This window comes from Acinetobacter sp. ANC 3813 (genome assembly GCF_002135435.1).
Lineage (GTDB): Bacteria > Pseudomonadota > Gammaproteobacteria > Pseudomonadales > Moraxellaceae > Acinetobacter.
This window is the reverse complement of the sequence record NZ_NEGK01000017.1, coordinates 1-57,671: the sequence shown is the minus strand read 5'-3', so window position 1 is coordinate 57,671 and position 57,671 is coordinate 1. Positions and strand designations below refer to the sequence as shown.

Annotated in this window: 50 protein-coding genes and 1 rRNA gene; 30 read left to right on the top strand and 21 right to left on the bottom strand. The window is 46.5% G+C overall.

The genetic code is table 11. The annotated features are described in order from the left end of the window. The first annotated feature begins 48 nt into the window (after nucleotides 1-48). The 4 genes from rrf (at nucleotide 49) to B9T34_RS18100 (ending at nucleotide 5,162) form a co-directional block, all read left to right on the top strand. Nucleotides 49-163, top strand: a 5S ribosomal RNA gene (gene rrf, locus B9T34_RS18115). A gap of 644 nt (nucleotides 164-807) precedes the next feature. Further along, nucleotides 808-1,644, top strand: coding sequence for a M48 family metallopeptidase (locus B9T34_RS18110; protein WP_086214526.1), 837 nt, complete (start codon nucleotides 808-810; stop codon nucleotides 1,642-1,644). A 202-nt stretch (nucleotides 1,645-1,846) separates the two neighbouring features. Further along, complete coding sequence (locus B9T34_RS18105) at nucleotides 1,847-4,246, top strand: YgiQ family radical SAM protein (RefSeq protein WP_086214525.1); 2,400 nt, start codon at nucleotides 1,847-1,849, stop codon at nucleotides 4,244-4,246. A gap of 376 nt (nucleotides 4,247-4,622) precedes the next feature. After that, nucleotides 4,623-5,162, top strand: a complete 540-nt coding sequence (locus B9T34_RS18100) for a DUF2726 domain-containing protein (RefSeq protein ID WP_086214524.1) — start codon at nucleotides 4,623-4,625, stop codon at nucleotides 5,160-5,162. Nucleotides 5,163-5,208: 46 nt separating this feature from the next. Here B9T34_RS18100 and B9T34_RS18095 read toward each other — a convergent pair whose 3' ends face one another. The 6 genes from B9T34_RS18095 to mdtD form a co-directional block, all read right to left on the bottom strand. Next, nucleotides 5,209-5,565 carry a RidA family protein gene (locus B9T34_RS18095; protein ID WP_086214523.1) on the bottom strand — a complete coding sequence of 119 codons (357 nt, stop codon included), beginning with the start codon at nucleotides 5,563-5,565 and terminating at the stop codon, nucleotides 5,209-5,211. Nucleotides 5,566-5,569: 4 nt separating this feature from the next. Next, nucleotides 5,570-6,877: a shikimate transporter gene (gene shiA, locus B9T34_RS18090; RefSeq protein WP_086214529.1), complete on the bottom strand. Its 1,308-nt coding sequence runs from the start codon at nucleotides 6,875-6,877 to the stop codon at nucleotides 5,570-5,572. 227 nt (nucleotides 6,878-7,104) lie between these two features. After that, the gene (gene dinB / locus B9T34_RS18085; protein WP_086214522.1) at nucleotides 7,105-8,160 is read right to left on the bottom strand and encodes a DNA polymerase IV; all 1,056 of its coding nucleotides are present in this window, start codon (nucleotides 8,158-8,160) and stop codon (nucleotides 7,105-7,107) included. 70 nt (nucleotides 8,161-8,230) lie between these two features. Continuing rightward, nucleotides 8,231-9,229, bottom strand: a complete 999-nt coding sequence (locus B9T34_RS18080) for an MBL fold metallo-hydrolase (protein ID WP_086214521.1) — start codon at nucleotides 9,227-9,229, stop codon at nucleotides 8,231-8,233. Between the two features lie 69 nt (nucleotides 9,230-9,298). Next, a complete protein-coding gene (locus B9T34_RS18075) occupies nucleotides 9,299-10,090 on the bottom strand; it encodes a GH25 family lysozyme (protein ID WP_086214520.1) in 792 nt (263 codons plus the stop codon). 81 nt (nucleotides 10,091-10,171) lie between these two features. Then, nucleotides 10,172-11,563 carry a multidrug transporter subunit MdtD gene (gene mdtD / locus B9T34_RS18070; protein ID WP_086214519.1) on the bottom strand — a complete coding sequence of 464 codons (1,392 nt, stop codon included), beginning with the start codon at nucleotides 11,561-11,563 and terminating at the stop codon, nucleotides 10,172-10,174. A gap of 167 nt (nucleotides 11,564-11,730) precedes the next feature. On the opposite strand from mdtD, the gene B9T34_RS18065 reads away from it, so the two are divergent. Together B9T34_RS18065 and B9T34_RS18060 are read left to right on the top strand one after the other, a co-directional pair. Continuing rightward, nucleotides 11,731-13,602: a choice-of-anchor I family protein gene (locus B9T34_RS18065; protein WP_086214518.1), complete on the top strand. Its 1,872-nt coding sequence runs from the start codon at nucleotides 11,731-11,733 to the stop codon at nucleotides 13,600-13,602. A gap of 165 nt (nucleotides 13,603-13,767) precedes the next feature. After that, complete coding sequence (locus B9T34_RS18060) at nucleotides 13,768-14,742, top strand: hypothetical protein (protein WP_086214517.1); 975 nt, start codon at nucleotides 13,768-13,770, stop codon at nucleotides 14,740-14,742. Nucleotides 14,743-14,816: 74 nt separating this feature from the next. Here B9T34_RS18060 and B9T34_RS18055 read toward each other — a convergent pair whose 3' ends face one another. Next, the gene (locus B9T34_RS18055; RefSeq protein WP_086214516.1) at nucleotides 14,817-15,437 is read right to left on the bottom strand and encodes a TIGR00730 family Rossman fold protein; all 621 of its coding nucleotides are present in this window, start codon (nucleotides 15,435-15,437) and stop codon (nucleotides 14,817-14,819) included. Nucleotides 15,438-15,771: 334 nt separating this feature from the next. On the opposite strand from B9T34_RS18055, the gene B9T34_RS18050 reads away from it, so the two are divergent. The 6 genes from B9T34_RS18050 to B9T34_RS18025 all read left to right on the top strand — a co-directional run bounded on the left by B9T34_RS18050 (nucleotide 15,772) and on the right by B9T34_RS18025 (nucleotide 24,534). Continuing rightward, a complete protein-coding gene (locus tag B9T34_RS18050) occupies nucleotides 15,772-17,355 on the top strand; it encodes a TerC family protein (RefSeq protein WP_086214515.1) in 1,584 nt (527 codons plus the stop codon). Nucleotides 17,356-17,437: 82 nt separating this feature from the next. Continuing rightward, nucleotides 17,438-17,917, top strand: coding sequence for a YchJ family protein (locus tag B9T34_RS18045; RefSeq protein WP_086214514.1), 480 nt, complete (start codon nucleotides 17,438-17,440; stop codon nucleotides 17,915-17,917). A gap of 60 nt (nucleotides 17,918-17,977) precedes the next feature. Next, nucleotides 17,978-18,622: a trimeric intracellular cation channel family protein gene (locus B9T34_RS18040; protein ID WP_086214513.1), complete on the top strand. Its 645-nt coding sequence runs from the start codon at nucleotides 17,978-17,980 to the stop codon at nucleotides 18,620-18,622. Nucleotides 18,623-18,779: 157 nt separating this feature from the next. Further along, on the top strand, nucleotides 18,780-20,099 hold the full coding sequence (locus tag B9T34_RS18035) for an MFS transporter (RefSeq protein WP_086214512.1): 1,320 nt from the start codon (nucleotides 18,780-18,782) through the stop codon (nucleotides 20,097-20,099). Nucleotides 20,100-20,485: 386 nt separating this feature from the next. Next, a complete protein-coding gene (gene parC / locus B9T34_RS18030; protein WP_086214511.1) occupies nucleotides 20,486-22,705 on the top strand; it encodes a DNA topoisomerase IV subunit A in 2,220 nt (739 codons plus the stop codon). A 152-nt stretch (nucleotides 22,706-22,857) separates the two neighbouring features. Then, nucleotides 22,858-24,534, top strand: a complete 1,677-nt coding sequence (locus tag B9T34_RS18025) for an AMP-binding protein (RefSeq protein WP_086214510.1) — start codon at nucleotides 22,858-22,860, stop codon at nucleotides 24,532-24,534. A gap of 60 nt (nucleotides 24,535-24,594) precedes the next feature. Here B9T34_RS18025 and B9T34_RS18020 read toward each other — a convergent pair whose 3' ends face one another. Further along, nucleotides 24,595-24,975, bottom strand: a complete 381-nt coding sequence (locus tag B9T34_RS18020) for a hypothetical protein (RefSeq protein ID WP_086214509.1) — start codon at nucleotides 24,973-24,975, stop codon at nucleotides 24,595-24,597. 106 nt (nucleotides 24,976-25,081) lie between these two features. On the opposite strand from B9T34_RS18020, the gene B9T34_RS18015 reads away from it, so the two are divergent. Continuing rightward, nucleotides 25,082-25,480, top strand: coding sequence for an MAPEG family protein (locus B9T34_RS18015; RefSeq protein ID WP_086214508.1), 399 nt, complete (start codon nucleotides 25,082-25,084; stop codon nucleotides 25,478-25,480). Between the two features lie 116 nt (nucleotides 25,481-25,596). Continuing rightward, nucleotides 25,597-26,133: an inorganic diphosphatase gene (gene ppa / locus B9T34_RS18010; protein ID WP_086214507.1), complete on the top strand. Its 537-nt coding sequence runs from the start codon at nucleotides 25,597-25,599 to the stop codon at nucleotides 26,131-26,133. A gap of 103 nt (nucleotides 26,134-26,236) precedes the next feature. Here the strand turns inward: ppa and B9T34_RS18005 are convergent, their stop codons facing one another. After that, complete coding sequence (locus tag B9T34_RS18005) at nucleotides 26,237-27,505, bottom strand: OprD family outer membrane porin (RefSeq protein ID WP_086214506.1); 1,269 nt, start codon at nucleotides 27,503-27,505, stop codon at nucleotides 26,237-26,239. A 1,103-nt stretch (nucleotides 27,506-28,608) separates the two neighbouring features. Between B9T34_RS18005 and B9T34_RS17990 the strand changes: the two genes are divergently transcribed. Then, on the top strand, nucleotides 28,609-29,376 hold the full coding sequence (locus B9T34_RS17990; protein WP_086214503.1) for a TorF family putative porin: 768 nt from the start codon (nucleotides 28,609-28,611) through the stop codon (nucleotides 29,374-29,376). A 55-nt stretch (nucleotides 29,377-29,431) separates the two neighbouring features. Here the strand turns inward: B9T34_RS17990 and B9T34_RS17985 are convergent, their stop codons facing one another. Next, on the bottom strand, nucleotides 29,432-30,919 hold the full coding sequence (locus B9T34_RS17985) for a YifB family Mg chelatase-like AAA ATPase (protein ID WP_086214502.1): 1,488 nt from the start codon (nucleotides 30,917-30,919) through the stop codon (nucleotides 29,432-29,434). A 66-nt stretch (nucleotides 30,920-30,985) separates the two neighbouring features. Next, nucleotides 30,986-31,213 carry an accessory factor UbiK family protein gene (locus tag B9T34_RS17980; RefSeq protein WP_086214501.1) on the bottom strand — a complete coding sequence of 76 codons (228 nt, stop codon included), beginning with the start codon at nucleotides 31,211-31,213 and terminating at the stop codon, nucleotides 30,986-30,988. A 277-nt stretch (nucleotides 31,214-31,490) separates the two neighbouring features. Between B9T34_RS17980 and glnK the strand changes: the two genes are divergently transcribed. From glnK to B9T34_RS17945, 7 genes are all read left to right on the top strand, one after another. Then, nucleotides 31,491-31,829, top strand: a complete 339-nt coding sequence (glnK, locus tag B9T34_RS17975; protein ID WP_004650081.1) for a P-II family nitrogen regulator — start codon at nucleotides 31,491-31,493, stop codon at nucleotides 31,827-31,829. A gap of 60 nt (nucleotides 31,830-31,889) precedes the next feature. Beyond that, the gene (locus B9T34_RS17970) at nucleotides 31,890-33,293 is read left to right on the top strand and encodes an ammonium transporter (protein WP_086214500.1); all 1,404 of its coding nucleotides are present in this window, start codon (nucleotides 31,890-31,892) and stop codon (nucleotides 33,291-33,293) included. A 151-nt stretch (nucleotides 33,294-33,444) separates the two neighbouring features. After that, nucleotides 33,445-33,903, top strand: a complete 459-nt coding sequence (nrdR, locus tag B9T34_RS17965; RefSeq protein ID WP_086214499.1) for a transcriptional regulator NrdR — start codon at nucleotides 33,445-33,447, stop codon at nucleotides 33,901-33,903. A gap of 23 nt (nucleotides 33,904-33,926) precedes the next feature. After that, a complete protein-coding gene (gene ribD / locus B9T34_RS17960) occupies nucleotides 33,927-35,015 on the top strand; it encodes a bifunctional diaminohydroxyphosphoribosylaminopyrimidine deaminase/5-amino-6-(5-phosphoribosylamino)uracil reductase RibD (RefSeq protein WP_086214498.1) in 1,089 nt (362 codons plus the stop codon). Continuing rightward, entirely contained in the window at nucleotides 35,012-36,304 is a 1,293-nt protein-coding gene (locus B9T34_RS17955) for a DNA adenine methylase (RefSeq protein ID WP_086214497.1), read from the top strand. Before ribD ends, B9T34_RS17955 begins: the two co-directional genes overlap by 4 nt. Before the next feature lie 27 nt (nucleotides 36,305-36,331). Beyond that, nucleotides 36,332-36,991, top strand: a complete 660-nt coding sequence (locus B9T34_RS17950; protein WP_086214496.1) for a riboflavin synthase — start codon at nucleotides 36,332-36,334, stop codon at nucleotides 36,989-36,991. Nucleotides 36,992-37,101: 110 nt separating this feature from the next. Beyond that, nucleotides 37,102-37,647, top strand: a complete 546-nt coding sequence (locus B9T34_RS17945) for a VTT domain-containing protein (protein ID WP_086214495.1) — start codon at nucleotides 37,102-37,104, stop codon at nucleotides 37,645-37,647. Nucleotides 37,648-37,791: 144 nt separating this feature from the next. Here B9T34_RS17945 and B9T34_RS17940 read toward each other — a convergent pair whose 3' ends face one another. The 3 genes from B9T34_RS17940 to B9T34_RS17930 are packed head-to-tail and all read right to left on the bottom strand — an operon-like array spanning nucleotide 37,792 to nucleotide 40,306. Further along, complete coding sequence (locus B9T34_RS17940) at nucleotides 37,792-38,421, bottom strand: hypothetical protein (RefSeq protein WP_086214528.1); 630 nt, start codon at nucleotides 38,419-38,421, stop codon at nucleotides 37,792-37,794. 36 nt (nucleotides 38,422-38,457) lie between these two features. Continuing rightward, nucleotides 38,458-38,865 carry a DNA polymerase III subunit chi gene (locus B9T34_RS17935; RefSeq protein ID WP_086214494.1) on the bottom strand — a complete coding sequence of 136 codons (408 nt, stop codon included), beginning with the start codon at nucleotides 38,863-38,865 and terminating at the stop codon, nucleotides 38,458-38,460. Next, nucleotides 38,858-40,306, bottom strand: coding sequence for a leucyl aminopeptidase (locus B9T34_RS17930; protein ID WP_086214493.1), 1,449 nt, complete (start codon nucleotides 40,304-40,306; stop codon nucleotides 38,858-38,860). The genes B9T34_RS17935 and B9T34_RS17930 overlap by 8 nt, the downstream gene beginning before the upstream one ends. A 159-nt stretch (nucleotides 40,307-40,465) precedes the next feature. Between B9T34_RS17930 and lptF the strand changes: the two genes are divergently transcribed. From lptF to B9T34_RS17910, 4 genes are all read left to right on the top strand, one after another. Then, the gene (lptF, locus tag B9T34_RS17925; RefSeq protein ID WP_086214527.1) at nucleotides 40,466-41,566 is read left to right on the top strand and encodes an LPS export ABC transporter permease LptF; all 1,101 of its coding nucleotides are present in this window, start codon (nucleotides 40,466-40,468) and stop codon (nucleotides 41,564-41,566) included. Nucleotides 41,567-41,568: 2 nt separating this feature from the next. Next, entirely contained in the window at nucleotides 41,569-42,639 is a 1,071-nt protein-coding gene (gene lptG, locus B9T34_RS17920) for an LPS export ABC transporter permease LptG (RefSeq protein WP_086214492.1), read from the top strand. 122 nt (nucleotides 42,640-42,761) lie between these two features. Continuing rightward, the gene (gene gpmI / locus B9T34_RS17915) at nucleotides 42,762-44,309 is read left to right on the top strand and encodes a 2,3-bisphosphoglycerate-independent phosphoglycerate mutase (protein ID WP_086214491.1); all 1,548 of its coding nucleotides are present in this window, start codon (nucleotides 42,762-42,764) and stop codon (nucleotides 44,307-44,309) included. 27 nt (nucleotides 44,310-44,336) lie between these two features. Beyond that, nucleotides 44,337-45,509 (top strand): S41 family peptidase, encoded by a 1,173-nt coding sequence (locus tag B9T34_RS17910; protein ID WP_086214490.1) that lies wholly within the window; start codon nucleotides 44,337-44,339, stop codon nucleotides 45,507-45,509. 12 nt (nucleotides 45,510-45,521) lie between these two features. On the opposite strand, the gene B9T34_RS17905 is transcribed toward B9T34_RS17910, so the two are convergent. From B9T34_RS17905 to B9T34_RS17895, 3 genes are read right to left on the bottom strand one after another with little or no spacing between them, the layout of a single operon-like run. Continuing rightward, nucleotides 45,522-46,937 (bottom strand): sigma-54-dependent transcriptional regulator, encoded by a 1,416-nt coding sequence (locus B9T34_RS17905; RefSeq protein ID WP_086214489.1) that lies wholly within the window; start codon nucleotides 46,935-46,937, stop codon nucleotides 45,522-45,524. A gap of 18 nt (nucleotides 46,938-46,955) precedes the next feature. After that, nucleotides 46,956-48,521, bottom strand: coding sequence for a sensor histidine kinase (locus B9T34_RS17900; RefSeq protein ID WP_086214488.1), 1,566 nt, complete (start codon nucleotides 48,519-48,521; stop codon nucleotides 46,956-46,958). Nucleotides 48,522-48,541: 20 nt separating this feature from the next. Then, nucleotides 48,542-49,177 (bottom strand): response regulator, encoded by a 636-nt coding sequence (locus B9T34_RS17895; RefSeq protein ID WP_086214487.1) that lies wholly within the window; start codon nucleotides 49,175-49,177, stop codon nucleotides 48,542-48,544. A gap of 209 nt (nucleotides 49,178-49,386) precedes the next feature. On the opposite strand from B9T34_RS17895, the gene B9T34_RS17890 reads away from it, so the two are divergent. Continuing rightward, on the top strand, nucleotides 49,387-50,442 hold the full coding sequence (locus B9T34_RS17890) for a serine hydrolase (RefSeq protein ID WP_139841286.1): 1,056 nt from the start codon (nucleotides 49,387-49,389) through the stop codon (nucleotides 50,440-50,442). 127 nt (nucleotides 50,443-50,569) lie between these two features. On the opposite strand, the gene thrC is transcribed toward B9T34_RS17890, so the two are convergent. The 4 genes from thrC to xerD form a co-directional block, all read right to left on the bottom strand. After that, the gene (gene thrC / locus B9T34_RS17885) at nucleotides 50,570-51,709 is read right to left on the bottom strand and encodes a threonine synthase (RefSeq protein ID WP_086214485.1); all 1,140 of its coding nucleotides are present in this window, start codon (nucleotides 51,707-51,709) and stop codon (nucleotides 50,570-50,572) included. Nucleotides 51,710-51,774: 65 nt separating this feature from the next. Next, nucleotides 51,775-53,079 (bottom strand): homoserine dehydrogenase, encoded by a 1,305-nt coding sequence (locus tag B9T34_RS17880; protein WP_086214484.1) that lies wholly within the window; start codon nucleotides 53,077-53,079, stop codon nucleotides 51,775-51,777. 123 nt (nucleotides 53,080-53,202) lie between these two features. Then, nucleotides 53,203-54,018: a DsbC family protein gene (locus B9T34_RS17875; protein ID WP_086214483.1), complete on the bottom strand. Its 816-nt coding sequence runs from the start codon at nucleotides 54,016-54,018 to the stop codon at nucleotides 53,203-53,205. Between the two features lie 99 nt (nucleotides 54,019-54,117). Further along, the gene (xerD, locus tag B9T34_RS17870; RefSeq protein ID WP_086214482.1) at nucleotides 54,118-55,035 is read right to left on the bottom strand and encodes a site-specific tyrosine recombinase XerD; all 918 of its coding nucleotides are present in this window, start codon (nucleotides 55,033-55,035) and stop codon (nucleotides 54,118-54,120) included. Between the two features lie 173 nt (nucleotides 55,036-55,208). Between xerD and B9T34_RS17865 the strand changes: the two genes are divergently transcribed. The 3 genes from B9T34_RS17865 to B9T34_RS17855 are packed head-to-tail and all read left to right on the top strand — an operon-like array spanning nucleotide 55,209 to nucleotide 57,604. Then, a complete protein-coding gene (locus tag B9T34_RS17865; RefSeq protein ID WP_086214481.1) occupies nucleotides 55,209-55,469 on the top strand; it encodes a FeoA family protein in 261 nt (86 codons plus the stop codon). After that, a complete protein-coding gene (gene feoB, locus B9T34_RS17860; protein WP_086214480.1) occupies nucleotides 55,466-57,325 on the top strand; it encodes a ferrous iron transporter B in 1,860 nt (619 codons plus the stop codon). The genes B9T34_RS17865 and feoB overlap by 4 nt, the downstream gene beginning before the upstream one ends. 27 nt (nucleotides 57,326-57,352) lie before the next feature. Continuing rightward, complete coding sequence (locus tag B9T34_RS17855; protein ID WP_086214479.1) at nucleotides 57,353-57,604, top strand: DUF6587 family protein; 252 nt, start codon at nucleotides 57,353-57,355, stop codon at nucleotides 57,602-57,604. The last annotated feature ends 67 nt before the right edge of the window (nucleotides 57,605-57,671 follow it).

Below are 57,671 nucleotides of genomic sequence, written 5' to 3'. Positions count from 1 at the left end.
ATACATCAAATGATGTAAATAAGACCCGAACAAGTCCATAACAGTTGTGCTGGCGACAATAGCAAGAGTGAACCACCTGATCCCTTCCCGAACTCAGAAGTGAAACCTCTTAGCGCTGATGGTAGTGTGGGGTTACCCATGTGAGAGTAAGTCATCGCCAGCTCATTATTCTAAACACCCCCTGACTACTCAGGGGGTGTTTTTTTATGCGCGGGTGAAATATCAGAAGTTAAGGAAATTAGTGGAAAGGCTTCAGGGGATATTGCTGTCTTTTGATGCTATCTTTGGGGCTTCGTGAATAGTTCCAATACAATTCGAGGCTGTCTAGCCAACGCATTTATTTTTTCTATTTAAGTGTACGCAGGTATTTTTTAGTCAATAAAGAACTGAAGTGATAGGCGTATTAACACAATTTTTTGTAAATCATAAAAATCTCACTCTACGCGTACTTATTTTGGCAAATCTTTCATTCAAGACTAAAGTATTAATAAATTCAGAATAAATCTTCATTACTGCATACTAAATGAGACATATTTCATAAAAACATGCATTTAATGTTATTAAATTATTAAAATATAAAATACTTTGAATTAGTGCATATTATTGGTTTTTTATTTGAAAATATATGCTGAAAATATTAATTATGCGCTTTGTTTTTATTTTAAATAAAAATTATAAGCTATTGAATATTAATAATATGTTTAAAATTATTAATCGCTTTGTATCTTCCGATAAATGGCTTTGATTTTTATTATTAATTTATTTTTAATAATAAAATGTTGATTATCTAAATGGCCCAGGTGTTCTATGAAAAATGTTCTATTTTCTGCAATGGCCTTAAGCTGTTTATTTTTTTCAGGCTGTATAAGTACAACAAATTTAGGAACCGCTGGCGCTGAGCGTAAGCAATTTATGCTCATTCCAACGAAGGCATGGACGGCGCAATCAGAGCGCTCATTTAAGCGCTTCACGTCTGAGGCTAAAAACAAGCAGGTTTTAGTGATTGATGCGAAATTGAACCGTGTGCTTGATCAGCTTTGTACAGAAGCAAACATCTTCCGTACGGGTTCAAATCAATGGAATTGGAGCATTCAAGGCAATTTAAACGGAGAATTAAACGCGCATAGTTTGCCTGGCGGCAAGATTATTGTGAATACGGGTCTATATTGGGGCCTGAAATTAAATGAAGATGAATTGGCTTTCGTGATCGCTCATGAAATGGCGCATTCACTGCGGGATCATAACCGCGAAAAAGCATCAATGCTGCTGGCCAGTAATGCAGCCATGCTGGCAGCAACTGGTGGGGCGGGGGCAATTGCTTCTGTAGCTGCCAGTATGGCAGGACAGACTGCCATGATTCCGCAAGGCTGGAATTTAGAAGTGGAAGCAGATGTGGTTGGCTTAGATATAATGTCGCGTGCGGGCTATAACCCGAAAGCAGCCGTCGATTTTTGGGATAAATTTCAAAATGAGAGTAACCGCCGAAAAGCCTTTGATGTGAAACCTTTAATGAGTGACGCGCTGTATGCAAAACGCATTGCTAATATCGAAAAATATTTGCCTGAAATACAAACCAAATATGAACAGGTTCTAGCCACCAAGGCTCATTTAAACCAATATACTGCGCGGAATACAGTGCAGTAATTTGGATGACAATGGGCTTAGGTTTTCAGCACTCGCAAGGGTGCTTTTTTTTATTTCTGAATTATATTGAGTTGATTATCAATCCTTGGATTTTGTATAAATTATAATCAAGCATGATGGCTAGAATTCATGGTAAAATAGTCGGCTTTCATCTTTGATCTGTTCTTCAGGTCTTCCATCTGCCAGCCGAGAATTGCTAGCCATGTCTACTGCTTATACTATGCAGACCGCGCCTAAAGCGCTGTTTGATTACGACAAATATTGGGCGTCATGTTTTGATCCTGCGCCATTTTTGCCGATGTCACGCGAAGAAATGGATTCACTTGGCTGGGATAGCTGTGACTTTATTTTGGTCTGCGGTGATGCCTATATTGACCATCCATCATTTGTATCGGGCATTATTGGCCGTGTATTGGAAGCTCAAGGTTTTCGCGTCGGGATTATTGCACAGCCAGACTGGACTTCTGCAGAAGCCTTTAAAGTTTTAGGCAAACCGAATATTGCATGGGGAGTGACAGCGGGCAACATGGATTCCATGATTAACCGCTATACGGCAGACCGTAAAATCCGCTCAGATGATGCTTATTCTCCAGATAATGTACCGAATAAGCGCCCAGACCGCGCAGCAACGGTTTACTGTCAGCGCTGCCGTGAAGCCTTTCCAGATGTGCCAGTATTGCTGGGCGGGATTGAAGCTTCATTGCGCCGCATTGCGCATTATGATTATTGGTCAGATAAAGTCCGCCGTTCTGTGCTGATGGATTCAAAAGCTGATTTATTGATGTACGGCAATGGCGAACGATCCATTATTGAAGTTATGCACCGTCTGGCCAAGGGCGAAAAAATTCATGAAATTACTGACGTGCGCGGTACTGCGTTTATCGTCAATAAAAATAACCGTGCATCGAAAGCGAAATTTGTTGAAATTGCATCGAATGATGTCGATGCAATAGGCCGTGTTGATCCGATCATCAATCCTTATGTGATGACTGAAGATTTAGATGGCTGCGAAATTGAAAAAGAAAAAGGCAATTCTTTAACACAATATCAGAACTTCCAGAAAGAAGCGGTTGCCAATCCAATTGTGCGTGAAGGCGACAGCTTAGATGCAGATACACAAATTGTGCAGCTTCAGCCGTCATCAAAAGCGATTAAACATAAATTGCCGCCGCGTGAATTGGCTGTCATCCGTTTACCTGCCTTTGAAGAAGTTTCAAACGATCCTGTACTGTATGCACACGCCAACCGTATTTTGCATTTGGAAACCAATCCAGGCAATGCGCGCGCTTTGGTGCAAAAGCATGGGGAGCGTGATGTGTGGCTGAATGCGCCGCCGATTCCGCTGACCACTGAAGAAATGGATTATGTATTTGACTTGCCGTATGCGCGCCTGCCGCATCCGTCATACGGTGAAGCGCGTTTCCCTGCGTTTGACATGATTAAATTCTCTGTGAATATCATGCGCGGCTGTTTTGGCGGCTGTACTTTCTGTTCAATCACAGAACATGAAGGCCGTATTATTCAAAACCGCTCAGAAGAATCTATTCTGCGTGAAGTTGAAAAGATCCGCGATACTGCGCCGGGCTTTACGGGCATTATTTCCGATTTGGGCGGTCCAACAGCGAACATGTACCGTTTGGCATGTAAAGATCCTGAAATTGAGAAGAACTGCCGTAAGCCGTCATGCGTATTCCCTGGGGTCTGTCAAAACCTGCATACTGACCATGCGCCACTGACTCAGCTGTACCGCAAAGCGCGTGCACTTAAAGGCATTAAGAAGATTCTGATTGGTTCAGGCCTGCGCTATGATTTGGCAGTATTAAACCCTGAGTATGTGAAAGAGCTTGTAACGCATCACGTTGGCGGTTATTTAAAGATTGCACCTGAACATACCGAGAAAGGCCCACTCAATAAAATGATGAAGCCGGGTATTGGAACCTATGACCGTTTCAAACAGATGTTTGATCGCTTCAGTAAAGAAGCCGGTAAAGAACAGTATCTGATTCCTTATTTCATTGCGGCGCATCCGGGTACAACCGATTACGATATGATGAATTTGGCGATTTGGCTGAAAAAGAATGGTTTCCGTGCCGATCAGGTACAGACCTTCTATCCTTCACCAATGGCGACGGCAACTACGATGTACTATACGGGCAAAAACCCATTAGCCAAAGTGGCGCGCTATACCGAACAAGTCGATATTGTGAAAGGTGAGAAACGCCGCCGCTTGCATAAAGCTTTCCTTCGCTATCATGATCCGAATAACTGGCCAATGCTGCGCGAAGCCTTAAAAGAAATGGGCCGTCAGGATTTGATTGGCAACTCGAAGCAGCATTTGATCCCGACTTACCAGCCTGCTGGAGCGGAAGGGCAGTATCAGTCTGCGCGTAAAAAGAATTCAACGCTTGCCGGTGATTCGCAAAAGCGTACAGGTGAGAATACTGCACGTTCGCAATCACGCAATGCCAATAGCTCAAACCGACCGCAAAAAGGCCAGATTTTGACCCAGCATACAGGCTTGCCGCCGCGTGAAACCGGGGATAAAAAAACCTTTAGCGGGACGAAAAGCAAAAATAAGCCGAAGCAGAAGTCCAAGGCTTAAATTAATCAAAGAGCGCTTCGGCGCTCTTTTTTTGCTCCAAAATATGAAGTATTTATTTTTTGTATTCAATCTTATAGATTTAAGAATGAAAGCAACAGCTTGTCGGAATTGTTAGACAATTGTCTTAATGCTCTTGCGGGAATTTTAGAAAATGGCATAGAGTAGGTCGATTAGCGAATAATGGACTATGTTTTTTCGCCAAGGGAGCAGGGTTATACACAAATCGTACATTTATTGATCTGTATGGGTGGATAATCATTATGCCAGGTGAAAAATTTAAATCGCAATTTTAACAATAAGACCGTCTGCAGACTGATGTGAAATAAGAAAAACTGCAGCTCAAAATGATTATAAGAAATGTAAAGGATTATGAGAGATGGCAATGTATATTGTGATCGCGAGTATTATACTCGGCTGCATGCTCATAATGGCTTGGAAGAGTTTAGACTATAATGCCAAGCAGCAAGATAGCGCCTTGAAACAGCGCGCTATTTTCAATATTAATGAGCAGCTGACCTATACGCGTCTAAAAGAAATTCTGCCCAAACATACGATTTTGGCGCATGTGTCTTTTGATGCTTTACTCACAACCAAATATTACCGTACGCGGAATAAGTACCGGAATATGGTTGCAGACTTTGTTGTGCTGGATGAAAACCAGCAGATTCAAGCAATTATCGCTTTAGATGATCCGATGGTGCTGAAACGCATACAGCCTTTACAGTATCAGGATGCTTTACTGCAAATGGCAGGCTATAGAGTCATCCGCTACGATGATGTGCCTGAGTATGCTCAGCTGCGTGAAGATTTCATCCATGGATACACAAAATGGAAACCTCTGACGCCCGTCAGCGATCTGAAAAAATATCATTTATATTCAGATTTAGAGCGCAAAAAGCTGAAAATATTGAGCTAAAAAAAAGCATGCGATTAACGCATGCTTTTTTGATTTTAGGAGCTGTTTACTCAGGCTTGACTGCAACCACAGTCAGCTCGACCAAGACACGCGGATCATACAGTTTGGCTTCTACGCAGGTGCGCGGCAAGGCCTGAATATCACTGACCCAAGCATCCCAAACTTCGTTGAAAGCAGCATAATCTTTTTCGATATCTTTTAAATAGATGGTGACAGACATGATGTGGCTCTTATCTGTTCCCACATCTGCCAAAAATTGGTCAATAATGTCAAAGGTTTGCTGTGTTTGTCCTTTGATATCTAAATCAAAATCACTCGCCAGCTGACCAGCGAGATGAACTAAATTGCCTGAAATTGCAATTTCAGAAAAACGTTGGGCTACATGCAGCCGCTGTACAGTCATGCGCTTATTCCTGTGTTTTCGGCATGATGACTGCAATCAGTGCAGTCAGCAAACAGCCGAGAGCTAAATAGACAGCCACATAATGCCATGAACCATTGCCCCAAATCACTAATGATGCTGCAATAAAAGGGGTAAAGCCGCCGCCGATAATGCTGGCGACTTGATAGCCGACGCCTGCACCGCTATAGCGGTATTCTGTGCCGAATAATTCGGTAAAAATAGGCTGGTGCACACTGACTACCATATCATGCGCAACATTGGCCAATAAAATTGCACAGATGATAATCATCCATGTGTTTTGCGCGTCCAGCGCTATAAAAAATGGGAAAGCAGATAAAGCGCCAATTAAACCGCCTATCACGCACATTTTACGATGGTCAAAGCGGTCTGCAAGCCAAGCAAAGAGCGGAATACTGAAACAGCTGACAGCGCTGACCATGAGGGTGATATTTAAAAAGAACTGCTTATCCATTCCCAAGTTTTGGGTTGAGTAATTCAGCGCGAAATTGGTCACCAAGTACATGGTGAGCAGCTCTGCCATGCGCAGTGCAATAATATAAAAGAAGGCTTTAGGATGCTGGCGGATGGCCTGCACAATCGGCAATTTTTGCTTTCCGTCTTCTGCCTTAGCAGCCTGGTCTAAGAATTCCTGTGATTCATCTTGATCACGCCGAATCCACATGGCAATCGCAATTAAAAGGATACTGGCAATAAAGGGCAGGCGCCAAGCCCAGTCGGAAAAGGCTGCTTCGCCTAAGGTGGCGATAATTAGACTGACTGCGCCAGTCGCAAGGACCAAGCCTACACCATAGCCAATCTGTACGCCGCTGCTGTAGAACGCTTTTTTGCCTTTCGGGGCATTTTCAACCGCCATGAGAGCGGCGCCGCCCCATTCACCACCGACAGCAAAGCCTTGCAGGGCGCGGAAAGTGACTAAGAGTACTGGCGCCCACCAGCCAATCGCTGCAAAGTTAGGCAGCAAGCCGATGCCGACAGTGGACAGGCCCATCATCACGACAGTAATGACCAGCATTTTTTTACGGCCGAGCTTATCGCCAAAATGGCCGAAGACTATACCGCCCAGCGGTCGGAATAAGAAGCCAACGCCAAACGTCGCCAAGGCAGCTAAGGTGCCCATGTTGGCGCCAATACTCGGGAAAAACTGGTCTTTAAATATGAGTGCGGCGACAATGCCGTAAAGCAGGAAATCATACCAGTCAACGACTGCGCCAATAAAACTGCTGAGCGCGGCTTTGCGGGCACGCTGTTCTTGTTGTGAATTTGAAGGTGTAGATAGAGAATTAGAGTGCATGCAGGAAGGGCTTTCCATGATTGACAGCAGAGTTGCCCTGTAATATTCGGATTGGATCGTCACGCCAACTACAGGACACTATGCTGAAAGTAAAGGTGATTTTCAGCATCTCGGCGCATACATGGATAAATGCAACGCGCGATTAGCTTAACTCAAATTTATTGAATGTGAAGTGCAATTTGTTTTATTTTTATTCTTTCGAACAAAACTTGTGCAGTGAATTGCCGTCAGAGCAAAGTCAGCTGAGCTTCTTCCTGCTGTGCAGCCAGCTGATAAACACCCACGCCAATTAAGCGAAATTCAAAATTATCAGGGATATGCATTTCTGCCAGCAGCTGAATTAAGACCTGTTCTAAATCAGCTTGGCTGCTGAGCGGACTTTTAAAGCTTTTACTGTGCTGCAGCACCTGAAAATTTTTCAGCTTTAATTTGGCCGAAACACCGCGTGCATTCAGTTGTTTGCGTTCTAAGCTGCGCCAGACTTGATCAATTAACTGCGGCCAATAGCGCTGGCACTGCGCTAAGGTTAAATCATCATCAAAGGTGGTTTCTTTAGAAATTTGCTGGCGTTCACGTTCTGCCTGAACAGGGCGCTCATCGATCCCTTGCGCATAAAGATACAGCTGTTTGCCGTATTTGCCAAAATGATGGGTCAATACCGCTTCATCAATCTCTTGCAGATCTCCCAGCGTTTCCAGCTGCATGGCTTTGAGCCGTTCTTGAGTAACTTTGCCGACCCCAGGAATTTTTTTTAAGGGCAGGTCATGAATAAAGGCGCTGACTTTTGAGGGTTTAATGATGCAGATGCCATTGGGCTTGTTCCAGTCTGAAGCGACTTTGGCTAAAAACTTATTCGGCGCGACCCCTGCGGAGGCCGTCAGACCAGTGGCTTGAAAAATTTCTTCGCGGATACGCATCGCGACTTCAGTCGCGCTGGAGATCTGCAGCAGATTTTCTGTGACATCCAAGTAGGCTTCATCTAAGGAGAGCGGTTCAATCAGTGCGGTGTAGCGCTGAAAGACTTCATGAATCTGTGATGAAACGGTCCGGTATTTTTCGAAATTGGGTTCAATGACCACCACTTGCGGGCACAGCTTACGGGCTTGACTCATCGACATGGCGGAGCGCAGTCCAAATTCGCGGGCTGGATAGGAGGCTGCGCAAATGACTGCGCGCGGATGATGAGAAGAAACCACCACAGGTAAATGGCGCAGTTCAGGCCGTTCACGCAGTTCTACAGATGCATAAAAGGCATCCATATCAATATGAATGATTTTTCTCATGCAGGCTGCATCACTGAAAAATAAAAAATGATGATTCAGTATCGCATAGCCGATAAAAAGCGGGTAGTTCTTAGTGCAGGCTGTACGACACAGGTTGACTGAGTAAAATCACTTGGGTGTGCTGCTGCTCAGCGGCTTGAATGAGTGTGCGCATGCTTTGCTCGGTGTCATCCGCGATGCGCGGCAGAAATTGCAAAGGCTGGTGCAGGGGCTGAAAGAAATTGTCCCAATGAATCGGGATGACATTTTTCGGCTTAAGAGTGGCCAGCGTTTGCGCTAAATAGCGCTGCTGGAATTCAGGCGATTGCCGCGACAGCTGGGCGATGCCTAAAAATAAGCTGTCTACCTGCAAATGTTTAAATTGATTGGGAACTGCGCCTGTACTGGCTTTCACCAGTATGCGGTAGTCTTCATGCTCGATCAGATAATCAAAACTGCCGCCTTCTTTAAAGTCCGAAAAGCGTGCAGGTTGCATAAGCGGATGTGTAATTTTTTCGCCCAGATCATTATTTACAGCGGTAGGCGGCGTATGCTGCGAGGGAATCGGAGTAATACTGAAACTGTTAAAATGCAGGGTTTTCCATGGCTGAATCTGAATTAACTGCTGTTCAGGCACATGGCCGCCGCGTGCAATATTGAGCGTGCTGTTGGACCCAAGAATTTTGAGTTCTGGCAATTGCTGGCCCAGTTCTGTGATGTCTAAGGCATGGTCATAATGCGAATGGGTGACCAATAAAGCTTGCGCGCGCTGCAGTTTTTGCTCTTGAATGACTTGCTGTATTAAATCTGAATTGCTTTGAATTTTGTGTATAGCCACTTGAACCAGTGAGGGGCGGCTAAAAAAACCATCAATAATAATTTGGTCGCGGCCATCATCAAACAGCAAGGTGGATACCCCAAAAAATTTCACACTGAGACGTGAATTGGCATGGGCGCTGGCATTTTTCTGATACTGCCATTGCTGAAAATCTTGAATCTGCCCCGAAGGGTGAAGCAGATAGAATATGCCTAAAATGCACATGCCGACAGTTGCCGCTAATCCTGCCAGCCATTTTTTTGTTTTTGACATGGTCTGCACATCTCTTTGCTTTTTTTGCGTTATTTATTGCGCCGTGGTGCAGGGCGTTTCAACATCTTGTTATTTTCCTGACGTTTTTGCAACCACATCCTGAGTTTTCAGACCATTTTTCAGCAAAAAGGCATTCCATTGCTTTTGCGTGCCATTAAAGACATTTAAATCTACCGCTTTGGGAATGCCTTGAATTTGCCCTTGATTGGTATGCTGCCAGAACAGCCATGCTGGATTGTCTTTGAGTTCAGGCTTGCCTTGATATTCACGCACCCAAAGCGGGGTATTTTTAAATTCTCCCGCCAGCACAATGTTATAAAAAGATTTGGAAATATAGAAAATCGGCTGTTTGCCGTAGTGGCGCATCAGCTGGTCATGCATCAGCTGGATTTCTTTCAGCAGCTGATCTTTGCTGTAGGTATTGATGCATTTGCTGTCGTATTCCAAATCAATCACAGGCGGCAGGGCATCGCTGCGTTTGGGCACAGTTTCAATGAAATTCTGCGCCTGAATACTGCCGTCACGGCAGAGGCGGTAAAAATGGTAGGCGCCGACATGAAAACCCTGTTCGCGGGCTTTGAGCCAATTGTCCTGAAACTTGGTATCTTTAAAGTCGCCGCCTTCAGTGGCTTTTAAATACACAAATTGATAATTTTGCGGTGAGATTTTGGTCCATTGCACATCGCCTTGATGATGTGAAATATCAAAGCCTTTAACTGGATATTCTTCTGCAGAAGCAAAACGGTGCGGCATGATCAGGGCATATGCCAGCAGGACAGCCGCCAATACACCCACAACGCCTAAAGCTGGGCGGCGATATGTACTGAGCAGTGATGGTGCGGCAGTCTTGCGTTTTTTCATGTGCAGTTCAGGCAATCCAAAGGTTCGGCAACATGATAGCGCGAAGCTGTATGCGCTACCAAGCCTATTGTATTGCTCATGTTATACCGCCGTATTTTTAGGAATCTGCCAAAATATAGCGGCTGTAATAATGTTGATGCAGCCCAAACAGATCAGCGTTGCATGGAAAGCTGAGGTGATATGCGCAGCTTCAAAATAGGCGCTGAAAACATTGACCAGCGTACCTGCCAGCGCCACGCCAATACTCATGGACACCATCATGATCATAGACAGGAAGCTGTTGCCGCTGCTGGCATCCTGCTGCGGTAAATCTTTTAGGGTCAGCGTATTCATAGAGACAAATTGCAGTGAATTCAGCATGCCGAAAATGAAGAAGTGCAGGGCGCGCAGCCAAATCGGAGTCTCTGCCGAGCTGAGGGCAAAACTGGCAATACAGGCGCCGACCAGCAGGGTATTGACCAAGAGCACTTTGCGGTAGCCAAAGCGCTGAATAATCTGGCGGATAATCGGTTTAGAGGCCAAAGATCCCAGCACGGTAGGGATCATTAATAAACCCGTGACAAAGGGTTCAAAGCCAAAAGCCACCTGCAGCATTAAGGGGATTAAAAACGGCATCGCATTGCCACCCAATCGGGCGAAAAAATTGCCGACAATGCCTATGGCGTAAATTCGGTTTTTAAACAATTTACTGCGGAATAAGGCATTTTGATGGGTATGCGCGTGGAATGCGTACAGCATTGCCGCGGCTAAGCCGGCAGCAATTAAGCCGATGCTCCAATACATGGATTGTGAAGTGCTGGCAAAATTTTCAATGCCGAGAGACAGGCCTGCCATGGCAATCACCAGCAGCAGGAAACCCCAGAAATCAAAACGCTGCACGCTGGGTTCTGTGACGTTGGGCATGGCTTTAAAGGTAATCAATCCGCCTAAAATCCCCATTGGAATATTAATCAGGAAAATCCAGTGCCAAGTGGTCACTTCAACCAGCCAGCCGCCGAGTGTCGGACCAATCAACGGCCCGATCAGCCCTGCAAGGCTCATCAGGCTCATGGCCGATAAAAACTGAGTGCGCGGAATGACTTTCAGCATGGCCAAACGGCCAATAGGCAGCAGTAGTGCGCCGCCGACACCTTGCAGCACGCGGTAGAACAGCAGTTCATTTAAACTGTCTGCCTGACCGCAGCCCAGCGAGGCCAAAGTAAAAATAATAATTGCGCTAAAGTAAGTATTGCGCACGCCAAAGCGGTCGGCCAGCCAGCCGCTCAGCGGGATACAGGACGCCACAGATAAGACATAAGCCACCACCACACTGTGCATATGCAGCGGGTCTTCGTTTAAATGCACCGCCATCGATGGAATGGCTGTATTGACGATGGTGGTGTCCAAGCCCTGCATAAAAAAGCCGATTGACACCAGCAGAACCAAAAGTCTGAATTCGGGCTGTAAGGCTTGATGTGAAGGCGTGGCGTTCATGGCATCGAAAAATCTGATATTTCCAAGCAGTTTAGCTGAAATTATTCAGGGATGCTGTTGCAATCTGTGCGTTCATCGTCTGCAACGGAATTGCAGCGTAGTGGTCATCTGCTTGAAATTTCAGCTTTATACATTGGTCAAAATTTATTTGAATAATGACTAAGATGATGAATTTAAAAGTTTCTGCTTTGGCGCTAGCCATACTGGGTTTGGGGTTGAGCGCATGCAACAGCGGCAATGATGATGGGGCTGCACAGCCGCCAGCCGTTGCAGAACAAACACTGCAAAGTATTGAGCTGGTGCGCTTGAGCGCCTATGAATCGGGCATATTTGGCGCCAGTGCCGCAGAAATTCCAGCGTTTGATGCCGCCAGCAAACGCTTATTTGTGGTGAATGCAGAAGCTGGAGAGCTGGATGTCTTAGATATCTCAGACCCTGCGCATCCGAAAAAAATCGGCGCTATTTCTACCCATGCTTTACTGCCCAATTCTGAAGTCAACAGTGTGGCTGTACGTCAGGGGGTTGTCGCGGTTGCGGTACAGGCTGCCAATAAAACAGATTTAGGCAAGGTCGCGTTTTATCAGGCCAGTGATCTCTCACTGATCAGTTCGGTTGATGTGGGCGCATTGCCTGACATGCTGACTTTCAGTCCTGATGGCAAACTGGTGGTGGCGGCAAATGAAGGCGAGCCGAGCGATGATTATCAGATCGATCCGGAAGGCTCGGTTGCAATTATTGATATCTCCAATATTCAGGCGCCGAAAGCAGTTCTGGCGGGATTCTCTGATTGGAATGCTGCAGAGAAAAAAGCGGCGCTGATTCAGTCCGGTGTGCGGATTTATGGGCCGAATGCAACTGTGGCGCAAGATTTGGAGCCTGAGTATGTGACCATTAGTGCAGACAGCAAAACAGCATGGGTCACGCTGCAGGAAAATAATGCCATTGCTGAAGTTGACTTGAGCGCCAAAAAAGTAAGCCATATTTTTGCTTTGGGCGAAAAAGATCATGGCCTGCCGGAAAATGCATTGGATTTGAGCGATGCAGACGGCAAAATCAATATTCAGGCTTGGCCGGGTATGGCTGGCCTCTATCAGCCAGATGCTATCGCCAATTATCAGTTTGAAGGCAGCACCTACTTGGTGACGGCCAATGAGGGCGATGCCCGCGCTTGGGGTGAAGACAATCCGCTGTATTGGGGTAAAACGCTGAAAGATGATGCCAATGCCGCAGGGGACAGCAGCAAGGGCTATGTCGAAGAATTCCGCGTAAAGCATTTGGTGCATAAAGATGGTTTTTCACGCCGTCAAGGCGATGACCTGCCGCCGCAGCTGCGTGAAATCGCTAAAGGCGCTCAGCTTAATCCTTCTATTTTTGCTTACTGCGGCGCCGTGCTTGGCGATGCCAAAGCCTGCCGCAATGATGATCAATTGGGCCGCTTAAACATTGTCTGGAATATGGGATACCAAAAAAATGCAGATGGTACGCCAAAACTGGATGACAAAGGCTACATGACCTATGACAAGCTGTATGCCATGGGCGGGCGTTCATTTGCAATTTGGGATACCCAAGGCAAGCTGGTCTGGGATTCTGGACGCGCATTTGAAGATAAAGTGGCGGAATTGTTTCCAGCACATTTCAACAGCAATCATGAAGCCAGCCTGTTTGATGACCGCAGCGATAATAAAGGGCCAGAACCAGAAGGTTTAGCGCTTGGGCAAATTGGGCAGAAAACTTTTGCATTTATCGGTTTGGAGCGTATGGGCGGCATTATGGTGTATGACATCAGCAACCCGAAAAAAGCGCAGTTTATCCAATATCTGAATGACCGCAGCTTTAAACAGGACAGCGCTCAGTTGGATAAAAACGGCCAGAAGGTGCTGGATAAAGACGGCAAAGAGGTGCTGATTGAAAAAGCTGACCTTGGCCCAGAAGGCCTGATTTTTATTGCCGCCAGCAAATCGCCGAATGGCAAGCCTCTATTGGCCGTAGGCAATGAAGTCAGCGGTACGACAGCGGTGTATCAAATCATCGTGAAATAGCCTGCCGCTGAAGCTTGATAGGAACAGGTTACAATAAGACCTGTTTTTATCGGCAGAATAGATTGAATGTCACCAAAATGTCATAATCTTGCCATAGTATTGTCACGAATTTATGGTGGGCGAGCGCAAATCTTCTTTGCCCCGAAAGTGATTTAGGCTTTTTTTATGACAATCGAAATCTTGATGGTGATAGGCTTCTGCTTGGCGGCCTACTCAATCGTCGGAAATGATGTGCCGCAGACATTAGGTACCTTTATTTCATCTAATTCGCACCGCCCTTGGTGGCTGCTTTGGCTGTACATCAGCACCATTTTAGTGGTGGTCTTAATGTACGGCTGGTATGCATCGGGTGTGGGAGATGCATCATATGGCCGTTTAGAAACCATTCCTTTTCCTGAAGGCGGAATTACTTGGCTGTATATTGTGCCGCCGATTTTACTGCTGTTTTTGACCAAATACGGTATTCCTGTCAGTACCACCTTCTTAGTTTTGACCATCTTCTCACCTGCGAGTTTAGGTTCGATGATGATCAAATCGATGATGGGCTATGCGGTGGCATTCATCGCTGCGATCATTATTTACCGTTTTGTGATGCAGCAGCTGGCGCGCCATTTTGCCAAGACTCGTGATCAAGAGCCTTCACACATTTGGATTGGCCTGCAATGGGTATCTACCGCGTTCCTGTGGAGCCAATGGCTGATTCAGGACTTGGCGAATATCTTTGTCTATGTGCCGCGTCAAGTGCCGTTTGAATTTTTGCTGTTTGCCATTGTGGTATTTGTCGTTCTGCTGGGGGTCATTCTGTATCAGCGCGGCGGCGCTATTCAGAAAATTGTGGATACCAAAACTGGCGTTTCAGATATTCGCGCAGCGACCATCATTGACTTTATATATGCCGTTATCCTGCTGATTTTCAAGGAATGGAGCAACATTCCAATGAGTACCACTTGGGTATTCCTGGGGCTGCTTGCCGGCCGAGAATTCGCCATGTCGATGATTCTGAATGAAGTGAATAAGCACCGCACGTCACGCAATGTCAGCAAAGATGCCATGAAGCTGATGTTTGGCTTGGCGCTGTCAGTTATTTTAGCGACCACGCTGCCGTGGTTCTATAATTTTATAACGCATTTTGGCCAATAAGCTGAATTAAAAAAGAAGCGGACAGATTGTCCGCTTCTTTATGGGCTGAAGAATTTTATCTTTGGCCTGAGGGCTTAAACCACAAAACGCTGCGGGCTGCTCAGATTGGCGATCGCTGAGTAAATCTCATCCGCATGCTTGCAGATAATTAACTTGGCGCGGTGCTGCGGCGGCAGGAAGCCTTCCTGAACGGCATGGTCAAGCTGCGCAATCAGCGCATCATAAAAGCCATTGACATTATACAGCATCATGGGTTTTTGGTGCTGGTTCAGCTGTCCCCATGTGGCAATTTCCAAAATTTCCTCAAAGGTGCCTAAGCCGCCCGGCAATGCAACAAATGCGCTGGCGCGCCCAGCCATCATGGCTTTACGTTCATGCATGCTTTGCACAATATGCAGTTCTGTTAAATGGTGATGCGCAATTTCATAATCCAGCATAAACTCAGGGATTACCCCCACGGCTTCGCCGCCGTTTTGTACAACGGCATCGGCAACTTGCCCCATCAGGCCAATGCTGGCGCCGCCGTAAACTAAGCCGAAACCGCGCAGGGCGAGGCCTTGGGCAAGCGCAATGGCTTTTTCCTGATAAATCGGTTTATTGCCTGAACGCGAACCGCAGTACAAGGCAATTAAAGGCTGTGTGGTCTTGATGCTGGAGCTGTTCTCTAGCGCGGATATTTTTAATTCACTATTCATGGCGTATGTTTTTACCTTTTCATTTTTTCTATCTTTGATGCTTAGTGTAAGCAAGATTTGTGACACTTAGGCGCTTTTGGCTGCAGTTTCAGGTAATAATTTGTTAAATCAAATAATAGAACTGGATGTTCAAAAAAAGATGAAATTCTAACTCAGCTTGATATACTGAAGCCTTGTTTTTCAACAAATGAATCGTCATGGGCAGTGGTTGTTGTCGCTCCGCACAAAAACATTTCTTAGAAATTAATAACTTTGGTATGCAAATGCGTGCCTTTCCCAATTCAAATTCAGCAAAAATCAATGCACGCCTGCATGCTGCTCAGGAGATGAAACGATGATCTTTGAGTGGATGTCTGACCCTTCTGCATGGGTAGGCTTGCTGACCCTTGTGGTTTTAGAAATTGTTTTGGGTATTGATAACCTTGTCTTTATTGCCATTCTTGCGGAAAAATTGCCGCCGGAACAGCGCAATACGGCTCGAATTGTCGGATTGCTCTTGGCGCTCTGCATGCGTTTGGTGCTGCTGGCGTCCATTGCGTGGGTGGTCACCCTGACCAATCCGCTATTCCATATCTTTGATCATGCATTTTCAGGGCGCGATTTAATTCTGCTCTTTGGCGGGGTATTCCTGCTGTTTAAAGGCACTATGGAATTGCGTGAGCGTCTGGAAAACAAGCCGATGCTCAAGGAAGAAAATCCGGTGCATGCAACCTTCTGGATGGTGATTATTCAGATTGTGGTGCTGGATGCCGTGTTCTCTTTAGACAGCGTGATTACCGCGGTCGGCATGGTGAAACATCTTTCTGTCATGATGATTGCGGTGATTATTGCCGTCGGCATTATGCTGTGGGCATCGAAGCCGCTGATGAACTTTGTCAACCGTCATCCGACTGTGGTCATTCTTTGCCTGTGCTTCCTGATGATGATCGGTTTTTCATTACTGGTTGAGGGCTTTGGCTTCCATATCCCGAAAGGCTACTTGTACGCGGCAATCGGCTTCTCTGTGCTGATTGAGTTCCTGAATCAGACCATGCGCCACAATCAGGAAAAAACGGTCACCACTACCGATTTGCGCTACCGCACAGCTTCGGCTGTGATGCGTATGCTGGGCGGCAAGAGCAGTTCAGAATCACAAAATGATGAACATGAAGATGTGCTGGCGACCCGCGCCTTTGCCGATGATGTCTTTGATCAGGACAATGGGGTTTACCACAGCGTTATGGTGCAGGGCGTTTTAGGCCTCGCTGAACGTCCCGTGAAGTCGGTCATGACCCCGCGTCCCGAGCTGGAATGGATTGACTTGGATGAAGATGAAGCGGCGATTAAGCATCAGCTGCTGAGCATGACTCATTCTCGTCTGATCGTTGCCCGCGGTGAGCTGGATAATATTGCTGGCGTGGTGTTGACGCATAAAGTGATGAATGAATACATCGAAACAGGCGTGTTGGATTTCGAGAAACATTTGCGTGAACCCGTAATTGTGCATGAAAATGCGCAAGTGCTGATGGTGATGGAGCAGCTGCGCCAAGCTCCTCTGCAAATGGCATTGGTATTGAATGAATACGGTTCGATTGAAGGGATTGCAACGCCCATTGATGTGCTGGAAGCGATTGCGGGTGAATTCCCTGATGAAGATGAACTGGAAAGCGCCGCAGAAAGCCTTGAAGACGGTTCTTTGATTCTGGATGGATCAACCGATATCCGCCATGTTTCATTATTACTGAGCCGTGATTTAGTCGATGAATCTGAACAGTATTCAACATTGTCTGGCTATATCTTATTTCACTTGGGGCGTTTGCCGGAAAATGGCGAAAAGCTGAGAGCGGATGGCTACATTTTTGAAGTAGTGACGATGGAAGGCCACAAAATTGAAAAAGTGCATGTCATCTCCATCGCGGATAATACGCGTACAGATTGAATTGAATCCAGATAGGCGCTGAATCCAGCGCCATCTTGCTTTAAAATAGCCTGCATTGCAGGTTTTTTTATTTGAGAATTCCATGACGGATATGCGTTGCCCATGCGGGCAGGGAAATTATGCAAGCTGCTGCCAGCCTTTGCATGCAGGCCAAAGCAAAGCCCAAAGCGCAGCCCAGCTGATGCGTTCCCGCTACAGTGCATTTGCCAAACATGAAATTGAGTATATTGTGCAGACCACGGCAGTTGGTCAGCAGCAGGCTTTGGATGTACCTGCTATTGCCGCTTGGAGCAACTCCAATCTGTGGCTGAAACTGGACGTGGTGCAGGCCAATGAAAAATTAGATAAAACCCATGCGCAGGTCGAATTTAAAGCGCATTATCAAGCCATCGGTGAGGATGGACAGACGCCGCAAGTGCATCATGAAGTGTCGCATTTTGTGAAACACAATGAGGCATGGTTTTTTCTCGATCCGACTACAGATCAGCAGATGACAATGAAACAGCCGTGTATTTGCGGCTCAGGCAAAAAATTTAAACAATGCTGTGCGCAATATCTGTAGTTTTTTTCTGAAGATGCCTTAAAATAGCGCGCATCTTTTACCCTCAGTGGATGAAGGGCAATGTTACTCACCGTTATTTACATTATTGCAATTACGGCAGAAGCCATGACCGGCGCGTTATCGGCTGGACGGCGGAGCATGGACTGGTTTGGAGTAGTTTTAATTGCCTGCGTCACCGCCTTGGGCGGCGGTTCAGTGCGCGATGTCTTGCTGGGGCACTATCCATTAACCTGGGTTAAACATCCTGAATATTTGGTGCTGACCTGCTGCGCTGCCTTTGTCACCATTATTATTGCCAAGTGGATGAAGCATCTGCATTCAATCTTCTTGCTGCTTGATGCTTTAGGCCTGATCGGCTTTACCATTATTGGCTGCCAAATTGCGCTGCAAATGGGGCACGGTTTTGTGGTCTGTGCTGTTGCTGGGGTACTTACTGGTGTTTCTGGCGGTATTCTGCGTGATATTCTGTGTAATGATGTGCCGCTGGTATTCCGCCGTGAACTGTACGCATCGATTTCATTTGTTGCCGTAATTTTTTATTGGTTCTGTATCAATTTTGGCCTGTCGCTGGAAATTACGGTGATTTCAACATTGGTCTTCGGTTTTTCACTTCGTTGCATTGCCATTTATTTCGGTTTGGAAATGCCGAAATTTATCTATAAAGATGATGATGATCAGTCAGCTTCGTCTAAAGATGCATCTTAAATTTCAGCGTTCCTATTAAATACTGTATTTGACTGAACCGCGGCGCCATCTGCCGCTTCAGTGAATTAGTGTTGCCTGTTGCATCAGAAAGAGCAGATCATAAAATCATTGCTGTGCAATCAGCATGCTCCCTTTTCACCTCATCCGAGATCGTATTATGGACTTAGTCTCACGCATACAGCGCTTGCCGATTGGCAAGTTCCACTACACCTTGCTTTGGGTCATTGGGCTGGGCTGGATGTTTGACGCGATGGATACGGGGCTAATCTCCTTTATTTTGGCAAAAATGGCTGAAGACTGGGCGATGACACCTGCAGAAAAAGGCTGGGTGGTTTCTATTGGCTTTGTGGGCATGGCCATCGGCGCAGTCTGCTCAGGCGCATTGGCAGACCGGATTGGACGTAAAACGGTTTTTGCGTCGACCTTGGTGATTTACAGTTTGGCGACGGCTGCCTGCGCGTTTGCGCCAAATCTAACTTGGCTGCTGGCGTTCCGCTTTGTGGTGGGCTTAGGCTTGGGCGGGCAGCTGCCTGTTGCGGTGACCTTGGTCAGTGAATATATTCCTGCGCATGTGCGCGGGCGCTTTATTGTGCTTTTAGAGAGCTTCTGGGGCTTGGGCTGGCTGTGTGCCGCGCTGATTTCTTATTTTGTCATTCCAAAATTTGACTGGCATATGGCGTTCTTAATTGGCGGCTTACCTGCACTGTACGCAATTGTGATTTGGAAAATGGTGCCTGAGTCTATTCCGTATCTTATTAACCGCGGACGGCTGGAAGAAGCGCATGCATTGGTGAAAAAAATTGAAGCCAAATGCGGTGTGCAGGTGATTGAAATTTTTGAAGTGAAACCGGTCGCTGAAAAGCAAAGCACTTCATTTGGCCAGTTATGGTCTGGAGTATTTGCACGCCGCACGCTGATGCTGTGGCTGATTTGGTTCGGGATTGTCTATTCTTACTATGGTATTTTCACTTGGCTGCCAAGCCTGCTGGTGAAGCAGGGCTACACCATTGTGCAATCGTTTGAATATGTTTTGGTCATGATTCTGGCGCAATTGCCGGGTTATATTGCCGCGGCATGGCTGGTGGAAAAACTTGGGCGTAAAGCGACATTGGCAGGCTTTATTGGCTGCTGCGCAATTTCTGCATATTGCTTTGGTCAAGCGCAAACAGTGACCATGATTATGGTCTTCGGCTGCCTGATGTCTTTCTTCAATTTAGGCGCTTGGGGCGTACTGTATACCTATACGCCTGAACAGTATCCTGCCAATATCCGCGCGTTCGGATCGGGCTGGGCTGCAGCCATTGGCCGGATTGGCGGTATTGTCGCGCCATTGGCTGTAACCCATATGATGGTCTTGAACAATGGTTTCAGCTATGTATTCAGCATGTTTACTGTGGTGCTGCTGGCTGTGGCTTTCGTGATCGTGGTGCTGGGTGAGGAAACCAAAGGCAAGACCTTGGAATCCATGGGCCTCTAATCTGTGCAGCGGATTGCTCCGCAAAATAAATTACGCGGCGCGCCCAAAGCATGCCGCGTTTTTTTTAATTTAAATTGTTCCAGGGTGCGCTGTATTGGCGGCCTTCTATAAAAAAACATTCAGGTATCTGCGCCGAATAAATTGGACAGCATCGCATAATTCGGAATGTGCGCGCAGTGATAGCAGGGAACAGGATTGTTCCGCATTGCGCATTTAAGAATAATCAGTTGCTCAATTTCAAAAAAGTGGATAATTTTACGGCATTAGATATCTTATAAGACACGATTTGTCGCTGTGTGTCAGTTCACGCTCTTGTGTCTCGAACAGCTGCGACATAGCATAAGAACCCAGATACAAAAACGAATTTATTAGGATTATAGGTTGTTATGACAAGCCTTGCGCATCATGCGACAGAAAACCGTTCCGTAGCGGAATTTACCGAACAAGCCTATCTCAACTACGCCATGTACGTGATCATGGACCGTGCATTGCCGCATATCAGTGACGGCTTAAAGCCGGTGCAGCGCCGTATTGTGTATGCGATGAGCGAATTGGGCCTCAAGCCTACCGGCAAGCCGAAAAAATCGGCGCGTACCGTAGGTGATGTGCTGGGTAAATACCATCCGCACGGCGACTCAGCCTGTTATGAAGCCATGGTTTTGATGGCGCAGCCATTCAGCTACCGTTATCCCTTTATTGAAGGTCAAGGCAACTGGGGTTCTCCAGATGATCCTAAATCCTTCGCCGCTATGCGTTATACCGAAGCCAAACTATCTCCCTATAGTGACTTGCTGCTGTCAGAATTGGGGCAGGGCACCTGTGACTGGCAGGATAACTTTGACGGTTCAATGAAAGAGCCGGTGAATTTGCCTGCGCGCGTGCCCAATATTTTATTGAATGGCACAACGGGTATTGCAGTGGGTATGGCCACAGATATTCCGCCGCATAATCTGCGCGAAGTGGTGAAAGGCACGATTGCCCTCATCCGTAATCCGAATCTCAGCGATGAAAAAGTTGCGGAATATATTCCCGGTCCAGATGCGCCGACCCGAGCGGAAATTATTACCCCGCCAGAAGAGCTGCTGAAACTGCAAATGACGGGCCGCGGCAGTTACCGCACCCGTGCAGTGTATAAAATAGAAAAAAATGAAATTGTGATTACTGAATTGCCGTATCAGGTTTCAGGCTCGAAAGTGATTACCCAAATTGCAGACCAAATGCAGGCTAAAAAATTGCCGCTGGTCAGCGATTTGCGCGATGAATCTGATCATAAAAACCCAACCCGCTTAGTGATTGTGCTGCGTTCTAACCGTATTGATGCTGAATCAGTGATGAGCCACTTGTTTGCAACGACTGATTTGGAATCCAGCTATCGCGTCAATATGAATATGATTGGCGCCGATGGCCGTCCGCAGGTGAAATCCATCCGCCGCATTTTGCTGGAATGGATTGAAATCCGTAAAAATACAGTGACGCGCCGTCTGCAGTATCATTTAAATAAAATTGAAAAGCGCCTGCATATCTTGGGCGGTTTGATTATTGCCTATTTAAATATTGATGAAGTCATTAAAATTATCCGTGAAGAAGATCAGCCTAAGCCAGTATTGATGATGCGTTTCAATATTGACGAAGTGCAGGCTGAGGCCATTTTAGAACTCAAATTGCGCCACTTGGCCAAGCTTGAAGAAATGGAAATGCGCCGCGAACAGGAAGAGCTGGAAGCGAGAGCGGCCATTATCCGTGAGCAATTGGCAAATCCAGAATCTTTAAAAAGCTTGATTATTGAAGAACTGAAAGACGATGCCAAAAAATTTGGTGATGACCGCCGTTCGCCAATTGTCCAGCGTGAAGGCGCGCAAGCGATTAACGAGCAGGACATGCTGCCGGCAGATCCGGTCACGGTTGTATTGTCTGAAGCTGGCTGGATTCGTTCTGCCAAAGGCCATGAGGTGGACGCTGAAAACCTGAATTTCCGTGCAGGCGATCAATACCTCAGCCATGCGCAGGGCAAATCTAATCAGCGGGTATACGTGCTGGATGATTCAGGGCGCAGTTATGCGCTTGCGATTAATTCACTGCCATCTGCGCGGGGATTGGGAGAGCCGCTGAGTTCAAAATTATCGCCTGCCAGCGGTGTCGGCTTTAAGCAGCTGCTGATTGCGGAAGATGATGCGGAACTGCTGGCAATCAGCAATAAAGGCTATGGCTTTAAAACCCAAGCCAAGCAGCTGGATACCAGCGCCAAAGCCGGTAAAGCTTTCTTAACACTGTCTGATGATGCGCAGCCGATGGACTTGCAGCTGATTGAACAGGCGACCCATCTAGCTTTGCTCAGCTCGGCAGGGCGCTTGCTGGTGGTGGAACTGGCGGATTTGCCAAGCCTGAATAAGGGTAAAGGCAATAAATTGATACAACTGGACACTAAGGAACAGCTGGTATCTATGGTAGCTTTTGCTTTAGATGAAATAATTCAAGTGGTTGCAGGTCAGCAGCAATTGAAATTAAAAGGCGATGATCTGCAAAAATATATCGGCAAGCGGGCTTCAAAAGGCACAGCATTGCCGCGTGGGTATCAAAAAGCAAATAAACTGTTCATTCAAAGATAATACTAGCATCCGTGGAGCGAAATACGTTATATATGCACAGTATTCGTGAAATGGATGCAATATTAGGCTCACACAAGTTAAATAATGAGCGGCTTAATATTGAGAAAAAACAGTTGGATTATTAAGGATTATAGACAGGAGAATTGGGCGCTATGGAAAAAATTTGGTTCGCAGAATACCAAAAAACGGGTATTCCAGAAACTGTAGAATTGCCGCCAGAAAACACTTCGCTGGTTGATATTATTGAGCGTAATTTCCAGAAATATGGCTCACGTGATGCTTTTATTTTTATGGATAAAGCCCTGACATTCAGTGAATTGAATGAGGCGAGCCTGAAGTTTGCATCCTATTTGCAAAGCTTGGGCCTAGCAAAAGGCTCACGCGTTGCTGTCATGATGCCGAACGTGCTTCAATATCCTGTCGTGGCATTAGGGGTGTTCCGCGCAGGCTTGGTTCTAGTCAACGTTAATCCGCTGTATACCTCACGTGAATTAGAACATCAATTAAACGATTCCGGCGCAGAAGTGCTGGTGATTGTTGAAAACTTCGCCTCTGTTTATCAGGCGATTTTAGGCAAAACGCCAGTGAAGCATGTGGTTGTGGCTTCAGTCGGCGACATGCTGGGCGCATTAAAAGGCACTTTAGTCAACTTTGTACTGCGCTCTGTACGCAAGCAAATTCCTGCTTGGAATATTCCAGGGCATATCCGCTTCAATGCGGCAATGTCTAAAGTCAGCACCAGCAGCTACAAGCGCCCTAATTTAACCTTAAGTGATACCGCTGTGCTTCAGTATACTGGCGGCACAACAGGTGTATCAAAGGGTGCAGAATTAACACACCGCAACCTTGTGGCCAACATGCTGCAGTGTGACGGTATTTTCCAAAGTAAATTTGGTCAGCAGGACGGTCAGCCAGACGACCGTATTTTCTGCGCATTGCCGCTGTATCACATTTTTGCATTCATGGTATGCGCGCTGTACGGCATGTACAAAGGCCAAGCCAACGTATTAATTCCAAACCCGCGCGATTTGCCAGCCGTGATTAAAGAGCTGCGCAAATATCAGCCAACATTCTTCCCTGCGGTAAATACACTGTTTAATGCACTGGTGAATAACGAAGAATTTAAACAGCTGGATCACAGCAAAATGAAAATGGCGATGGGCGGCGGTATGGCCGTACTTCCATCGACAGCTGAAGCTTGGAAAAAAGTGACGGGCACCAACATCATCGAAGGTTACGGCCTGTCTGAAACATCTCCAGTGGCAACGGCAAATCCGCCGGCATCTATGGAATTCAGCGGCACGATCGGCATTCCATTGCCTTTGACAGAAGTTGCTATTTTAGATGATGACGGCAACGAAGTGGCTCTAGGCGAGCAGGGTGAAATTTCGATTCGCGGCCCGCAAGTGATGAAAGGCTATTGGAACCGCCCAGATGAAACTGAAAAAGTGATGGTAAACGGCTTCTTCCGTACGGGCGACATTGGTGTCATGGACACACGCGGTTATGTGAAAATTGTAGACCGTAAAAAAGACATGATCCTAGTATCAGGCTTTAACGTTTATCCTGCAGAAATTGAAGAAGTGATTGCTAAGCATCCGAAAGTGCTGGAAGTGGCTGCCATTGGCGTGCCGGATGAAAAATCAGGTGAAGTGCCTAAGCTATTCGTGGTGAAAAAAGATCCATCTTTAACCACAGAAGAAGTTTTAGCCTTTGCGAAAGAAAATTTAACAGGCTACAAGCGTCCGCGCTATGTAGAGTTTATGGATGAACTGCCAAAATCGAACGTGGGTAAAATCCTGCGTAAAGATTTACGCAAGACAGCATAATCTAAATAAAAAAAGCGCCGTAAGGCGCTTTTTTTATGGGTGAATTTTACTGATGAGCCATTATTTTTTCATCAGCCAGCGGTCAAAGTAACGGCGGCCAACGCCAAAAATTCCTAAGAAAATAAACATGGCGCCAAACTGCAGGCTGAATTGGCTTTGTTTAAACGTGCCATGGCTCAGCACATTGTCAATGATGCAGTAAACGACGATGGCAATCACCCAATGCCAGAGCGGCCAATGTTTAATGGACACTGCATAAAAGGCGACCCAGAGCATGATGAAGGTGCAGACTGTTGACCCTATGTTCATGTTGGCGCAGATGACTGTCAGCAAAAATGCAGTGACAGGAGCGACAATTTTTAAAACGCGGTCAACTTGCAGCTGATTTTGACGCTGCTTTTCCAGGACATCGAACATCTCTTTTTGATCTGGATTGACCATAGCGAACCTATACGTAAATAAAGAAAACACTCTATTTAACAAAATTTATTCACGAATTGCCATGCTATGATGGTGAGCAGTAATAAATTCATCCAGAGAAAAACACATGCAAAGCATCAGTGGGATCATTTATCTCATTTTGGGCGCTTGTTTGCTCCCGTATATTTTTACCCTGATTGCAAAAAAATCGGCGGGTTTAACTGCTCAAGATCATCAAAACCCAAGAGAAGCTTTAGCAAAAGCGACAGGTATCGCAGCGCGGGCCAATGCCGTACAGCAAAACAGCTTTGAGAGTTTGCCTTTATTTATTGCAGCTGTGCTGATGGCTGAATATATGGTCATTCCGCAAAGCTTTATCATGATTTTGGGCGTTGCCTATTTACTGCTGCGGATCATTTACGGCATTTGCTACTTGGCCAATTGGGCCACGCTGCGTTCGATTATCTGGACACTGTCGATGCTGTGTCCGATTTGCCTGCTGCTGCTCATTATTAAAACTGTTTAAGGCCAGCGCTATTTAGACGAAAAATTTGCTGCATAAATGCAAAACCTCAAAAAACTGTCGAAAAACCGTTATAATTGCTGCGGTTTAAAAGATTTAATCAGTTAAAGAGCAAAGCTATGAGCTACAGCAATATCCCTGCAGGTAAAGATGCGCCAAATGACATCTATGTAATTATTGAAATCCCTGCAAATGCAGCGCCGATCAAATACGAAATCGATAAAGATTCTGATGCGCTTTTTGTAGACCGTTTCATGGGTACTGCAATGTTCTACCCAGCTAACTACGGTTATGTGCCAAACACATTGTCACTTGATGGTGACCCGCTGGACGTACTTGTTGTGACTCCACACCCAGTTGAACCAGGTTCAGTAATCCGCTGCCGTCCAGTGGGCAAATTGAACATGGAAGATGATGGCGGTGTAGATGCAAAATTAGTTGCAGTTCCGCATGACAAATTAACGCCAATCTACAAAGACATTCAAGAATATACAGATCTTCCGCCTTTGCTGATCAGCCAAATTGAACATTTCTTCCAGCACTATAAAGACTTAGAGCCAGGAAAATGGGTTAAGTTAAGCGGCTGGGAAGGTGCAGACGTTGCTAAGCAGGAAGTGCTTAGCTCGATTGCTGCTTATGCTGAAGCAAACAAATAATTGTTTCTAGCATAGTGCTTCAGTTTTGAGGTTTAAAATTGAAGCATAAAAAAACCTGCATCATTTGATGCAGGTTTTTTTATTTGTTTAGAAATCCAGTGAATTAAAATAATTTCACAGGAACGTCTAAGAATACACGTAATTCATTGGTGTCAGCCATGTATACATCATTATACGCTTGGTCTGCACGGTAGTGAGAGTAGCGTAAGCGTAAGCTGGCATCTTTAGCAAAACCAGATTGAACTGTATATTTGAATTGGTTAAAGAATTCACTTTCTTTGGCTTTGTCATCGGTAGGTGTTTGAATATCCCAGCCATAGACATAAGCTGTAGTCCAGTTCAGTCCTGGAACGCCGTAATTTGAAAAATCTAAGCTATATTGAATTTGTGCAGATTTTTCATGTTTGCCCACGAAGTCAGACAAGTATGAGTTTGCAACATAGATGGATTGCGCGCCGTCAGCATTGTTGCCGTAGTCGTAGCCAATACCGCCAGTATTTTGCTGGTAAGCCAGCATTACATTGTGCGCGCCAGTATTATATGCGCCTGAAATGCTCCAAATTGAGTTGGATTTATCTTCAGTTAAAATACCGGAATTTGCTAAGCTGCCTGCTTCAAATTGAGTGTGATAGCCATTGAAATCAAAAGTTAAAGAATCTTTATTGGCTAAAGGCATAACATAGTTGGCATTAATGTAATGGCGGTCAAGCTTATCTTTGCTGTCTAAACCATAGTAAGACGCATTCAATTGATCATCAAATTTATACTTCGCGCCCCATACTACGGCGCTGTCTAGATGATTGCCGTCAGTATTGATTTGGTCTGAGTATTGGTTTTCAGTAAATTTACCCGCAACCAATTCTAGGTTTTCAATTTCACGGCTTTTCGCAAGAACACCCGTGAAATATTCTGGAACCATACGTGCGGTGTTTGAAGCAAGTACAGGGAGGTCTAGAACTTGAGTACCGTATTCAACAGTTGTATTTGAAACACGTGCTTTTACACTTGCGCCGCCGCGTGCCCAATGGTCATAAGCAGAACCATCGTTATGCTTTGGAATCATGCCGTTGCCGGCGTGTTTATTTTCGCCCAGTTTAAATGAAGCATCGCCAGTCACATTAACACCAAAACCAACCACACCCTTTGTATAGCCAGATTCCAGTTTTACAATAGCTGATTGCGCAAATGAGCTTGTGTCATCTCCAGGATTAACATCCTGTTTATCACGTTTAATATAGCCGGTACGGAACAGTACAGAGCCCTCAGCGTCTTCTACAAATCCTTTTGATTCACTTTGTTCACTAGCAAATGCAGTAGAAATTAAAGCTGCATTAACAAGCAGCGCTAGTGAAAGCTTTTTAGTTTTAAGCATTGGGAGAGAGCCTCATGCGTATATAGTTAAAGAGTTTGTAGATTGTATAAGTTTTCTTATAAAAAAGATCATTTTTATTGTGTTTATTACACTAAAGTTACTGTTTTTTTAGATAAGTTGATCAGAAAATATTCTATAAAAAATAATCATTTTTTAATTTTCTATTTTAATTTTTAGTAAAAACAGAGACATTTTTTTAATTCATAAAATTTTACCCAACATCAGCGATATTGATTGATGTAACGGCATTTCAGACAAATGACAAGGCTAATTTGGTGAAGATTAGAAGGGGGTGTGAAATGTGAATTTCAGTGTGTATTTTTAACTGAAAATCTCCAGTTATCTTTCTATTATTTTATAAATATTGAGAATATTTGAGTGAATTATACTTTAATAAACTGCATATATTTTAAGCAGGCTTGATATCGATGTAATGTGTATTTACATAAATGGTATGCACGCAGCATCCCTGCTGATGCCAGATGTTATACGAAGTTATTTGAGTTGCTGCATTATTGTATGAAGGTTTCTGTGAATGCTGTTTGGAGATTTTCTGATTCGCGCTGCTTGTTTTTAATTGTAAGATATTAATATTTATAGCCATATTTTTGAAACCCATGCTATTTCGTTAGTCCTAACTAAAAGATGATGTATAGATAACAAAGATAGCAGGCTTATAGTCACGGATAATTACTGAGGCCAAGCGAAGTAATTTGGTTTAACTGAAGCATTCATTTGAAATTTTATATGCCGAAGTGCAGATCATGGAAATTTGAGACTGAAAATGCACTTTTTTAATGCGTTTTCTTGAAGGCTGATGAAAAAATATACTCAAAAAGATGCATTTTTTATAAATAGTTACAAGTTGCGGTTTTATACACATTTTGTTAGATGCTGTGATTGGAATTCATTAGAGAGTGCCGCGTTCACTATTGAATAAAAAAAATAAAAACATAATAAAGTAATTAAAAACATCAAGTTGAATTGGTTTTTTGGCCGAGTTTGACCTTTAAACAAGAGAGTTTCAAAGCATTTTTTTAAAGTTGGCACAGCGCTTGCTAATTCATCAATGAGTTTATAAAAAATCTGCTGGGGATCCCAAAATGTTAAAAAAATTACTTGCTGTGACTGTATTGGCTGCATCATCTGGGGCGGTATTTGCTGAAGAAGCGCCAGCATTGCCATTAGGTTTATCATTCAGCGGCAGCGCCGCAGTTACAACAGATTACCGTTTCCGCGGTGTAACACAAACATTGAATGATCCTGCAGTGCAAGCTGGTTTTACCTTGTCACATGAGACTGGATTATATTTTGGCCTTTGGGGTTCAAATGTTAAATTCGGTTCGGATTCTCCAAGCTTAGAATTAGATCCATCATTAGGCTTTTCAACCACTTTAGACAGCTTCAGCAGCAAGCCTGTATTGGATTTTGGTGTGGTTTACTACAACTATCCAAGCGCTAGCGATTTAAACTGGACTGAATTTTACGGTAAGTTAATCTTTGCAGATGTACTGACTGCAGGGGATAGCCTGTTGACGAATGTTAACTACACCAATGATTATGTCGGTGTGGACACCAGCAGCTGGAACGTGAATGCAGGCTATTCTATGCCATTTGGCGATACTGGTTTTGGCGGTGTAGCAAGCGTGGGCTATACAGCTGTTGATGACAAGGCAGAATATTCGTTTGGTGATGAAGATAACTATGTGGATTGGAAAGTCGGTGTAACCTATGGCTTTAAATCAATTCCTGGCGCAACAGCAGAGTTGGCCGCTGTAGGAACCAATATTGATTTAGGTTCTGGCGCATCGAGTGCGGACAACCGCATGGTGGATACTGGCGCAGTATTTACCTTGACTAAAACGTTCTAAGTATCCATTTTGAAAAAAGGCGATTCTCCAGAGGTCGCCTTTTTTTATTGCTGTTTTAAGACATTTGCCCGCGGTACGATAAGGCTTCCGAAAGATGCGTGGTCTGTATCTGTTCTTCCTGCGCGATATCTGCAATAGTGCGCGCAACGCGAATTACCCGATGGTATGCCCGTGCAGACAGATTTAAGCGCTGCTGCGCCATATTCAGCATATTTTTTGCAGCGCTGTCTAATACTGCAAATTGTTCCAATTGTTTCGGACTGAGCGAAGTATTGGCCATTTGCTGGCGCTGCATTTGCTGTTCATAGGCTTTCAAAACCCTTTCCCGCACAAGTACAGATGATTCAGCAGGCTGAGCATCCTGTAATTCATGCGCCTGCAGCGGCGGCACATCGATGTGTAAATCAATCCGATCCAATAAAGGGCCTGAGATCCGGTTTTGATAGCGCTTAATCGTATCTGGAGAACATTGACAGCGGGAATCCTGATTAAAGGCATAACCGCAAGGGCATGGGTTCATGGCTGCGATCAGCTGAAAATTGGCAGGGTAGGTGATTTGCCTTGAGGCGCGGGAAATAATAATTTCACGAGATTCCAGCGGCTGACGCAAAACTTCCAGCACTTTACGGTCAAATTCAGGCAGTTCATCTAAAAATAAAACGCCAAGGTGTGCGAGGGTGATTTCGCCAGGCTTTGGGTTAGAGCCGCCGCCCACTAAAGCAATGGCTGAGGCGGTATGATGCGGTGCGCGGAAGGGGCGGTGTCCAAATTCATGCTTGGCGCTGGCAATAGAATAAATGCTGGCGACTTCTAAATTTTCCTGCATATTCAAAGGCGGCAGAATGCTGGATAAGCGGGAAGCCAATAAAGTTTTTCCTGTGCCAGGCGGGCCGCGGAATAAAATCGAATGTCCGCCCGCTGCTGCAATCTCCAGCGCGCGGCGCGGACGCAGCTGTCCTTTGACATCGGCCAAATCAAATTTATAGCTGGCGGATGCTGCGGGTTCCACGGCATCAAACTGCGGTAAAGGCGCAATTTGATTCAGATGATCGCAGACATCTTTTAAATGTTTAGCGGCAAAGACCTGAAAGTCAGGCAGCTGCGAAGCCTCTTGAGCATTTTGTGTCGGTAAAACCAGCTGATGCTGCGCCTGCTGGCAGGCAATGGCAATGCTTAAAGTGCCAGTCGTTGGACGCAAATGGCCATCGAGCGCCAGCTCACCAATAAACTCCAAATGTTCTGCGGCATTTTCCGGCAATTGTCCTGAAGCAATTAAAATGCCCAGAGCAATCGCTAAGTCTAAGCGTGAACCATCTTTAGGCAGATCTGCTGGGGCTAGGTTGATGGTCAGGCGTTTGGTTGGAAATTGAAAGCCGCTATTGATGATTGCGGATCTGACCCGGTCTTTGCTTTCGCGTACAGCCGCTTCGGCCAGGCCAACAATCGTTAAAGAGGGCAGCCCTTGGCTGAGATGAACCTCAACTTCAATTAAGGGCGCGTGCAGGCCCAATAACCCGCGGGTATAAATTTTGGCAAAAGACATATTATTGTTCCGTTATAGTGCATTTTTTTTAATCGTTTTGCGTCTTATGCTGCACCAGTTTGGTGCTTATTTGTTGTTTTGTATTTTTAATTCGAGCTGTTCAACTTGTTTCAGCAATTCATTTAAACGTAAGTTGGCGTTGTTTAGTGCAGTGCGCTGGCGTTCAATTTCCTCTTTAGAAACCAAGTCCATTTTACTGACTGCTTCATTGAGCAAGGCGCGGACATTATGTTCTAAGTCTTTTTTAGGCTGATCAATCTGTTCCAAAATGGCTTGCAGTAAAGTTTCAATCATTTGTTATCTCCGTCTGATGCAGATGAGCGGGCAGTGTAGCATTGCCATGCCTCAGACTATAGGGGCTGCTCCAAAAATATAGCGCTTTCAGACGGCGAATATCAGCGTTTAAATGATAAATATGTCTATTTTTAGCAGTGAAAACAGCATTCAATGGCCAAAATAGGTTATAAATAAATCTCATGCTGAGAGTGTCTATTTTTCCCGACCTAAGCACTTTTGGCATGAAAATTGAACATAAAACCTTACTGGTGAAAAAAGCCGAAGGAAAACACACATGAAGCTCGTAACTGCAATTGTAAAACCCTTTAAATTGGACGATGTGCGTGAAGCACTGTCTGAAATTGGTGTTCAAGGGATCACTGTCACTGAAGTCAAAGGTTTTGGCCGTCAAAAAGGCCATACAGAACTATACCGCGGCGCGGAATATGTTGTTGATTTCTTACCGAAAGTGAAAATTGAAATCGCAATCAGCGATGAAATGGTTGATTCAGTCATTGAGTCAATTACCCGTGTAGCAAGCACTGGCAAAATTGGTGACGGAAAGATTTTTGTTACTAATTTAGAGCAAGTCATCCGTATTCGTACTGGTGAAACAGGCGCTGACGCTGTTTAAAACATTGGCACGAAGTTTGCTGAGTACCTAATAACTCACAAAATAGGTCGGGGGATACGAATGAAAAAAATGCTACTCGCGCTTAGTTTATCTGGCGCACTTTTAGGTGGTTCTGTTACGTGGGCTGAAGAGGCCGTAACAGCACCAGCTTCTTCTGAAGTTGCACAAGCTGCAGCTGTGGACACCGCGGCTGTACCAGATGTTGCGGAAGCTCCAGCAGCGGTTGCGGCAGAAGCTGCGCCGGCGCCTGTAGAAGAAGAGCCAAAATTGGATACAGGTGATACAGCGTGGATTTTAGTATCAACAGCATTGGTTCTGCTGATGACTATTCCTGGCTTAGCGCTATTCTATGGCGGTATGGTCCGCAAGAAAAACGTTCTGAGCACAATGGCGCATAGCTTTGTTGCTGCAGGCGTAGTCAGCATCACTTGGGTGGCTGTTGGCTATAGCTTAGCCTTTGGCGAAGGTAATGCCTTTATCGGCAGTTTAGACAAATTCATGCTTTCAGGCATCACGACAGATGCATTGACAGGCACAATTCCTGAAATTCTCTTTGTCATTTTCCAAATGACCTTTGCCATCATTACGGTTGCCATTATCAGCGGCTCAATTGCTGAACGTATGAAGTTTGGCGCTTTTGTGGCATTTATTGCAATTTGGTCGATTGTTGTCTACGCGCCGATTACTCACTGGGTATGGGGCGGCGGCTGGTTAGGCAGCGATGGTGCGCTTGACTTTGCTGGCGGTACAGTGGTGCATATTAACTCAGGTGTTGCAGGCTTAGTGGCTGCGTATATGCTGGGCAAACGTATGGGCTTAGGCCGTGAATCAATGGCGCCGCACAATCTTGCTTTAACTGTAGTGGGTGCAAGCTTAGTATGGGTAGGCTGGTTCGGTTTCAACGGCGGCTCTGCTTTGGGCGCGAATGGTTCTGCAGGCTATGCTTTAGTCGTTACTCAAGTTGCAGCAGCGGCAGCAGCATTGGCTTGGTTAGTGGCTGAAAAAGTTGTACGCGGCAAATCTTCAGTACTGGGCGGCGCATCTGGCGCAGTGGCAGGTCTGGTTGTGATTACTCCAGCTGCAGGCTTCGTGACTGTAGGAGGCGCTTTAGCCATGGGTATCATTGGCGGCGTGGTGTGTTTCTGGGGTATTACTGCACTTAAACGCGCACTGAAAGCGGATGACTCACTGGATGCATTTGGCTTGCACGGTGTGGGCGGTATTGTAGGCGCGATCTTAACAGCATTCTTTGCTAGCCCGTTCATTATGGGTGACAAGGCGCCAACAGACTTAATGCATCAATTATGGGTTCAAGTTGAAGGTGTCTTAGCGACTATCGCATACTCTGCAGTGCTGACTTTCATCATCCTGAAAGTGATTGATCTGGCGATCGGTATCCGCGTTGAATCAGATGATGAGCGTATGGGCCTAGACTTAAGCCAACATGGCGAACGTGTAGAATAAAACCTGAACACAATTATTCTAATAAAATATCAATATATTGTGTAAAACAGCCCGTAAGGGCTGTTTTTTTTCCATATCTTGCGTAAAGCTCTACAAAGCCCCTAATTTTTGCTACACTTTAAATCCATCTGATTTGTTCAATTTAACCGCTATGCATTGTCCATTTTGCAACGCTGCAGACAGTAAAGTGATAGATTCGCGTTTGGCGGCTGAGGGCTGTCAAATTCGCCGGCGCCGTGAATGCGTATGCTGCGGTGAACGCTTCACTACGTTTGAAAGTTATGAAGTGGTTATGCCGCGCGTGCTGAAATCAGATGGCAAAAGTGAACCTTTTGATGAAGCCAAACTGCGCCGCTCATTAATGCATGCTTTGCAGAAGCGCCCGGTCACGCAAGAGCAAATTGAAACGGTACTCAGCGACATTCAATTGCAAATCCGCCGTCTGGGGGAGCGTGATGTACGCTCGCTGACCATCGGCGAAATTGTCATGCAGGCTTTATTTGCCTTGGACCATGTGGCATATGTGCGTTTTGCATCGGTGTATCAAGATTTTCAGGATGTGGAAGCTTTCCGTCATCAAATCGAACAAATGCAGCACCGCGGTCAGTAAGTCTACACACATGAGATATCAACATGTCTGAAACCAAGTCTGATTTAGACTGGATGCAATGCGCATTGGCGCAAGCGGAGACAGCAATATACCGGACACGGCCTAATCCAGCGGTGGGCTGTGTCATCGTTAAAAATAATCAAATTATTGGACGCGGTGCGACTGCGCCAGTGGGCGGGCCGCACGCGGAAGTTTTTGCGCTGAAAGAAGCGGGCGAACAGGCGCGCGGCGCGACGGCTTATGTCACTTTAGAGCCATGCGCACATTATGGCCGTACGCCGCCGTGCGCGAAGGGGCTGGTGGATGCAGGAATTGCCCGTGTGGTGATTGCCTGCTCCGATCCTAATCCGCTGGTGGCGGGAAAAGGTGTGCAGATTTTAAAAGATGCGGGCATAGACGTGGTGCAAGGCATGTGCGAAGCTGAAGCGGCAGTGCAGAATAAAGGCTTCTTAAAAGCCATTGCCACTGGCGCGCCTTATGTCCGCTTAAAAATTGCTTCCAGCTTGGATGGCCGCACGGCCATGGCATCAGGTGAATCGCAATGGATTACCGGTGCAGAAGCGCGCTTGGATGTACAGCATTGGCGCGCTATTTCAGGCGCAGTGATTACGGGCATCGAAACAGTATTGGCGGATGACTGCCAGCTGAATGTGCGCCAGCTGAAAGGTGTTGCAGATTTAAACAGTATTGTGCAGCCAAAACGGGTGGTTTTAGACCGTCAAGGCCGTTTGCCTTTAACGGCTAAAATGCTGGCGCAGCCTGAAACGGTGATGGTCATGGGCCCATTCCGTCAGGAACTGGCAGATTTAGGCGTGATTCAGCTTGAGGTTCAGCCTCTAAAAACTTTGCTGCGCACTTTAACGCAGCAATACCAGATTTATGATGTGCTGGTGGAAGCCGGAGCGACACTGTCGACTGCATTCTTGCAGGAAAACTTAGCGGATGAAATGATCAGCTATGTGGCGCCCACTTTTTTAGGCCGTTCAGCACGCGCGATGTTTAATGCGGAATTTGACCGCATGGCAGAGCAGCTTCGCTTTAAGCTGATTGACGCTGTCCAAGTGGGCGGCGATGTGCGCTTAAAGCTTATTCCTTCACAAGAGACACTATGAATTCAGAGTCTACGGTTTATCACAAACGCCGTCACGCGGCACGTACTACCGATGAATACCTTTTCCATCAGCTGGTGCCTTATTTAGGCAACAAGCGCCGTTTGCTTCATCTTATCTTAGAAGCGCTGGAAACGACGGGAACACTGAACCGTGAAGATGGGCGCGCGCCGATATTTGCTGACTTTTTTGCTGGCTCAGGCGTGGTTTCCCGTCTTGCGCGCCAAAATGGCTACCGCGTGATTGCCAATGACTGGGAACCTTACAGCCATGCATTAAATAGCGCGATCTTGTCTTGTGTGGATGCGCCTGCCTTTAAAGAGCTGGGCGGCTATCAGAAAGCCATTGATTATCTGAACCGCCTGCCTGAAGTGAAGGGCTGGGTAACGCATAATCTGTGTCCGCGCAATGATGAAATCTACGATCCAGCACGTGACCGTTTATTCTTTAAACGCCGCAACGGTATGCGTATTGATGCGATCCGCCAGCAAATTGCTGCCTGGCAGGCGCAGGGCGCAATTGATGATGTAGAGATGAGCGCATTACTGGCGCCGCTGCTGTATTCGGCGAGCTTTGTCAGCAATACCAGCGGCGTATTTAAAAGCTTTCACCATGGCTGGGGCGGTAAAACCCAGACTGCGCTGGAGCGTATTGAATCGCTGCTGTGGCTGACACCGAGCCGCTTTTGTGAAATTGGTGACCCAAAACGCCCTGCCGCTGAAATGTGGTGTGTAGATGCGCAGCACTTGGCTAACCAAATGAGCAGTTTTGAAGTGGATGTGGCTTATCTTGATCCGCCGTATAATCAGCATGCGTACAGCAGCAACTATCATGTGCTGAATGCGCTGACGCTGTGGGATCAGGTGGACTTGCCGACACCCGATACCAAAGGCTTCAAGAGCGGGATTGACCGCGCATGGCGCAAAGAGCGTCCGAGTCCTTACAACTCGTCTAAGTACGCCAAAGAAGCCTATGAAAAATTATTGGAAACAATTAATGCGCGCTTTATTCTGACCAGTTATTCTACAGACGGCAATATTGAAGCGGCTGATCTGCTGCAGGCCAACTTAAAGCGTGGACGGGTAACGTTGCTGACGCAAGATGTGCCGCGCTACCGTGTCAGCAAGCAACGCCAGTCTGAACGCGCGCGCGTATTGGAATTTATTGTGATTACCGATACCCATGCTAAATCAGGCCCGCCAATCCGTCAGCTTCTTGGACAGCTGCATCATTTTGCAGAGTTAGGCGGTGTGGACACTTCCGGTGTCAGCACTCAGCTGGACTTGTGGTAATCCATTTTTAAAAAAATTGAGTACGCTATGTTTACAGGCATTATTGAAAGTTTAGGCAAAGTTGGAAGCGTGCAAAACGTAGGCGGAGATGTGCGCCTGCGTATTGAAACCGATTTAGATATGTCTGATGTGCATTTAGGCGATTCGATTGCGACCAATGGCATTTGCCTGACAGTGATTGACTGGGGCGAAAACTGGTATGCCGCAGATGTATCGCGTGAAAGCCTGAACCGTACGACTTTAGCTACATGGAAAGCTGGGCATCCTGTCAATGTTGAAAAAGCCATGCTGCCGACTACACGCTTTGGCGGTCATATTGTCAGCGGCCATGTCGATGCAGTCGGTGAAATTACCGTGGTGCGAGAAGATGCGCGCTCTCTTTATTTTGAAGTGACAGCGCAGGCCGAAATTGCCAAATATTTAGCGGAAAAAGGTTCAGTGACCGTTGATGGCATCAGCTTGACCATCAATCATTTACGCGGCAATGTGCTGAGCTTGAATTTAATTCCGCATACTGCAGAACGCACCAACATCGGCACGTGGAAAGCGGGTACTAAAGTCAATTTGGAAGTCGATGTTTTGGCCCGCTATATTGAACGTTTGCTGTTAGGTGATAAAGCCGCGCAAGCGCCGCAGCAGTCAAAAATCAGCATGGAATTTCTTGCAGAAAATGGCTTCATGAAATAAGCTGAGCTGTAAATAAACAAACAGTCTGGTTGAAAAATTAGACTGTTTTTTTATTTTTGCGTCATAATGCGCACGCTTAATGCTCGAAAAGATGATTTGGACAGGTGCCGATGATTGATTTTATGATGAATATTGAACAATGGCTGCCCATGCTGCTGGAACAGTACGGCGCGTGGATCTATGCCATTTTGTTTTTGGTGATTTTGGCAGAAACAGGTTCAGTCTTCATGTTCTTCTTGCCAGGGGACAGCCTGCTGCTGGCGATTGGCGCATTGTGCTCAACGACAGATGTCGTGCATTTGCATTATATGTTCAGCCTGCTGTTCGTTGCTTCTGTGCTGGGCTATACCGTGAATTATTATACGGGCAGCGTGCTGGGGCTGAAATTTTTTAATCAGCATTCACGTTATTTCAAGCCTGAATATATGGTCAAGACCAATGCTTATTTTATGAAGCATGGCGGTAAAACCATTCTGATGGCCCGTTTTGTGCCTTTTGTCCGCTCTTTTGCTCCTTTTGCGGCGGGTTCGGCCCGTATGAATTTGGCCGTATTCACGATGTATAATGTTTTAGGCAGTATTGTCTGGCTGGGTCTGCTGCTTGGGATTGGCTATGGTTTGGGCCATACCGTCAATGCTGTTGCAGATCTCATGTAAAGCTTCGGTTTTAAGCGCAGATAAAAAAAGCCCGCATTGCGGGCTTCATTATTTGCAGCGGGTTGATTTAAAAGCGGTTCAATTTGGTGATGACCTTGCTGCACCAAGACGTGGTGCTTAGGAATGATCTAATTCCTGCCGAATTTAAGACTTTGGCGCTTGATCTGAAAAATTAGAATTTTTCAAAATATACTCAATTTCTTCCTGCGCTGCGGCCTGAAGTTTGGTGCGGAACGCAGATAGTGCCTGTTCTATTTGCGTTTCTGCTTCCAGTTCTAGGCGCAGGCGGACACTTTCCAATTCAGACAGCATTTGATTGTCCGAAACAGATAAGCCTTTGGCGAAGTTGAAAGGCGCGCTTTCAGGGTTTTTATGGTAGCGTGAAGTATAGGTTAAGGTATCGCGGTCGATGGTTTGACGGATCAGCGCTAAAGTTTGTGTCTGCTCTGCATATTGACGCAGTTCATCCAGCTTCAACTTTTCTGCATATGCCTTTTCAGCTGCGCGTTTGGCTTCAAGAGCACGTTCCAGCGCCTGCTGCTTACGGATGCGCGCTTCTTCAATCAATTCAGCTTTACGGGCTGCATAAGCGCTTTCAATACGTTCAAAAGACAGGGCTTGCTGCTTTTGATCCATTTCCAGCCATTGCTGTGTATTGCTTTCCGGCTTCAGTACATCACAGATGCGTCCAAGGTCATCAATAAAGGTCTGACGTACAGCTTCAGGCACGTTTAACCAGCGCTGTTTAAAATCTGGACCGACATTCAATGCCACTGCAGCATCTCCTTGAGTTTGCAATAAAGGTGTCAATTAAAGCTTGAATGTTTGCGGTTCAATACTTAACTGACGGTATTGTTTGAATTTTTCACGGCCAATAATTTTTGCCGGCTCATTATTTTCAATAATTTCAATAATGTGACTAAAATTTGAAAATTGTTCAAGCGCTTGATTGTTAAAATTAAACACAATCCAATCTGATTCTGCTGGCAATTGTTCAGAAATGCAAATTGGCGCATCCGGCTGATCAATGCCATGCGGTATAAAGCCTGTGGCGTCAAAGCTCCACAGGCGTTCATCCAGCTGCTGTCGCAGTTCTGCATCTTGGCTGAACAGCCAAATCCGTGCGGATTGACGCAGAATCTTGCGGCACAAACGGCAAGCGCTGTCGACTTGCCGTTCTGGACTTTTTTCAAACAGATAAAAACTGACTTTAGCCATTGGATTGAGTACGGTTAATCAGGAACTGCATTAATAGCGGCACTGGACGGCCAGTTGCGCCTTTATTGGTGCCTGAATTCCAGGCTGTGCCGGCAATATCCAAATGCGCCCAGCGGTATTCGCGGGTAAAGCGCTGCAGGAAGCAAGCCGCAGTGACTGCGCCAGCTTTAGGGCCGCCAATATTGCCGATATCTGCAAATGGAGAATCCAGCTGTTCCTGATAATCATCAATTACAGGCATGCGCCATACGCGGTCAAAAGAGGTTTGGCCTGCAGCTGAGATTTCTGCCGCCAAGTCATCATCTGGCGTAAACATGCCTGTTAGTACAGAGCCTAGCGCCACGACGCAAGCGCCTGTTAATGTCGCAATATCGATGACCAGCGCAGGGTTGAAGCGTTTGATGTACGTCAGGGTATCGCACAGCACCAAACGGCCTTCAGCATCGGTATTTAGAATTTCAACGGTTTGACCGCTCATGGTGGTCACAATATCGCCTGGGCGGGTTGCGCGGCCAGACGGCATGTTTTCAGCTGCAGCAATGGCGCCAACCACATGAATTGGCAATTTAGATTCGCACAAAGCGCGCAGGGTACCCAGTACAGATGCTGAACCGCACATATCGAATTTCATTTCGTCCATGCCAGCGCCAGGTTTTAATGAAATGCCGCCTGTATCAAAAGTCACACCTTTGCCGACCAAGACAACGGGCGCTTCTTCACGATGCGCTAAATATTCAATGGTAATGATGCGGCCTGGTCGTTCAGAACCTTTGCTCACTGCAAGGAACGCGCCCATGCCAAGGTCTGCCATTTGCTGTTCGTTAAGCACGGTCACTTTCAGCAGGTCTGGAAATTCTGCCGCCAGCGCTTGCGCTTGAGCCGCTAAATATTCAGGGAAGCAGATATTGCCCGGACGGTTGCCCAAGTCGCGGGTATAGTTTTGACCATTTTGAATTGCGGCAATCAGAGAGAGCTGCTGCTCCGTCAGAGCAGTGTGCGCTGCAACTAAATTGACTTGGGCTAAAGCAAATTCGTTCTTTTTAGATTTGTATTCGTCAAAAGCATAGGCTGCTTGCGTCAAGCTTAAGGCAAATAAATAATGCAGCTCTTGCGGCAGCGCAGAGATATCAATGCTGATTTGCTGGAATTTTTTTTGTGAAGATTTGATAATCGTTTGTGCAATTTTTGCTAATTTGGCTGGCTGCAGCTCTTCAGCTTTGCCGATTCCGACCAATGCCGTATTGATGCAGGCGCTGACTGAACCAATCAGTGATAGCGTTTCATTGAGGCCCGCTTTAAATTGTACAGCTTCAGCTGTTTTACTTAAATCATTGATTTGATATAGGTCGGCAGCATTTTGAACATGCTCAGAATCTACTAATATCAACAAAGATTGGCTAGACGCATTCGCTTGGAATGACGTATTAATCGTTAGTTTCATAGACGGTATTCGTGCCTTTTAAGATTTGCAAACCATTAAACCATTGAAACATTTTCCTGAATAGAGTTTCAATGCAGAACAGAGGGAATGGTTTTTTATTTTCAGCATTCGGGTAAACTATGGCGAGTTTTATCCGCTTATCTTTTTGGAAGAATTAATTTGATTATTCGGCGTTATCTGGTCAAGCAAGTTGTTTCGACATCTTTGGTTGTAATTGCCTTACTGACCTTGATCATGATGGGTGGCCGGCTGATCAAGTACTTTGGCGTGGCTGCGCAAGGCCGCTTGGACGCCAGTATTCTGTTCAGCATTATCGGTTACCGACTGCCTGAATTTTTAACCTTAATTCTGCCGCTGGGCTTTTTTATTGGCCTGATGCTGGTATTTGGCCGCATGTATGTCGACCATGAGATGGCGGTGATGAATGGCAGCGGGGTCAGCCGCCATCAACTGGCGCGTTTGCTGATTCCGATGACCATCGTATTTTTAGCGGTGCAGGCTTTTCTGATGATGTGGGCATCGCCGTGGGGGTTGCGCCAGTTTGAAGCGCTGACGTCCACTCAGGCGGTACGCACCGGTTTTGATCTGGTGCGGCCTAAAGAATTTATTTCCTCCGGCCCCTATACTATTTATGCAGGCGATCTGTCCGAAGACCGCAAAAATTTAAAAGATATTTTCTTCTATCAGCGCGCTGAAAAAGAAGGCAAGCCAGATGTGATTATCTTGGCCAAAGAAGCAACCCGTGTAGAAATGCAGAATGACTCCGCCAGCGTCGTGGATTTGATCGAAGGGCGCCGCTACGAAATTTATCCAGGCAACCCGCGCTATTCTCAGGCAGAGTTCCAAAGTTATCGGCTGCGTTTAGAAAATGACTCTCAGGCCAAATTTGAAAGCGCCGAAGTTGAAGCGCTGTCGACTGCAAAATTATGGAGCAACCGGGAAGATCCAGTGGTTGCCAGTGAATTGGGCTGGCGTATTTTTGTGCCATTTTCCATTGTGGTCGCGCTGATGCTGGCAGTTGCTCTGTCAGAAGTGAGTCCGCGCCAAGGACGTTATTTAAAACTGTTCCCAGCGCTGCTGATTTTCGCCAGCTTGATTGTGGCATTAATGGCGGTCAAAACTCGCGTTTCCAAAGGTGAAATGGAGATCTGGATTTATCCAGTGGTCCTGCTGGCTTACGCCATTGCAGCGGCTTTATTCTCGCGCAAGCAAAAACTCGCGCCAAAAATTAAGAAGCAAATTCAGCGAGTGAGGTCTTAACAATGTTAGCGCGCCGTATTATTGCCAAACATGTGACCAAGACCACTGCACTCGCCATGCTGGGTGCGACTGCGGTCTTGTCTAGCCTGCAGGTGCTGTTTACCTATTTGGGAGAGCTGGGCTCTCTGAAAGACGGTTATGGCGCTTGGGATGCGTTCCTGTATGTGTTGTGGGGCGCACCGCATGCACTGTATGAGATTTTGCCGATTTCCGCCTTGATTGGCGCGGTATTGGGACTGGGTACACTGGCATCCAACAGTGAATTGATTGTGATGCGCTCAGTGGGCGTGAGCTTATGGCGTATTGTAGGCTGGGTGATCCGTTCTGCATTAATTTTGGTGATTCTGTCTTTTGCTTTAAGTGAATGGGTCATTCCCTATACCAATGAAAAAGCTGAAGGCATTAAAAGCCACCGTACAGCAGCAGAGCTGGGTGAGGTGAAAGGCTATTGGTCCCGTGAAGGGCAGCGCTTTATCTACATTGATTATGCCAACTCGCAAGGTCAGCTGAAAAATGTGCAAGTGGTCGATTTTGATGATAACTACCGTTTGCGCGGCACGCTGGAAGCGGATGAGGGGCAGTTTGTCAAAGACGGCAGCTGGACGCTGAAAAACGCCAAGCAGGTCGATATTCTGAAAACAGGCGATGCCGTGCTTGAGCAAAGCGCGAAACTGCCATTGTCTTTGGCGCTGCAGCCCAAATATGTGCATATGGTGACATTGGACCCTGAAGATTTATCCCCAAGCCAGCTGATCAGCTTTATGAGCTACTTGGATGAATACAGTCAAGTGCCGAAAACCTATCAATTGGCCTTTTGGCAAAAAATGGCTTCACCGCTGGCGCTGATTGCCTTGGTGGTGATTGCCTGTTCATTTATTTTTGGACCGCTGCGCCAGCAGTCAATGGGCTTCCGTTTGGTGATCGCCTTATTTATCGGTCTAGGCTTTTTCTATTTGCAGGACTTTTTGGGCTATGCCAGCTTGGTGTATTCGCCATCGCCTGCATGGTTCGTGTTTGTGCCGATTGTGCTGATTTTTGCAGCCGGCGGCTACCTGCTGCACCGCGCAAGATAAGCGGTCAGTATCGGGGAAAGCTATGTTCCTGAACAGGATTAACCCTGCTGAGAACATAGAGTCTTAGCCGAAAATTCGGTAAGATAGTGTGATTAATTTTTAGACTTAAAGAGTGTGCAATTATGTCGGATGCAGCTGTTGGTAAAATCCCTCACGTTTTAGTGATTATGGACGGTGTGGGGCATCGCTTAGAGGAAAAAGACAATGCCTTTTTAGCGGCCAAACGCCCTAACTTAACAGCAATGGAAGCAAAGCATCCGCATGGTTTAATCTCTGGTTCTGGCGAAGATGTTGGCTTGCCGGCCGGTCAAATGGGCAACTCAGAAGTCGGCCATATGAATCTGGGTGCAGGCCGTGTGCTGTATCAAGATTTTACCCGCATTACCAAAGATATCCGTACGGGCGCATTTTTTGAGCATGAAGTGCTGATTGATGCTGTGGAAAAAGCCAAAGCGGCGAACGGCGCTCTGCATATTATGGGCCTGCTGTCTGAAGGCGGCGTTCATTCGCATGAAGACCATATTGTGGCTATGGCGGAGCTGGCGCTGAAGCGCGGTGCAAAAGTCTATCTGCATGCGTTCTTGGATGGCCGTGATACGCCGCCTAAAAGCGCGCAGCCGTCTTTAGAAAAATTGGATGCGCTGTTTGCGCAATATCCAGGTCAAGGCCGCATTGCAACGATGATTGGCCGCTATTTTGCCATGGACCGCGATAACCGCTGGGACCGTGTTGAACAGGCTTACCGTCTGTTGACTGAAGGTGAAGCTGCCCGTACAGCTGCAAGCGCTGTTGAAGGCTTAGCATTGGCTTATGCTGCTGAAGAGTCAGACGAATTTGTCAAAGCGACGCGTATTGGCGAAACGGCCAAAGTGCAGGACGGCGACAGTGTGGTGTTTATGAATTTCCGTGCAGACCGCGCGCGTGAAATTACCAAAGCTTTTGTAGAAAAAGAGTTTGCCGGCTTTGAGCGTAAAGTCGTTCCGGCGCTGTCTATATTTGTCATGCTGACCCGCTACCAAGCAACCATTGATGCGCCTGTTGCGTATATGCCTGAAGCATTGGTCAACTCAATTGGCGAATACTTGTCTGGTTTGGGCAAAACCCAATTGCGCATTGCCGAAACTGAAAAATATGCGCATGTTACGTTCTTCTTCAGCGGCGGCCGCGAAGATGAATATCCAGGTGAAAAGCGTATCCTGATTCCATCTCCAAGCGTTGCAACATACGATTTGAAACCGGAAATGAGCGCTTATGAAGTGACGGATGAATTGGTTGCTGCCATTAATTCTGGTGAGTTTGACCTATTGGTAGTGAACTATGCCAATGGCGATATGGTCGGCCATACCGGTGTGTTTGATGCCGCTGTAAAAGCTGTTGAAGCGGTAGATACCAGTTTAGGCCGTGTATATGAAGCAGTAATGGCAAACAAAGGCCACATGATTATTACAGCCGATCATGGTAATGTTGAGCAGATGCAGGATTATGTCAGCGGTCAAGTGCACACTCAGCACACCACTGAATTGGTGCCATTTATTTATGTTGGCCCGACTGCTGCAGAAATTGATGAAGGCGGTGTATTGGCGGACGTAGCGCCGACATTGCTGAATTTGATGAATATTCCAGTGCCAGCAGAAATGCAGGGCCGTAATTTAATTCATTTAAAGGCTTAAGTTTTAAGCTCATGCAAGGATAGAGGAATGGCGAAAGCGCATTGGCGATCTGCGGTACTGTTCACCACATTGATGTGCGCTGGCCATTTGGCATGGGGAGCAGGCAAAGCGCCTGCTTCCGATGAATTCGATGGGGATTTTGAGGCCAATTACCAAGAAATTCCTGTTGAATCCATTCAGCAGTTTGTGCAAATTTACGGCATTGTCAAAGATAATTATGTCAAAGAAAAAAATGACGATGAACTGTTTCAGCAAGCCATAAAAGGCTTAGTCGGCGGACTTGACCGCTATTCCCGATATTTATCTCCAGAAGATTACAAACAGCTGATGCAGTACACCGAAGGCGACTTGGCCTCGGTAGATTTTAACCTGCGCTATGATGCTGCTTTACAGCATTGGGTCATTCATAATTTACAGCCAGATGCAGATTCTGCGAAGCTGGGCCTGAAAAATGGCGTAACCATTTATAAAATTGAAGATCAAGAGCTGAAAAAACTCAATCAAGATCAAGTGAAGCATCTCTTAGACGGAGCGATTGGCTCGACTTTAAGTTTGCAGCTGTCGCAGTACAGCGTGCCCATGAATCTTGTCCGCAATACCAAAATTGAAACCGATATTGAATCGCGTCTGCTGAACAATCAGGTGCTGGTGCTGCATATTAAAGTGTTTCAGCAGGATACAGCCAACGAAGTAAAGCGCCTGATTGAAAGCCATACATCATCAAAGCTCAAAGCAGTACTGTTTGATTTGCGCAATAACCCCGGCGGCTTATTGTCTGCAGCTGTTGAATCGGCAGATTTATTTTTGAATCAGGGCGTGATTGTTTCAACCAAGAGCCGTTCGGAAGGCGATCAGCAATTTCAGGCTTTGCCGAGTTTTGAATTTCAGAATTTGAAAGTGGGTATTTTAATTAATAACCGTTCGGCATCAGCAGCGGAAGTATTTACCGCAGCCATGAAAGAGCATGGACGTGCATGGGTTGCTGGCGAAAAGAGTTATGGCAAAGGCGTAGTGCAAAAACTGTTTCCACTCAGTAATGGCGCTGCGCTGCAAATGACCGTATCACAATATTACACGCCCAATGGACGCATGATTGAAGGGACCGGTGTGCAGCCGAATGTGAGCTATCCAATCCCGCATGATATGCGGGAGGACAGCTATGTGGAGCATATTGCGGATTTGTTGCTGCAACAAAAATAAAGCAGCCGCGCTTTAGTCTTCGTCGGTATCTAAACCAAATTTCTTTAAACGGTAACGCAAAGAACGAAAGGTCATGCCCAGCTTTTTAGCTGCGACAGTGCGGTTCCAATGCGTAATGTTTAAAGCATTCAGCAAAATATCTTTTTCAATTTTTTCCAGATAGGCTTCAAGGCCTTCTTCTGGCAGTTTTTTGCCCAAAGATGGCAGATCAGCATTGCCGCTGCAGATTGGCGAGGCTTCAGTCAATGCTGCCTGCTGCTGCGCCATTTGGCGCTGCGGTGCGCTTTGCAGATGCGGCAGATCAAGCTGTTCGTCATCACACAAGGTCATCGCACGCTCAATGATATTGCGCAATTCACGCACATTGCCTGGATAATATTGACCAGTGAGAAATTCTTTCGCGCGGGCAGTCAGCTGTTTAGCAGGAATGTCCCACTCTGTACTGATTTTATGAATAAAATGGTCTGCTAAGAGCAAAATATCATCCCCGCGCTCGCGTAGCGGCGGCAGAATTAAATCCATCACATGGATGCGGAAGAACAAATCTTGACGGAAACGGCCTTGCTGCACCAATGCTTCTAAGTCTTGATGGCTGGCGCTGATCACGCGGAAATCAACATCTATTTCACTGTCTGAACCAACAGGGCGGATGCGTTTTTCCTGTACGGCACGCAGCAGTTTGACCTGCATGCTCAGCGGCAATTCTGCAATTTCATCTAGAAATAAACTGCCGCCGTGCGCAGATTGAATCAGGCCTTGCTTGTCTTGAGTCGCGCCGCTGAAACTGCCTTTTTTATGGCCAAAAAGCTCACTTTCCATCAATTCTGTTGGAATCGCGCCGCAGTTGATGGCAATAAAAGGGCCTTCATTTCGGTTGCTGAGGCGATGCACTAAATTGGCAACCACTTCTTTGCCTGTACCAGACTCACCTGTAATAAATACAGGCGCCTGAGAGCGGGCAATTTTTTTCAGCGTGACCCTGAGCTGCTGAATCGGTTTTGATTGTCCAATCAGCATTTTATATTCTAAGGTGTCGGCTTGATGCTGTACGGGCTCAATCGGTTTGTTCAGCGCTTTTTGCAGCAATTGTTCCAAATGCACAGGATTAACCGGCTTGCTGACAAAGTCGAAGGCGCCGGCTTTGAGCGCAGCAATAGCGATTTCCATATTGCCATAGGCCGTCAATACGGCAACAGGCAGCCCAGAGCGGTGTTCATTAATCCATTCCAGCAGCTGCAGTCCATTGCCGTCCGGCAAATTCAAATCGGTTAAGCAGGCGTCATACACATGTCCGCTCAAGCATGCCTTAGCTTCACTTAGTGTGTGCGCGCTATGCGTTTCAATGCCGATGCGAGACAAGGACATCTGCATCAGCATGCACAGATCTTCCTCATCATCTACCAATAATACCAGTGGCCGTTTTTCCACAATGTCACCCCAAAAAAATTAAACCGCTGCACGCTGGCAAATAAGCCTAAAACAGGCGCCTCTTTGTTGTTCTACATAAGTCAGCTGCGCCTGATTTGCTTCGCAGAAGCTGTGTGCAAGGTACAATCCTAAACCAGTTCCTGTAATTTCGGTACTGAAAAAAGGCTGAAATAATGAAGCGCGGTGCTGAACTGCAACCCCTTGACCAAAATCTCGCACATCAATGCGCATATTTTTTTCATGCGGGTAGATATTCAGCTCGATATAGCCTGCATCTGGGTCATTATGGCGGATTGCGTTGCGGATTAAATTGATCAGCACCTGACGCAGCTGGGCTTCATCAAAGTAAATATGGCAGCTGCTCTGAATATTCAGCTGAATCATTTTTTTAATGTCAGATAAATCTTCTTGGATCAACAAAGGGATAAAGCGGTTTAAGCTGAGCTCTACCGCATGTGTTTCACGGTTTTTCACCATGTTCAGCGTGTCCTGCACAATGCCGTCAATGCGCTTGGCTTGCTTGGCAATCATTTTGCTGAGCATTTGCTGCTGTGCGGGGTCACTGCCATTCTGCAGTTCATTGGCCTGTACAATCGCTGCCAGCGGATTGCGTATCTCATGCGCAATACTGGCGGAAAGCTGGCCCAGTGCCGCCAGTTTCAGCTGCTGCACATGCTGATTGAGTTTTTGCGCATCCTGCAGAATCAAAAGGGTTAGCATCTGGTGCGGGACAATCAATTTTTTGACATGCACATGAATGTGATACAGGCTTTGCTGCGACTCAAACTGAAATTTTTCCCCATCTCTGAGATCTTCAAAATTCAGCAGTTCAAATAAGTCGGGCTGGCTCATATACAGCGGAAATTTCTCTGCGCTGTAAGATGCCGTAATCCCCAGCAAATGACAGGCTGCAGGGTTGCTCAGCACCACATGGCAGTTTTCATCCAGCACTAGATAACCCGTGTCAATCTGCTCCAGAATATAGCGGTTGATGTTCTGCAGCTGGTTCAATTCAAGGGATTGCGAGAAGTTGAGGTTCTCTAAAATTTGGAAGCGCCGAACGGCAATTTGCCCACAGCCATAGACCACAAAAAACAAAAAGGCCAGCACGGCGCTGTTGCCGATATTGCGCAGCGAAGCAAAGTCTAAAATGGAGCCGACAAAGAGCTGATAAATGACAATGATGACAGCAACAAGTGTGATGATCAGCGCTTTTTGCGCATTCAGCAGAATGGATGCGGCAAAAATGGTAATCACAAAGAGCAGACTTAGATGCAGATTTGGGCCATCTAGAGCAAAAGTCAGCAAGCTGAGCGCGAGCACATCGGCAAAGAAAATCAGCACCATCTGTTTAGGAATGGCGGCTTTGATTTTATTTAAAATAAAAAACTGCAGACTGCTGATGACCACATAAGAGGTCAGCACATAGAGATACAGCTTTGGGTATTGATATTGATCATTCAGCTGGCTGTAGGTCACAAAAAAGACCATCAGCAGGCAAAAGCTGATGATAAAACGGTATGCGCTGTACCAAATGCCCAAATGATATTGATTAAGTTCTGAAAGGTTTGGGCGCTGACTCATGAGGCTTGCTGCATTAGGAATTAAGGTTTAATGAGTCCGTAGCGGATGGCTAAATGGGTTAATTTAACGTCACTGTCGATGCTTAATTTTTCAAAAATACGGTAGCGGTAAGTGTTGACCGTTTTGACGCTGACAAAAAGCTTGTCTGCAATTTCCTGTGCGCTGATGCAGTTCACCACCATCATCGCGACTTGCATTTCACGTTCTGACAAAGCATCAAAGGGCGACTGCTGCGTATCGGACAAATATGAGCTGGCCAGCTGTTCCGCAATATCGGCGCTGAAATATTTGCCGCCTTGCATTACCTTATTGATGGCGCGAACCATCTCAGTCACAGGTGCGCCTTTAGTGATGTAGCCTTTAGCGCCGGCTTTCAGCAAGAGCGAAGGGTACGGTTCTTCAGCGAGGCCGCTGACTGCAAGCACTTTGGTTTCAGGCGCAGTTTGCAGCAGGCGGCGGGTTGTTTCGACGCCGCCAATGCCTGGCATATTGACGTCGAGCAGAACAACATTTGGATGGTGCTGGCGCACTATGGAAATGGCTTCTTCACCAGATTCAGCTTGGCCAATCACCTGAATTTCAGTATGGTCTTCGAGCATTCTGCAGATACCTGTTCGTACCAATTCATGGTCATCTACCACTAAAACTGTGATCACCTGTACTCTCCCTGTCTGAAAAACGTCTTTTTTGTTACATAACGCAAAATAAGCTTGCAATGAAACGACAAAATTAGCAATGCTATTCTTATCTAAAATGGAGAACTTATTAAACTTTCTTTGAACGTAAATTGTTCTCCATTGCGTAAATGTACGGCATATTAGAGGCAATACGCAAATCTTGCCTTAATTGAGTTGAGTGAATCATAGTGAAGAATTCAGATAAATCGATAATGCGTGTACTGGGAATGTCATTTTTGTTTGGCATGAGCTCAATGAGCTTTGCTGATATTGTAATGAACTCTTCGCCCAGTCAAGCCAGCCTCAGCTGGTCTTCAGAAGAAGCCAATCAGCTGCTGAATGGTGACGTATCTGCAACTGCAAATGATGGAGATGAACCTTCACCGCAAGGCTCAACCAAGGTGAGCACTTCTGTGCGCAGCCTCAATGGCGTGGCGCAGACTGCACCCTCAAAAACTGTACAGATTTTAGATACCAGCCGTTCCTCTTCACAGCCTTCTGTGAATGCGCGTGCAGCTTTGGTGATGGATGGTCAAACCGGTGAAGTGCTGTACAGTAAAAACAGCAATACAGCCTTTCCTATTGCCTCTTTAACCAAATTGATGACTGCGGTGGTGATTTCAGATTCCCGCCTGAATATGTCTGAAAAAATTACGCTGCAGCAAGGTGATTTTTCTTGCTCGGGCTGTAAGAGTTCTAGTTCGACTTTACGTGCTGGCGACAGCATGAACCGTGCCGAAGCTTTGCTTTTTGCATTGATGAAGTCTGAAAATCCTGCAGCTTCGGCCTTGGCGCGCACTTATCCGGGCGGCCGTACTGCATTTTATGCAGCCATGAATGCCAAAGCGCGTTCATTGGGCATGAATTCAACACACTATGTTGAATCCACTGGCTTGCACCCTGGCAATGTTGCTTCTGCGCGTGATTTAGGCATTTTGGTGAATAGCGCTTCTCAATATGGCTTGATCCGTCAGTTTTCGACTACGCCAAGCTATGATTTCAATTTAGGTTATCGTGTTCTGAAATCCAATAATACCAATGCGCTTGTGCGCAATGGCGGCTGGAACATCAACCTGTCGAAAACAGGTTATATCAACGAAGCGGGGCGCTGCGTAGTCATGCATACCACGCTGAACAACCGTCCTGCAGTTGTAGTGCTGCTGGGTGCGGATTCTTCAGCTGCCCGTACCAATGATGCAACCCGTTTAATGACATGGGTATCTCAGCTTCCAAAACGTATTTAAACGGCATGATTTATTTCACAGGATGAAATGAATGGATTTGCTCAAACGCCTGATCAGTTGATTGGGCGTTTTTATTTCAGGCATAAAAAAGCCCTGCAATTGCAGGGCTTTTCAGTTTGAATATGAATTACATATTTGACAAAATTGAATCACGCACTTGATCCATAGACGCGTCAATAGACAGCATCACGGCATCTTGGCATTGCGTGATTGCTGTGTCAGGATCTTTTAGGCCGTTGCCAGTTACGGTACAAACAATCACCGAACCTTCTTTGATTTTGCCAGACTTGATGTCACGGATTGCACCGCCAACAGAAGCCGCAGAAGCAGGTTCAACAAATACGCCTTCATACATAGATAGCATGCGCTGCGCATCTAAGATTTCAGCATCAGTTAATTCGTCAAACCAGCCTTGTGAATCACGGACAACTGCTTTTGCATGGTTCCAGCTTTGCGGGTTACCAATACGGATGGCAGTCGCTACAGTTTCTGGATTCGCAACAGGCGCACCGCGAAGGAATGGCGCAGCGCCTGCAGCTTGGTAGCCAGCCATAATTGGCAAGCCTGCTGGCTTAGGACCTGTGAATTGGTCAGTCTCAGCGTTATAAACTACTTGTTCAAACTCATCTTTCGATTGGTTTGCAACAGCTTCTGTATAACCCATCCAGTGCGCAGTAATGTTGCCTGCATTGCCGACAGGCAAGCAGTGGTAATCCGGCGCACGGCCCAAAGCTTCAACAATTTCATAAGCAATGGTTTTTTGACCTTGCAGGCGGTATGGGTTGATTGAGTTTACAATCGTCACCGGCGCTTGGTCAGCGACTTCCTTAACAAGGCGCATGCCGTCATCGAAGTTGCCGCGTATTTGCATAGTGATCGCACCGTACATCATGGCTTGCGCCATTTTACCCATGGCAATTTTGCCTTCTGGGATTAATACGAACGCTTTGATGCCAGCACGCGCAGCATAAGCAGCAGCGGCAGCAGAAGTGTTGCCTGTAGACGCGCAGATGATGGCTTTAGAGCCCTCTTCAACCGCCTTCGTTACCGCCATAGTCATACCGCGGTCTTTAAATGAACCAGTCGGGTTTAAGCCCTCGTACTTCACATAAATTTCAACATTTTTGCCGGTTAAACGTGGAATGTTCTCAAGCTTAATCAGTGGCGTGTTACCTTCGCCTAATGAAATTGCGCGAGTAGTTGCAGACACTGGTAAACGGTCGCGATAGCGGTCAACTAAACCAGTATAACGATTGGCATTCGACATGATGATGTTCCAATTGTGTGTAGAGCTTGGCGAGAGGAATAGAAGTATGCCCCTCGACCCGGTGATTAATTATCAAGCGATTCTAAACGAATTCGCACAATTTCGCCATGAATGACAGGCAATGCTTGAATCTGCTGAAGGGCTTCATCCATTTTTGATTCTTTAACTGGATCAGTCAGAATCACGATAGGGATAAGGTCTTTTAAGCGCGGCTGCTGCATGATGGCGTCGATGCTGATGCCGGCGCGGCTTAAAATAGTCGTTACATCTGCAAGTACGCCAGTTTGATCTTCGGCATTAATGCGGATGTAGTAGCCTGTGGTCATTTCTTCGCGCGGCAGAATAGGCAAATCGGTTAAAGCTTCAAATGCCAATTGCGGAATAGTGCCTGCGCCGTCTTCTGTATATGAAATGTCGCGGACAATATCGACAACGTCAGCAACGACTGCAGATGCTGTCGGGCCTGCGCCTGCGCCTGCGCCGTAGTAAAGGGTCGGGCCAACGGCATTGGCTTGAACCAAGACCGCATTTTTCACGCCGTTCACATTGGCAATCAGCTGATCTTCAGGAATCAGTGTTGGATGCACGCGAAGCTCAATGCCTGTTGCTGCGCGGCGCGCAATGCCTAAATGCTTAATGCGGAAACCCAGCTCTTCTGCATATTTCACATCTTGCGCTGTCACCTTGCTGATGCCTTCAGTGAAAACTTTATCAAACTGCAACGGAATACCGAATGCAATCGACGCTAACAGGGTCAGCTTATGCGCAGCATCAATGCCTTCAACGTCAAAGGTTGGGTCTGCTTCTGCATAGCCCAGCTCCTGCGCTTCTTTAAGGACGTCTGCAAATGCACGGCCTTTTTCGCGCATTTCAGTCAAAATAAAATTGCCTGTACCGTTGATGATTCCTGCGAGCCAATCGATTCGGTTGGCTGCCAAGCCTTCGCGCATCACTTTAATAATTGGAATGCCGCCTGCAACCGCCGCTTCATAGGCAATTTGGACTTTATTTTCATCAGCCGCTTTAAACAAAGCCGTACCATGTTCTGCAAGCAAGGATTTATTCGCAGTCACGATATGCTTACCGTGCTTCATGGCTTCCATGATGATTTCATAAGCAGGATGAATGCCGCCCATGACTTCAACGACAACATCCACATCAGGCTGACGCACGATGTCCAGCAAGTCTGCGCTTTGTTTTACAGACGCAGGCAGATCTAAATCTGGGCGCGGACGGCGTGTGCCGACATGGGTAATTTCAATTTCACGACCGGTGCGACGTTTAATCTCAGCAGCATTTTCTTTTAATAGTTTAAGGGCACCACCACCCACAGTACCAAGACCGAGGATTGCCAGACGAACTGGTTTCACGTCACACTCCAAATATTCATCAACATTAAGCGAACCTAGATCATAGCTAAAAAAATGCCATGACTCTAGGAGATTCACAACTTTCTATCCATCTATAAAAAACAGTAATTTAATCAATAAAATTTATTTATTTAAACGTTCGGCCAATTCATTCGGCTCCATGTAGCCGCCCAAATAAACGCCGTCTGTGCTGTAGATTGCAGGTGTGCCGTTTACGCCAATATTCAGGCCCATTTGATACATGTCGCGCACTGGGTTTTTGCAGGCAGCTGGCGGTAATTGAACGCCAGAAATGGCTTGGTTAAAAGCTTCTTGGCGGTCTTTGCTGCACCAGACGCTTTCCATTGCTGGAATGAACTGTTCACCGCGCGGCCATGCGATATAGCGGACTTCGATGCCTTTGGCATTGATTTCGTCCATATGCTCATGCAGCTTATGGCAATACGGGCAGCTGGCATCGGTGAATACATAAACGGTATGGCGGGTCTTGCCTTTGGCTGGGTAGACAATCAGGTCTTCAGTTTTTAATTTTTCAAATACTTTTTTCGCGCCGGCTGCCTGCAGGTCTTGGCTGACGTTATGCAGTTCCTTACCGCCTAAACGCACAATCTCGCCCTGCAGGATATATTTGCCGTCTGCAGTGGCATATACAGAAGGCATGCCTTCAAAGCTCACCCAATATAAATTTGGCACTTCGGTCGACTGAGCATCGGTAATTTTGGCGTTGATGCCGGCTTTTTTCAGGCCGTCTTGCAGCGTGCTGACCAGACGCTGCTGCGCATTGCGTTCGGTTAATGTAGACGCTTCACCCGTTGCAGGTGTGCTGGCAGTTAAAGGCGCTTGCTTTTCTTCGGCATTGTCGGACTTTGAACATGCGCTTAAACCCATGCCTGCAGCAAGCGTGCATGCCATAAAAAATGTTGAACGGGTAAATAACATAAACAACCCTTTTCTTTTAGCTTTATAAAACTGGTGGCTAAGCATAGCAAAAAATCATACCGCTCATAACATTTCTTGGTGTTAATGCTGAAAGAGGATTTAGGCGCGTGGATGATGAGCTGCATGCAGCTGCTGCATGCGCACTTGCGCGACATGGGTATAGATTTGCGTGGTGGATAGATCGCTATGGCCCAGCAGCATTTGCACGACACGCAGATCGGCACCGTGATTCAGCAGATGGGTTGCAAAAGCATGTCTGAGCGTATGCGGAGACAGCTCAGATTGAACATTTGCCTGCAGGGCATAGCGCTTAATGGCGTACCAGAAATTCTGCCGGCTCATGATGCCGCCATGCTGGGTTAAAAACAGGTAATCGGTCGAAGTCTTATATAATGCTGGACGGGACTCGGCGAGGTATTTTTCGACCCAGTCGCAGGCGATTTGCCCTAAAGGCACCAAGCGCTCTTTATTGCCTTTTCCGACAATGCGCAAATAGCCTTGCTTCAAATTGATCAAATCTATTCTTAAATTCAGCAGCTCAGTCACCCGCAAACCGCAGGCATACAGCACTTCCAGCATAGCGCGGTCGCGCAGGCCTAGAGCGGTGCTTATATCGGGCGCATTGATCAGCGCCTCGACATCCGCTTCCGACAGATCTTTGGGCAGGGCACGGCCCAATTTAGGTGTTTTATGACTGCTGACAGGATTATCATCACGCAGTTTTTGCTCACGCAAAAACTTATAAAAAGAGCGCAGGGCAGACAGGCTGCGGGCAATAGAACGCGGGCTTTTGCCTTGCTTCGTCAGATTCAGCAGCACATCGGCAATATCATCACTGTTCCACTGCGGCATTGCTGCCTGACAGTACTCACTGCATTGAATTAAATCAGATAGATAGGCATTGCGCGTATGCGGACTGACTGTCTGCGCAATGAGGTAGTCGCGAAAGCCCTGCAGAAAGCTGAGCTGCTCAGGAATGCTTACAGGCGCAGGGATACGGGGTTTTTTATTCAGCATGCCATTCTCGAATTGATTTATTAAACCGATAAACTTGATTGATTTTCTTCGTTACATTGTAACAATTCATCAGGGGTCTTGTGTTATAAAAGATGCGAATCATTATCGGATCTGAATTGGTAATTATTCTCATTTATTTGTATACTGTTTAAAATATTTAAGGGTTGGATGCAGTGCGTTTATCTGATTTAAAAGTCAAACAAACTGCCATCATTAGCAAAGTCAATCGTACTTTGGATGGCGAAACTCAGACAGATTTAGTAGCAAGCCGCCTAGAAACGCTGGGTTTTGTTGCGGGCACAAAAGTACAAGTCATTACGAAAGGTATTTTTGGCGGAGATCCAATCTTAATACAAGTCGGTTTTACCCGTTTTGCTTTGCGTAAAGCCGAAGCGGAAAAAATTGAAATTCAAGCTGAAGGAGTGTCTGCATGAGTGATGCGCTTCGTATTGCCCTTGTAGGGAATCCTAACTGCGGTAAAACATCCTTATTTAACCATCTGACAGGCACACGCCAAAAAGTCGGCAACTATGCAGGCGTCACTGTAGAGCGCAAGGTTGGCCAGTTTACTTTGCCTTCAGGCAAAGCTGTGCGTGTGCTGGATTTGCCCGGCACATACAGCTTAAATGCAACCAGTCCAGATGAAGCGATTACCCGTGATGTCGTGATGGGTAAAATTGCGGATGAAGGCCATCAAGATGCATTGCTTTGCATACTGGATGCCACCAATTTGAAATTGCATTTAGGTTTGGTGATTGAGCTGATTGCACTGGGCCGTCCAATGCTGATCGTTCTGAATATGATGGACGAAGCGCGCCGCCGCGGCATGCAAATCAACACGCAGAAATTGTCTGAGCGTTTAGGCGTGCCAGTGGTCGAAACAGTTGCAGTGCGCAATTCAGGCATTGAAAGTTTGCTGAGCGCGCTGGATCAGGCGAAATACAGTGTGCCATTTACTGAGCTGACGGGCTTAAAGGGCGAAACTGCGCATGAGAAAATGGAAAATGTACTCCACGATGTGGTGCAGTTTGTTGATGAAGAAGACAAGCGTACCGATTTCTTAGATAAGATTTTCCTGCATCCCGTGCTGGGCTTAGTCAGCCTTGCCGTGATGATGTTTATTATTTTCCAAGCCGTCTTTGCTTGGGCTGCGCCATTTATGGATGGCATTGAAACCTTCTTTGGCTGGCTGGGCGAAGCGGTGGGCGGAGCAATCAGCCAGCCTTTGCTGAACAGTTTAGTCGTGGACGGCATAATTGCAGGGGCAGGCGGTGTAATCGTGTTCCTGCCGCAGATTTTGATTCTGTTCTTCTTTATTTTGGTTCTAGAAGAGTCGGGTTATTTGCCGCGCGCAGCCTTCCTGCTGGACAAATTAATGTATAAGGCAGGGCTTTCTGGCCGCGCGTTTATTCCATTGCTCTCAAGTTTTGCCTGCGCCATTCCGGGCATTATGGCTTCGCGTACCATCAGTGATCCGCGTGACCGCCTAACCACGATTTTTGTTGCGCCGCTGATGACCTGTTCTGCGCGCCTTCCAGTTTATGCGCTGCTGATTGCTGCGTTTATTCCAGAACAAACGGTTTTGGGGCTGTTTAATCTACAGGGCTTGGTGCTGTTTGGTCTGTATATGGCGGGCATTGTCAGCGCGCTGTGCGTGTCCTTTGTGCTGAAGTTTTTTCATAAAGATAAATCCCAGCACATGCTGATGATGGAGCTGCCAAGCTACCGTTTTCCAGATTTGAAAAATATTTGGATTGGCTTATTGGACCGCGCCAAAATCTTCTTGCGCCGTGTAGGCGGCATTATTTTTGCGCTGTCTATTTTGCTGTGGTTTTTGTGTACTTTCCCGCAAGCCCCTGAAGGCGCAACGTTGCCTGAAATTGATTATTCCTTTGCAGGGATGCTGGGGCATCTGCTGCAGCCGATTTTTGCGCCATTGGGTTTCAACTGGCAGATCTGTATTGCCTTGATACCTGCCATGGCTGCCCGTGAGGTAGTTGTTGCAGCTCTGGGCACTGTATATGCATTGTCTGCGGTTGATGATGATGCGATGTCTAACGGTTTGGCTTCATTGATCAGCAGCGGCGGAGATTTAGGCTGGTCTGTGGCGACAGGCTTGTCTTTGCTGGTGTGGTTTGTGTATGCGCCGCATTGCTTGGCGACGCTGGCAACCGTAAAACGTGAAACCGGCTCATGGAAAACGGTCAGCTTTATGACAATTTACCTGTTTGGTTTGGCATATCTCATGTCATTCCTGACCTATCAGATTGCAACGCATTACTTTGGCTAATGTCTGCCAAAAGGCGAGGAGATTGAGATGATTGAAATTCTAATAGTGGCTGCTTTGGTGCTGTGGAGTGCGGTCGTGGTGTTTAAAAAGGTTTTTCCTAAGACATCCAGCTCGGTCTTCACGTCTGTCGCAGATGCATGCGCTGCGCGCGGCTGGGCACGCTTGGCCGCTTGGCTTAAACCGGCAGCGCCTGCGGGCTGCGGCGGCAGCTGCGGCTGTTCAGCTTCGGAAGAGCCAGCACAGAATAAAGCTGAAGTTCAGGCTGTGAAATGGAAATAAGCGAAGCTTAGACTGCAGCACTGCACTAAATTGAAAAAACCGCCATTTTTATGGCGGGTTTTTTTTT

Coding starts and splice junctions, on each gene's coding strand:
- B9T34_RS18110 (WP_086214526.1), top strand. CDS start 808: ATGAAAAATGTTCTATTTTCTGCAATGGCCTTAAGCTGTTTATTTTTT.
- B9T34_RS18105 (WP_086214525.1), top strand. CDS start 1,847: ATGTCTACTGCTTATACTATGCAGACCGCGCCTAAAGCGCTGTTTGAT.
- B9T34_RS18100 (WP_086214524.1), top strand. CDS start 4,623: ATGGCAATGTATATTGTGATCGCGAGTATTATACTCGGCTGCATGCTC.
- B9T34_RS18095 (WP_086214523.1), bottom strand. CDS start 5,565: ATGACTGTACAGCGGCTGCATGTAGCCCAACGTTTTTCTGAAATTGCA.
- shiA (WP_086214529.1), bottom strand. CDS start 6,877: ATGCACTCTAATTCTCTATCTACACCTTCAAATTCACAACAAGAACAG.
- dinB (WP_086214522.1), bottom strand. CDS start 8,160: ATGAGAAAAATCATTCATATTGATATGGATGCCTTTTATGCATCTGTA.
- B9T34_RS18080 (WP_086214521.1), bottom strand. CDS start 9,229: ATGTCAAAAACAAAAAAATGGCTGGCAGGATTAGCGGCAACTGTCGGC.
- B9T34_RS18075 (WP_086214520.1), bottom strand. CDS start 10,090: ATGAAAAAACGCAAGACTGCCGCACCATCACTGCTCAGTACATATCGC.
- mdtD (WP_086214519.1), bottom strand. CDS start 11,563: ATGAACGCCACGCCTTCACATCAAGCCTTACAGCCCGAATTCAGACTT.
- B9T34_RS18065 (WP_086214518.1), top strand. CDS start 11,731: ATGAATTTAAAAGTTTCTGCTTTGGCGCTAGCCATACTGGGTTTGGGG.
- B9T34_RS18060 (WP_086214517.1), top strand. CDS start 13,768: ATGACAATCGAAATCTTGATGGTGATAGGCTTCTGCTTGGCGGCCTAC.
- B9T34_RS18055 (WP_086214516.1), bottom strand. CDS start 15,437: ATGAATAGTGAATTAAAAATATCCGCGCTAGAGAACAGCTCCAGCATC.
- B9T34_RS18050 (WP_086214515.1), top strand. CDS start 15,772: ATGATCTTTGAGTGGATGTCTGACCCTTCTGCATGGGTAGGCTTGCTG.
- B9T34_RS18045 (WP_086214514.1), top strand. CDS start 17,438: ATGACGGATATGCGTTGCCCATGCGGGCAGGGAAATTATGCAAGCTGC.
- B9T34_RS18040 (WP_086214513.1), top strand. CDS start 17,978: ATGTTACTCACCGTTATTTACATTATTGCAATTACGGCAGAAGCCATG.
- B9T34_RS18035 (WP_086214512.1), top strand. CDS start 18,780: ATGGACTTAGTCTCACGCATACAGCGCTTGCCGATTGGCAAGTTCCAC.
- parC (WP_086214511.1), top strand. CDS start 20,486: ATGACAAGCCTTGCGCATCATGCGACAGAAAACCGTTCCGTAGCGGAA.
- B9T34_RS18025 (WP_086214510.1), top strand. CDS start 22,858: ATGGAAAAAATTTGGTTCGCAGAATACCAAAAAACGGGTATTCCAGAA.
- B9T34_RS18020 (WP_086214509.1), bottom strand. CDS start 24,975: ATGGTCAATCCAGATCAAAAAGAGATGTTCGATGTCCTGGAAAAGCAG.
- B9T34_RS18015 (WP_086214508.1), top strand. CDS start 25,082: ATGCAAAGCATCAGTGGGATCATTTATCTCATTTTGGGCGCTTGTTTG.
- ppa (WP_086214507.1), top strand. CDS start 25,597: ATGAGCTACAGCAATATCCCTGCAGGTAAAGATGCGCCAAATGACATC.
- B9T34_RS18005 (WP_086214506.1), bottom strand. CDS start 27,505: ATGCTTAAAACTAAAAAGCTTTCACTAGCGCTGCTTGTTAATGCAGCT.
- B9T34_RS17990 (WP_086214503.1), top strand. CDS start 28,609: ATGTTAAAAAAATTACTTGCTGTGACTGTATTGGCTGCATCATCTGGG.
- B9T34_RS17985 (WP_086214502.1), bottom strand. CDS start 30,919: ATGTCTTTTGCCAAAATTTATACCCGCGGGTTATTGGGCCTGCACGCG.
- B9T34_RS17980 (WP_086214501.1), bottom strand. CDS start 31,213: ATGATTGAAACTTTACTGCAAGCCATTTTGGAACAGATTGATCAGCCT.
- glnK (WP_004650081.1), top strand. CDS start 31,491: ATGAAGCTCGTAACTGCAATTGTAAAACCCTTTAAATTGGACGATGTG.
- B9T34_RS17970 (WP_086214500.1), top strand. CDS start 31,890: ATGAAAAAAATGCTACTCGCGCTTAGTTTATCTGGCGCACTTTTAGGT.
- nrdR (WP_086214499.1), top strand. CDS start 33,445: ATGCATTGTCCATTTTGCAACGCTGCAGACAGTAAAGTGATAGATTCG.
- ribD (WP_086214498.1), top strand. CDS start 33,927: ATGTCTGAAACCAAGTCTGATTTAGACTGGATGCAATGCGCATTGGCG.
- B9T34_RS17955 (WP_086214497.1), top strand. CDS start 35,012: ATGAATTCAGAGTCTACGGTTTATCACAAACGCCGTCACGCGGCACGT.
- B9T34_RS17950 (WP_086214496.1), top strand. CDS start 36,332: ATGTTTACAGGCATTATTGAAAGTTTAGGCAAAGTTGGAAGCGTGCAA.
- B9T34_RS17945 (WP_086214495.1), top strand. CDS start 37,102: ATGATTGATTTTATGATGAATATTGAACAATGGCTGCCCATGCTGCTG.
- B9T34_RS17935 (WP_086214494.1), bottom strand. CDS start 38,865: ATGGCTAAAGTCAGTTTTTATCTGTTTGAAAAAAGTCCAGAACGGCAA.
- B9T34_RS17930 (WP_086214493.1), bottom strand. CDS start 40,306: ATGAAACTAACGATTAATACGTCATTCCAAGCGAATGCGTCTAGCCAA.
- lptG (WP_086214492.1), top strand. CDS start 41,569: ATGTTAGCGCGCCGTATTATTGCCAAACATGTGACCAAGACCACTGCA.
- gpmI (WP_086214491.1), top strand. CDS start 42,762: ATGTCGGATGCAGCTGTTGGTAAAATCCCTCACGTTTTAGTGATTATG.
- B9T34_RS17910 (WP_086214490.1), top strand. CDS start 44,337: ATGGCGAAAGCGCATTGGCGATCTGCGGTACTGTTCACCACATTGATG.
- B9T34_RS17900 (WP_086214488.1), bottom strand. CDS start 48,521: ATGAGTCAGCGCCCAAACCTTTCAGAACTTAATCAATATCATTTGGGC.
- thrC (WP_086214485.1), bottom strand. CDS start 51,709: ATGTCGAATGCCAATCGTTATACTGGTTTAGTTGACCGCTATCGCGAC.
- B9T34_RS17875 (WP_086214483.1), bottom strand. CDS start 54,018: ATGTTATTTACCCGTTCAACATTTTTTATGGCATGCACGCTTGCTGCA.
- xerD (WP_086214482.1), bottom strand. CDS start 55,035: ATGCTGAATAAAAAACCCCGTATCCCTGCGCCTGTAAGCATTCCTGAG.
- feoB (WP_086214480.1), top strand. CDS start 55,466: ATGAGTGATGCGCTTCGTATTGCCCTTGTAGGGAATCCTAACTGCGGT.
- B9T34_RS17855 (WP_086214479.1), top strand. CDS start 57,353: ATGATTGAAATTCTAATAGTGGCTGCTTTGGTGCTGTGGAGTGCGGTC.